54 protein-coding genes and 2 pseudogenes are annotated in these 56,942 nt (G+C 68.5%); 17 read left to right on the top strand and 39 right to left on the bottom strand.

What is annotated here, in order from left to right:
* Window positions 1-203 precede the first annotated feature (203 nt).
* Window positions 204-1,490 carry a glycoside hydrolase family 32 protein gene (locus tag BLU38_RS14485; protein ID WP_172836147.1) on the top strand — a complete coding sequence of 429 codons (1,287 nt, stop codon included), beginning with the start codon at window positions 204-206 and terminating at the stop codon, window positions 1,488-1,490.
* A 247-nt stretch (window positions 1,491-1,737) separates the two neighbouring features.
* Complete coding sequence (gene ileS / locus BLU38_RS14480) at window positions 1,738-4,995, top strand: isoleucine--tRNA ligase (RefSeq protein ID WP_407939687.1); 3,258 nt, start codon at window positions 1,738-1,740, stop codon at window positions 4,993-4,995.
* Window positions 4,996-5,303: 308 nt separating this feature from the next.
* Here the strand turns inward: ileS and BLU38_RS14475 are convergent, their stop codons facing one another.
* The 3 genes from BLU38_RS14475 to BLU38_RS14465 all read right to left on the bottom strand — a co-directional run bounded on the left by BLU38_RS14475 (window position 5,304) and on the right by BLU38_RS14465 (window position 7,602).
* The gene (locus tag BLU38_RS14475; protein ID WP_091525861.1) at window positions 5,304-6,209 is read right to left on the bottom strand and encodes a hypothetical protein; all 906 of its coding nucleotides are present in this window, start codon (window positions 6,207-6,209) and stop codon (window positions 5,304-5,306) included.
* A 12-nt stretch (window positions 6,210-6,221) separates the two neighbouring features.
* The gene (locus BLU38_RS14470; protein ID WP_172836146.1) at window positions 6,222-6,761 is read right to left on the bottom strand and encodes an RNA polymerase sigma factor; all 540 of its coding nucleotides are present in this window, start codon (window positions 6,759-6,761) and stop codon (window positions 6,222-6,224) included.
* Window positions 6,762-6,951: 190 nt separating this feature from the next.
* Window positions 6,952-7,602 carry a TetR/AcrR family transcriptional regulator gene (locus BLU38_RS14465; protein WP_091525857.1) on the bottom strand — a complete coding sequence of 217 codons (651 nt, stop codon included), beginning with the start codon at window positions 7,600-7,602 and terminating at the stop codon, window positions 6,952-6,954.
* Between the two features lie 72 nt (window positions 7,603-7,674).
* Between BLU38_RS14465 and BLU38_RS14460 the strand changes: the two genes are divergently transcribed.
* A complete protein-coding gene (locus BLU38_RS14460; RefSeq protein WP_091525855.1) occupies window positions 7,675-8,493 on the top strand; it encodes a class I SAM-dependent methyltransferase in 819 nt (272 codons plus the stop codon).
* A gap of 5 nt (window positions 8,494-8,498) precedes the next feature.
* On the opposite strand, the gene BLU38_RS14455 is transcribed toward BLU38_RS14460, so the two are convergent.
* The 3 genes from BLU38_RS14455 to BLU38_RS14445 are packed head-to-tail and all read right to left on the bottom strand — an operon-like array spanning window position 8,499 to window position 11,052.
* The gene (locus tag BLU38_RS14455) at window positions 8,499-8,933 is read right to left on the bottom strand and encodes an organic hydroperoxide resistance protein (protein ID WP_197680216.1); all 435 of its coding nucleotides are present in this window, start codon (window positions 8,931-8,933) and stop codon (window positions 8,499-8,501) included.
* 56 nt (window positions 8,934-8,989) lie between these two features.
* The gene (locus BLU38_RS14450) at window positions 8,990-10,462 is read right to left on the bottom strand and encodes a dihydrolipoyl dehydrogenase family protein (RefSeq protein ID WP_091532471.1); all 1,473 of its coding nucleotides are present in this window, start codon (window positions 10,460-10,462) and stop codon (window positions 8,990-8,992) included.
* Window positions 10,463-10,464: 2 nt separating this feature from the next.
* Window positions 10,465-11,052 carry a hypothetical protein gene (locus BLU38_RS14445; RefSeq protein WP_091525851.1) on the bottom strand — a complete coding sequence of 196 codons (588 nt, stop codon included), beginning with the start codon at window positions 11,050-11,052 and terminating at the stop codon, window positions 10,465-10,467.
* Window positions 11,053-11,220: 168 nt separating this feature from the next.
* Between BLU38_RS14445 and BLU38_RS14440 the strand changes: the two genes are divergently transcribed.
* Window positions 11,221-11,793, top strand: a complete 573-nt coding sequence (locus BLU38_RS14440; protein WP_091525849.1) for a TetR/AcrR family transcriptional regulator — start codon at window positions 11,221-11,223, stop codon at window positions 11,791-11,793.
* Between the two features lie 20 nt (window positions 11,794-11,813).
* Here the strand turns inward: BLU38_RS14440 and BLU38_RS14435 are convergent, their stop codons facing one another.
* The 4 genes from BLU38_RS14435 to BLU38_RS14420 form a co-directional block, all read right to left on the bottom strand.
* A complete protein-coding gene (locus BLU38_RS14435; protein WP_091525847.1) occupies window positions 11,814-12,380 on the bottom strand; it encodes a hypothetical protein in 567 nt (188 codons plus the stop codon).
* Window positions 12,377-13,009: a TetR/AcrR family transcriptional regulator gene (locus BLU38_RS14430; RefSeq protein WP_091525845.1), complete on the bottom strand. Its 633-nt coding sequence runs from the start codon at window positions 13,007-13,009 to the stop codon at window positions 12,377-12,379. The genes BLU38_RS14435 and BLU38_RS14430 overlap by 4 nt, the downstream gene beginning before the upstream one ends.
* 124 nt (window positions 13,010-13,133) lie before the next feature.
* Window positions 13,134-14,675, bottom strand: coding sequence for a purple acid phosphatase family protein (locus BLU38_RS14425; RefSeq protein WP_172836145.1), 1,542 nt, complete (start codon window positions 14,673-14,675; stop codon window positions 13,134-13,136).
* 132 nt (window positions 14,676-14,807) lie between these two features.
* On the bottom strand, window positions 14,808-16,058 hold the full coding sequence (locus tag BLU38_RS14420; protein WP_091525841.1) for a HupE/UreJ family protein: 1,251 nt from the start codon (window positions 16,056-16,058) through the stop codon (window positions 14,808-14,810).
* A gap of 167 nt (window positions 16,059-16,225) precedes the next feature.
* On the opposite strand from BLU38_RS14420, the gene BLU38_RS14415 reads away from it, so the two are divergent.
* Window positions 16,226-16,897 (top strand): type 1 periplasmic-binding domain-containing protein, encoded by a 672-nt coding sequence (locus BLU38_RS14415; RefSeq protein ID WP_197680120.1) that lies wholly within the window; start codon window positions 16,226-16,228, stop codon window positions 16,895-16,897.
* Window position 16,898: 1 nt separating this feature from the next.
* On the opposite strand, the gene BLU38_RS14410 is transcribed toward BLU38_RS14415, so the two are convergent.
* The 6 genes from BLU38_RS14410 to BLU38_RS14385 all read right to left on the bottom strand — a co-directional run bounded on the left by BLU38_RS14410 (window position 16,899) and on the right by BLU38_RS14385 (window position 20,761).
* Entirely contained in the window at window positions 16,899-17,198 is a 300-nt protein-coding gene (locus tag BLU38_RS14410; protein WP_091525840.1) for a sugar phosphate nucleotidyltransferase, read from the bottom strand.
* A gap of 110 nt (window positions 17,199-17,308) precedes the next feature.
* Window positions 17,309-18,160, bottom strand: a complete 852-nt coding sequence (locus BLU38_RS14405) for an SDR family NAD(P)-dependent oxidoreductase (protein ID WP_091532467.1) — start codon at window positions 18,158-18,160, stop codon at window positions 17,309-17,311.
* Between the two features lie 22 nt (window positions 18,161-18,182).
* Complete coding sequence (locus BLU38_RS14400) at window positions 18,183-18,596, bottom strand: EF-Tu/IF-2/RF-3 family GTPase (protein ID WP_091525838.1); 414 nt, start codon at window positions 18,594-18,596, stop codon at window positions 18,183-18,185.
* A gap of 33 nt (window positions 18,597-18,629) precedes the next feature.
* Complete coding sequence (locus BLU38_RS14395; RefSeq protein ID WP_091525836.1) at window positions 18,630-19,505, bottom strand: phosphotransferase family protein; 876 nt, start codon at window positions 19,503-19,505, stop codon at window positions 18,630-18,632.
* Window positions 19,506-19,616: 111 nt separating this feature from the next.
* On the bottom strand, window positions 19,617-20,051 hold the full coding sequence (locus BLU38_RS14390; protein ID WP_231920348.1) for a GNAT family N-acetyltransferase: 435 nt from the start codon (window positions 20,049-20,051) through the stop codon (window positions 19,617-19,619).
* A gap of 95 nt (window positions 20,052-20,146) precedes the next feature.
* On the bottom strand, window positions 20,147-20,761 hold the full coding sequence (locus BLU38_RS14385; protein WP_091525832.1) for a hypothetical protein: 615 nt from the start codon (window positions 20,759-20,761) through the stop codon (window positions 20,147-20,149).
* 96 nt (window positions 20,762-20,857) lie between these two features.
* On the opposite strand from BLU38_RS14385, the pseudogene BLU38_RS31740 reads away from it, so the two are divergent.
* Window positions 20,858-21,028 (top strand): annotated as a pseudogene (locus BLU38_RS31740) (ArsR/SmtB family transcription factor); the annotation flags it as partial.
* 309 nt (window positions 21,029-21,337) lie between these two features.
* Here BLU38_RS31740 and BLU38_RS14375 read toward each other — a convergent pair.
* Window positions 21,338-22,255, bottom strand: coding sequence for an NADP-dependent oxidoreductase (locus BLU38_RS14375; protein WP_091525830.1), 918 nt, complete (start codon window positions 22,253-22,255; stop codon window positions 21,338-21,340).
* Window positions 22,256-22,309: 54 nt separating this feature from the next.
* On the opposite strand from BLU38_RS14375, the pseudogene BLU38_RS32370 reads away from it, so the two are divergent.
* Window positions 22,310-22,573, top strand: a pseudogene (locus tag BLU38_RS32370) (GntR family transcriptional regulator); the annotation flags it as partial.
* A gap of 139 nt (window positions 22,574-22,712) precedes the next feature.
* Complete coding sequence (locus BLU38_RS14365) at window positions 22,713-23,807, top strand: aminotransferase-like domain-containing protein (protein WP_157683463.1); 1,095 nt, start codon at window positions 22,713-22,715, stop codon at window positions 23,805-23,807.
* Here BLU38_RS14365 and BLU38_RS14360 read toward each other — a convergent pair.
* The gene (locus BLU38_RS14360) at window positions 23,758-24,924 is read right to left on the bottom strand and encodes an epoxide hydrolase family protein (RefSeq protein ID WP_091525826.1); all 1,167 of its coding nucleotides are present in this window, start codon (window positions 24,922-24,924) and stop codon (window positions 23,758-23,760) included. The genes BLU38_RS14365 and BLU38_RS14360 overlap by 50 nt on opposite strands.
* 103 nt (window positions 24,925-25,027) lie before the next feature.
* Between BLU38_RS14360 and BLU38_RS14355 the strand changes: the two genes are divergently transcribed.
* Together BLU38_RS14355 and BLU38_RS14350 are read left to right on the top strand one after the other, a co-directional pair.
* The gene (locus BLU38_RS14355) at window positions 25,028-25,594 is read left to right on the top strand and encodes a CGNR zinc finger domain-containing protein (RefSeq protein ID WP_091532465.1); all 567 of its coding nucleotides are present in this window, start codon (window positions 25,028-25,030) and stop codon (window positions 25,592-25,594) included.
* Between the two features lie 59 nt (window positions 25,595-25,653).
* Complete coding sequence (locus BLU38_RS14350) at window positions 25,654-26,367, top strand: class I SAM-dependent methyltransferase (protein ID WP_091525824.1); 714 nt, start codon at window positions 25,654-25,656, stop codon at window positions 26,365-26,367.
* On the opposite strand, the gene BLU38_RS14345 is transcribed toward BLU38_RS14350, so the two are convergent.
* From BLU38_RS14345 to BLU38_RS14335, 3 genes are all read right to left on the bottom strand, one after another.
* Window positions 26,317-28,032 (bottom strand): GMC oxidoreductase, encoded by a 1,716-nt coding sequence (locus BLU38_RS14345; RefSeq protein WP_197680119.1) that lies wholly within the window; start codon window positions 28,030-28,032, stop codon window positions 26,317-26,319. The two genes, BLU38_RS14350 and BLU38_RS14345, sit on opposite strands and share 51 nt — an antisense overlap.
* Window positions 28,033-28,197: 165 nt before the next feature.
* Window positions 28,198-29,148, bottom strand: coding sequence for an ArsR/SmtB family transcription factor (locus tag BLU38_RS14340; protein ID WP_091525822.1), 951 nt, complete (start codon window positions 29,146-29,148; stop codon window positions 28,198-28,200).
* Between the two features lie 109 nt (window positions 29,149-29,257).
* On the bottom strand, window positions 29,258-29,839 hold the full coding sequence (locus BLU38_RS14335; RefSeq protein ID WP_197680118.1) for a hypothetical protein: 582 nt from the start codon (window positions 29,837-29,839) through the stop codon (window positions 29,258-29,260).
* A gap of 65 nt (window positions 29,840-29,904) precedes the next feature.
* Here BLU38_RS14335 and BLU38_RS14330 point away from each other — a divergent pair, with 65 nt between their 5' ends.
* On the top strand, window positions 29,905-30,369 hold the full coding sequence (locus tag BLU38_RS14330) for a hypothetical protein (RefSeq protein WP_231920347.1): 465 nt from the start codon (window positions 29,905-29,907) through the stop codon (window positions 30,367-30,369).
* Between the two features lie 354 nt (window positions 30,370-30,723).
* Here BLU38_RS14330 and dnaB read toward each other — a convergent pair whose 3' ends face one another.
* Window positions 30,724-33,420: a replicative DNA helicase gene (dnaB, locus tag BLU38_RS14320; RefSeq protein ID WP_269458180.1), complete on the bottom strand. Its 2,697-nt coding sequence runs from the start codon at window positions 33,418-33,420 to the stop codon at window positions 30,724-30,726.
* A gap of 613 nt (window positions 33,421-34,033) precedes the next feature.
* Between dnaB and BLU38_RS14315 the strand changes: the two genes are divergently transcribed.
* Complete coding sequence (locus BLU38_RS14315; protein WP_091525818.1) at window positions 34,034-34,432, top strand: metal-sensitive transcriptional regulator; 399 nt, start codon at window positions 34,034-34,036, stop codon at window positions 34,430-34,432.
* Window positions 34,433-34,572: 140 nt separating this feature from the next.
* Complete coding sequence (locus BLU38_RS14310) at window positions 34,573-34,782, top strand: heavy-metal-associated domain-containing protein (protein ID WP_091525816.1); 210 nt, start codon at window positions 34,573-34,575, stop codon at window positions 34,780-34,782.
* Here the strand turns inward: BLU38_RS14310 and BLU38_RS14305 are convergent.
* The 14 genes from BLU38_RS14305 to BLU38_RS14240 form a co-directional block, all read right to left on the bottom strand.
* Window positions 34,769-35,038: a hypothetical protein gene (locus BLU38_RS14305; RefSeq protein WP_091525814.1), complete on the bottom strand. Its 270-nt coding sequence runs from the start codon at window positions 35,036-35,038 to the stop codon at window positions 34,769-34,771. The genes BLU38_RS14310 and BLU38_RS14305 overlap by 14 nt on opposite strands.
* Window positions 35,039-35,137: 99 nt before the next feature.
* Complete coding sequence (locus BLU38_RS14300; protein ID WP_091525812.1) at window positions 35,138-35,701, bottom strand: dihydrofolate reductase family protein; 564 nt, start codon at window positions 35,699-35,701, stop codon at window positions 35,138-35,140.
* Window positions 35,702-35,840: 139 nt separating this feature from the next.
* A complete protein-coding gene (locus BLU38_RS14295) occupies window positions 35,841-39,449 on the bottom strand; it encodes a LysM peptidoglycan-binding domain-containing protein (RefSeq protein ID WP_091525810.1) in 3,609 nt (1,202 codons plus the stop codon).
* A complete protein-coding gene (locus BLU38_RS14290) occupies window positions 39,446-39,877 on the bottom strand; it encodes a hypothetical protein (protein WP_157683462.1) in 432 nt (143 codons plus the stop codon). Before BLU38_RS14290 ends, BLU38_RS14295 begins: the two co-directional genes overlap by 4 nt.
* A gap of 8 nt (window positions 39,878-39,885) precedes the next feature.
* Window positions 39,886-40,356, bottom strand: a complete 471-nt coding sequence (locus BLU38_RS30925; protein WP_157683461.1) for a TadE/TadG family type IV pilus assembly protein — start codon at window positions 40,354-40,356, stop codon at window positions 39,886-39,888.
* Entirely contained in the window at window positions 40,353-40,769 is a 417-nt protein-coding gene (locus BLU38_RS14280) for a TadE family protein (protein ID WP_157683460.1), read from the bottom strand. The genes BLU38_RS30925 and BLU38_RS14280 overlap by 4 nt, the downstream gene beginning before the upstream one ends.
* Before the next feature lie 77 nt (window positions 40,770-40,846).
* Window positions 40,847-41,044 carry a hypothetical protein gene (locus BLU38_RS14275; protein WP_231920464.1) on the bottom strand — a complete coding sequence of 66 codons (198 nt, stop codon included), beginning with the start codon at window positions 41,042-41,044 and terminating at the stop codon, window positions 40,847-40,849.
* A gap of 134 nt (window positions 41,045-41,178) precedes the next feature.
* Complete coding sequence (locus tag BLU38_RS14270) at window positions 41,179-42,081, bottom strand: hypothetical protein (RefSeq protein WP_091525801.1); 903 nt, start codon at window positions 42,079-42,081, stop codon at window positions 41,179-41,181.
* Complete coding sequence (locus tag BLU38_RS14265; RefSeq protein WP_157683459.1) at window positions 42,078-42,968, bottom strand: type II secretion system F family protein; 891 nt, start codon at window positions 42,966-42,968, stop codon at window positions 42,078-42,080. The genes BLU38_RS14270 and BLU38_RS14265 overlap by 4 nt, the downstream gene beginning before the upstream one ends.
* Window positions 42,968-44,590 carry a CpaF family protein gene (locus BLU38_RS14260; protein ID WP_231920346.1) on the bottom strand — a complete coding sequence of 541 codons (1,623 nt, stop codon included), beginning with the start codon at window positions 44,588-44,590 and terminating at the stop codon, window positions 42,968-42,970. Before BLU38_RS14260 ends, BLU38_RS14265 begins: the two co-directional genes overlap by 1 nt.
* Window positions 44,583-45,701, bottom strand: coding sequence for a hypothetical protein (locus tag BLU38_RS14255; RefSeq protein WP_091525797.1), 1,119 nt, complete (start codon window positions 45,699-45,701; stop codon window positions 44,583-44,585). The genes BLU38_RS14260 and BLU38_RS14255 overlap by 8 nt, the downstream gene beginning before the upstream one ends.
* Before the next feature lies 1 nt (window position 45,702).
* Window positions 45,703-46,434: an SAF domain-containing protein gene (locus tag BLU38_RS31225; RefSeq protein WP_231920345.1), complete on the bottom strand. Its 732-nt coding sequence runs from the start codon at window positions 46,432-46,434 to the stop codon at window positions 45,703-45,705.
* Between the two features lie 310 nt (window positions 46,435-46,744).
* The gene (locus tag BLU38_RS14245) at window positions 46,745-47,545 is read right to left on the bottom strand and encodes an RNA polymerase sigma factor (RefSeq protein WP_091525792.1); all 801 of its coding nucleotides are present in this window, start codon (window positions 47,543-47,545) and stop codon (window positions 46,745-46,747) included.
* A gap of 181 nt (window positions 47,546-47,726) precedes the next feature.
* Window positions 47,727-48,182, bottom strand: a complete 456-nt coding sequence (locus BLU38_RS14240) for a hypothetical protein (RefSeq protein ID WP_091525789.1) — start codon at window positions 48,180-48,182, stop codon at window positions 47,727-47,729.
* 614 nt (window positions 48,183-48,796) lie between these two features.
* Between BLU38_RS14240 and BLU38_RS14235 the strand changes: the two genes are divergently transcribed.
* Window positions 48,797-49,675, top strand: coding sequence for an ABC transporter permease (locus tag BLU38_RS14235; protein ID WP_091525787.1), 879 nt, complete (start codon window positions 48,797-48,799; stop codon window positions 49,673-49,675).
* On the top strand, window positions 49,650-51,137 hold the full coding sequence (locus BLU38_RS31735; RefSeq protein ID WP_231920344.1) for an ABC transporter ATP-binding protein: 1,488 nt from the start codon (window positions 49,650-49,652) through the stop codon (window positions 51,135-51,137). Before BLU38_RS14235 ends, BLU38_RS31735 begins: the two co-directional genes overlap by 26 nt.
* A 27-nt stretch (window positions 51,138-51,164) precedes the next feature.
* Here the strand turns inward: BLU38_RS31735 and BLU38_RS14225 are convergent, their stop codons facing one another.
* Window positions 51,165-51,581 (bottom strand): hypothetical protein, encoded by a 417-nt coding sequence (locus tag BLU38_RS14225; protein WP_091525785.1) that lies wholly within the window; start codon window positions 51,579-51,581, stop codon window positions 51,165-51,167.
* A 312-nt stretch (window positions 51,582-51,893) separates the two neighbouring features.
* On the opposite strand from BLU38_RS14225, the gene BLU38_RS14220 reads away from it, so the two are divergent.
* A complete protein-coding gene (locus tag BLU38_RS14220) occupies window positions 51,894-52,958 on the top strand; it encodes an LCP family protein (protein WP_091525783.1) in 1,065 nt (354 codons plus the stop codon).
* 70 nt (window positions 52,959-53,028) lie between these two features.
* Window positions 53,029-54,378, top strand: coding sequence for an MFS transporter (locus tag BLU38_RS14215; RefSeq protein WP_091525782.1), 1,350 nt, complete (start codon window positions 53,029-53,031; stop codon window positions 54,376-54,378).
* Window positions 54,379-54,388: 10 nt separating this feature from the next.
* On the opposite strand, the gene BLU38_RS14210 is transcribed toward BLU38_RS14215, so the two are convergent.
* A complete protein-coding gene (locus tag BLU38_RS14210; protein ID WP_231920343.1) occupies window positions 54,389-55,582 on the bottom strand; it encodes an epoxide hydrolase family protein in 1,194 nt (397 codons plus the stop codon).
* A gap of 173 nt (window positions 55,583-55,755) precedes the next feature.
* The gene (locus BLU38_RS14205) at window positions 55,756-56,931 is read right to left on the bottom strand and encodes a sialidase family protein (RefSeq protein ID WP_091525780.1); all 1,176 of its coding nucleotides are present in this window, start codon (window positions 56,929-56,931) and stop codon (window positions 55,756-55,758) included.
* Window positions 56,932-56,942 lie beyond the last annotated feature (11 nt).

Here is a 56,942-nt window from a genome sequence, read left to right as displayed (position 1 = left end):
CCAGCACGTACGCTGACGGCGTTGTCGTCAGTCAAAAGGGCACCCAGCCCTTACTCCCTCCTCCGCCGCCGTCAGCGCGCACGCACTGGACACCGCTCGCTACGCCGCGAGGTTGCGGGACACGCCCTAGCTCCCGTTCAATCGTCTGATCGCTGCACCGTCCGGCAGCCGCGACCGAGATCTCGACCCAGGGAGAACAGCACGTGACCGACAGCGACGTCAGCACCTCCGCAGCGGACCGCCTCTTCCCGGCGCTGCACCCACGTCCGGGCCGGGGCTGGGTCAACGACCCGAACGGACTGGCCCACATCGACGGCCGGTGGCACGTGTTCTTCCAGTGGAATCCGCGGGCGGCGCATTCCGAACGGATCCATTGGGGGCACCTGTCCTCGCCCGATCTGCTGACCTGGACGAACCATCCGGCGGCACTGCAGCCGAGGGACGGCCGGCCGGACAGCTTCGGCTGCTGGACCGGTTGCGTCGTCGACGACGGCGGCACCCCGACCGCGGTCTACTCCGGTGTCGTCGACGGCTCCGGGCATTCGGAGGTGCTGCTGGCCCGCAGCGACCGACAGTTGGTGGACTGGCAGCAGCAGGACCGCTCAGTGCTGCCGATGCCGGACCCCGATCGGTTCAGTGACTCCCGGGACCCGTTCGTGCTGCACCACGGCGGTCACCGGTGGGCGGTCCTGGGTGGCGGCCACCGCGACGGCGACCCCGCCGTGCTGGTCTACCGGGTCGACGATCTGACCGACTGGCAGCCGGCCGGCACCCTGGTCGACACCTCCGACCCGATCGCGGCCTCGGTCGCCGGCTGCAACATCTGGGAGTGCCCCAACCTGGTGCCGGTGGACGGTCGCTGGGTGCTGATCCTGTCCCTGATGGGATCCAACGAGACGGTATCGAACGGGGTCGGCGCGTCGACCGGGATCAACGCCCACGAGAACCGGGTGCGCTATCTGGTCGGAGACCTGGAGGTCACCGACGATCTGCAGTTGCGCTTCCGGCCGCAGCGCGGTGGCCTGCTCGACTCCGGTCCTGCGTTCTATGCACCCCAGGCGGTGGTCGCCGGCGACCGGACGATGCTGTGGGGCTGGTCCTGGGAGCTGCGTGAGCAGGCCGCGGCCGACGCTGCCGGTTGGGCCGGCAGCCTCACCCTGCCCCGCGAACTCGCGCTCCGCGACGGACAGCTCGTCAGCCGTCCGGCTGCCGAGTTGTCGGCACTGATCGGGCCGGCGCTCGGCGTCGCGGATCGGCTGATCACCGACCATGCCTTCCTGATCCGGTTCGCCGGGCCGGGATCGCTGGCCGTCGACGGCGAGCCGGTGCTCGAGCTCGACGGGCCGGCCGAGGTGTGGGTCGACGGTTCGGTCGTCGAGGCCTACCCGGTCTCCGGGACCCCGTTCACCACCCGCGGCTACCCCCAAGCCGGCTGGACGGTCACCGGGCCGGCGGACCTGTTCGTTCTTGGGGAAGAGCGAACCGGGTAGTCGAGGCCCGATCTTCCCCACAATCGCCGATTCGGCTGTAGGGCGTAGAATTCCGTGCGGTCGCACGGCAGTGATGGGGCTATCACCTCGGAGTCGGTGGAAGAACGGCGTCAGCCCAGTAGAACCACCAGCGGCAACAGTTGAGTGGATGTCCCGGTGTGGGCATCAAGGAGGGTGGTACCGCGGCCCGGTCGAGCGACCGGAGTTCGTCCCTTCGCCAGGTAGACGCACGCGAGGAACCACCACCGTGACCCATCCCGATCACAGCCCTGCCCGGACCACGGATCCGAACCCGCACAGGGCAACCGCCGAACCGACCCGGACCGGCTACCGACAGGTGCCGGCCCAGGTCGACCTGGTCGCGATGGAGCACCAGATCATCGATCGCTGGCGGGCCGAGGACACCTTCGAACGCACCCTGACGGCCTCGGAGGGCAAGCCGCGTTGGACCTTCTACGAGGGCCCGCCGACCGCCAACGGGATGCCCGGCACGCACCACATCGAAGCCCGGGTCTTCAAGGACGTGTTCCCACGGTTCCGCACCATGCAGGGCTACCACGTCGACCGCAAGGGTGGCTGGGACTGCCACGGGCTGCCGGTCGAGATCGCCGTGGAGAAGGAGCTCGGCATCAACGGCAAGCCTGAGATCGAGGCGTACGGCGTCGAGGCATTCAACGCCAAGTGCCGGGAGTCGGTGACCCGGCATGTCGACGCCTTCACCGAGCTGACCACCCGGATGGGCTACTGGGTGGACACCGACCACCCCTACCGGACGATGGACACCTCCTACATCGAGTCGGAATGGTGGGCGCTCAAGCAGATCTTCTCCCGCGGTCTGCTGGTCGAGGACTACCGGGTCACGCCGTACTGCCCGCGCTGCGGCACCGGCCTCAGTGATCATGAACTGGCCCAGGGCTACGAGACGATCACCGACCCGTCGGTCTACGTCCGCTTCCCGATCACCGCCGGGCCCCTTCATGATCAATTCGGCGACGTGGCGCTGCTGATCTGGACCACCACCCCGTGGACGCTGGTCTCCAACACCGCGACCGCGGTCAACCCCGCCGTCGACTACGTCGTCGCCCGGACCGCCGACGGCGAGCACCTCGTCGTGGCCGCCGCGTTGCGGGAGCAGGTGCTGGGCGAGGACAGCGAGGTGCTGGCCGAGCTGCCGGGATCGGAGCTGGTGGGTACGCCGTACCGGCGGCCGTTCACGCTGGTGGACTTCCCGCAGACCGATGCGCCGGTGCACACCGTGCTGGCCGCCGACTTCGTCACCACCGAGGACGGCACCGGTGTGGTGCACGAGGCACCGGCCTTCGGTGCCGACGACTTCGCGATCTGCCGGGCCAACGGTCTGCCGATCGTCAACCCGGTCAAGACCGACGGCGAGTTCTCCGACGAGGTGCCGCTGGTCGGCGGCGTCTTCTTCAAGACCGCCGACGAAGCTCTGGTGGCCGATCTTGATCATCGTGGCCTGCTGTTCCGGCGCCAGGACTACGCCCACTCCTACCCGCATTGTTGGCGCTGCCACACGCCGTTGATCTACTACGCGCTGCCCTCCTGGTACATCCGGACCACCAGCGCCAAGGACGCCCTGATCCGGGAGAACGAGGCCACCAGTTGGCATCCGGAGACGATCAAGCACGGCCGCTACGGCGACTGGTTGAACAACAACATCGACTGGGCACTGTCCCGCAGCCGCTATTGGGGTACACCGCTGCCGATCTGGCGCAACGATGCCGACCCGACCAAGATCATCTGCGTCGAGTCGCTGGCCGAGCTGTCGACGCTGGCCGGACAGGATCTTGCTGATCTTGATCCGCATCGACCGTTCATCGACGACGTCACCTTCACCATCGACGGCGAGGACGGCACCTACCGTCGGGTGCCCGAGGTGATCGATGCCTGGTTCGATTCGGGCTCGATGCCCTTTGCCCAGTGGGGATTCCCGCATGTCGAGGGATCCAAGGAACGCTTCGAGGCCGCCTTCCCGGCCGACTTCATCTGCGAGGCGATCGACCAGACCCGCGGCTGGTTCTACTCGCTGATGGCGGTCAGCACCCTGGTGTTCGACCAGAACTCCTACCGCAACGTGGTCTGCCTGGGACACATCCTGGCCGAGGACGGCCGCAAGATGAGCAAGCATCTGGGCAACATCCTCGAACCCATCGCATTGATGGACACCCACGGCGCCGACGCCGTCCGCTGGTTCATGGCCGCCGGTGGATCGCCCTGGGCGTCCCGTCGGGTCGGGCACCAGACCATCGGCGAGACCGTCCGCAAAGTGCTGCTGACCTACTGGAACGCCGTCTCCTTCCAGGCGCTCTACGCCGGCGCCAACAGCTGGACTCCCCAACTCCACAAGGGCCCTGAGCCTGTCGACGGGCCGGTATCTGATCACCAGCGACACGTCCTGGATCGCTGGCTCAGCTCGCAGACCCAACTCCTGATCAAGGAGGTCACCGCAGCACTCGAGGCCTTCGACACGCTGCGGGCCGGTACCGCGATCACCGACTTCGTCGACGCCCTGTCCAATTGGTACGTCCGGCGGTCCCGCCGCCGGTTCTGGGACGGCGAGCCCGGAGCCCTGCAGACCCTGCACGACACCCTGAACGTACTGACCCGGCTGATGGCGCCACTGGCGCCGTTCATCACCGAACGCGTCTGGTCCGACCTGTTCGTCGCCTCCGGCAGCACCCAATACGACTCGGTGCACCAGACGAGCTGGCCGACGGCCGACGAATCCATGATCGACAACGAGCTTGCCGAGCAGATGGCGATCACCCAGCGGCTGGTGGAGCTGGGGCGCGCCGCCCGTTCGGAGGCCAAGATGCGGGTCCGGCAGCCGCTGGCTCGGATCCTGGTCCCGACCGCCCTGCAGGCCCGACTGACCGATGAGCTCCGGGGCCAGATCGCCGCCGAGTTGAACGTGGTCGCGGTCGAACCGTTCTCCGAGGCCGGCGAGCTCGTCGATCACAACGCGAAGGGCAACTTCCGTGCGCTGGGCAAGCGATTCGGCAAACAGACCCCGGTCGTGGCCCAGGCCGTCGCCGCCGCCGATGGCGGTGCGTTGGCCGCCGCCGTTGCCGACGGTGGCAGCTTCGCGTTGACGGTTCCCGGTTTCGACGAACCGGTCGAGGTGTTCGCCGACGACGTGTTGATCAGCGAACGCCCCCGCGAAGGCTGGTCGGTGATCAACGAGCAGGGCGAGACCGTCGCGCTGGACCTCAACCTCACCCCCGAGCTGGTACGCGCCGGGCTGGCCCGTGAGGTGGTCCGGCTCATCCAGGAGACCCGCAAGGGATCCGGCTTCGCCGTCTCGGACCGGATCACCGTCGCCTGGTCGGCCTCCGGTGATCTTGCCGACGCCCTCCGCGAGCACGCCGGTTCGGTCGCCGAGGAGGTCCTCGCGACCTCAATCTCCGAAGCCACTCCGGAGGACTCCTGGCACCGCGACTCCGACCTCGGGCTGTCCTTCACCATTTCCCGCGTCGCGTCTTGAGCTTGTCGAAGGGTTCCGAGCTCTGTCGAAGGACGTGGCTGCCGGGTTGCGAAGAGAGGCGGTGGTGACGTCCGCCGGGTGGGGTGGGCGACGGTTCTCGCCCTCGCACTCTTCCTGCGCCTCGGACGGTGATTGATCAACAAGCACAGTTGATCAGTCACCAGTGGGCGCAGGAAGAGCGCAAACGCCCGACCCACCGCGAACCGTCGCCCACCCCACCCGGCTCTGTGCCCGGGCGGGGTCGGCGGTCCCACGGTTTTGGGGCACTCCGCCCGCCAGCGCCCCTCGATCTCGCGGTCCAAGCTGCCCTATTGGCAGCGTTCGACCGAGAGCGTCAGCTTCTTCACGGTCTGGGTGTCGCCGGGGGCGTAGGGCTGGATCGGCAGCCGGTCACCGGCGGCGTCGAGGACCTCGACGGTGATCATCAACTGCTTCCGTGCCGCGGCACCGGTCATCTCGATCGGGACGAAGATCCAGCCGTCCCGGATCGGGACGGCCGTCGGCTCGATCACCGGCCGTCCGCCGGAGTTGATCTTGACCCGGGCTTGTTCGGCGCGGCTCTTCTTGATCTGCAGCAGGGCCTGGGTGTCGACGCGCGCCGGGTGGTCCGGGCCGCAGGTCTGCGAGGACCCGCTGTCGCCGGCCGGATCGACAACGGCGGCGGCGTCGGGGCTGGCGCGGTTGTCGTCGTCCTGACCGTGATCGGACCAGAACCTCTGGCGTCCGTCGATACAACTGAACGTCCCCTGCTCATCGGCGACGAACAGGATCCGGTGCGACGTCGGCTCGGTCCGGTTGCCGATGGGTGGCTGGACGGTCGCATAGATGGCCTTCGCCGTGCCCTTGCGCGGGATCGGCATTGCCGCTGACGGGTCGGGTGCGGTGCAGGTCTTGGTGTCGTGGGCGATCTCGGCTTCGGACATCGGTCGGGTGGCTCCGGGTTCGGTGGACCGGTCCGGAGGCGACGTTGTCGTGGTCGCGCGCGGCGATGCTGCCGGCGTGACGACGATGTCGTGCTGGTGGTGCAGGTTGCGGATCGCGGTGGTGCCGCCGATCCCGGCGACCAGGACGGTCGCGGCGGCGATCGGCACGATCATTCGCAGCGTCTGCCGCCGGCGGCCGGGCTGCGGCGCCTGACGGAGTTCCTGTTCGATCCGTCGGCGCAGAGCGTCGGGCGCCGCACGGCGGGGCGGAGGGGCGAGCTGGTCTGACATCGTTCGGTGCTCCTACTCGGCGCCGGCGAGACCGGCGCGGGGGGCTGCTGAATGGTCTGCCGACCGCAGTGCGCGTCGGACCCGGGCGACGCGGGACTTCACCGTCCCGATCCGGATCCCGAGCGCCGCGGCGGCGTCGGCGTAGCTGAGTTCTTCCCAGCAGACCAAGACGAAAGCTTCCTGGTCTGCCGTCGACAAGGAAGCCAACCGGTCCAGGGCTCGGCGCAGCCGTCCCTGTCGGCTGAGCCGGTCGATCACTTGATCATCGAGTGCCGGCGGATCTCCGGAGGTGACACGCTCGACAGCGGCGAGGCGGGGCAAGGCCGCGAGGTGCCGACGTCGGGAACGCTGATGGTTGCGGCAGACGTTGGTCGCAACGCCATACAGCCAGGGCAGCACGGACCCGGCATCGTTGGCGATCACCCGGTGATGCTGGTGCCAGGCGGTCAGGAACACCTGCGAGGTCAGATCCTCTGCGGTCTCCCAGGATCCGGCCCGGCGGTAGCAGTAGTTGTAGATGGTGTCGACGTGCTCGGCGAACACGTCGGCCATCGCCTGCGAGGATCCTCCCCGCAACCGTTCCACCGTCGATCGCTGTGAGCCGGGCGGTGGACTGCGCCGGGTTTGATCATTCGGCATCAAGCGCTCCAATCGTCACCCGGTATATGTCCGCACGGCCGAATCAGTTCTCCACGACCAGGCGGAACGCGATCTCACCGGTTCCGACCTGACCGAGGCAGGCTCAGTCGGTCGCTCGCGACGGCGATGAGATCGCGTTCTGCGTCGGGCCTCCTCGATCGGCGCGCCGTACGACGTCGGCGACGACGCCGTCCACGAACTTCTGCACCGTCGCCCGCGATGGTGGTCCGGGTTCGCGGTCGGCATGCAGCAGGTGCCCGCCGCCGACCAGCGAGAGGGTGAGCGAGCCGATGTCGGCTTCGGCGGCGATCCGTCCGCGGGCGCGTTCGGCGGAGAGGTATTCCGAGATCGCCGTGGTGGCCTGGGAGAGGATCGCGATGCCGCCGCCGGGCAACGCGGCCCGGAGTCGTCGGCGGAGCTCGTCGCGGAACGTGATCAAGGGAATGATCGCCACCGGCACCGGCCCGAACAGCGACGTCAGCGCGGTCGTCAGATTGTCGGCGACGGAGCCGTCGCCGACCGCAGCGGTGAGCTCGGCCGATTGGGCTTCCAGTCCGGTGGCGCGATCCAGCACGAGTGCGACCAGGAAGTCGTCGAAGTCGCTGAAGTGGCGATGCAGGACGCCCTTGGCCACCCCCGCCTGTTCGGTGACCGCGCGACTCGTCAGCGCGTTCGGCCCGTCCCTGAGTAGCAGCACCTCCGCGGCATCGAACAGGCGCTGCCGGGCATCGCGCAGATGCACTCCGGTCGGCATCCGGTGCCTCCTTCCGTGCTCGTCGGGCCGTCGATCGTTGGCTAATGGGCACCCGCCCACTAAGGTGACCGCATGCCCACTTTACCGTCGCCGCCCGCCTCCCACGATCCGCATCGAGCGCGGCAGATGGCCGAGTCGTTCGGCACCGACGCCGCGCGCTACGACCGCGCTCGGCCGAGCTATCCCGCGGCCCTGATCCGGCGGATCGTCGACACCGCACCGGGACCGGACCTGCTCGATGTCGGATGCGGCACCGGCATCGCCGGCCGCCAGTTCGTCGACGCCGGCTGCACGGTGCTCGGCGTCGAGCCCGACGCCCGGATGGCCGCCTTCGCAGGGGCCGGCCGACTGCCGGTCGAGGTGGCGACCTTCGAGGACTGGGATCCCGCCGGGCGCCGCTTCGACGCCGTGACCGCGGCACAGTCCTGGCACTGGATCGACCCGGTCGCCGGACCGGCCAAGGCCGCCGAGGTGCTGCGACCGGACGGTGTGTTGGCGATCTTCGGCCACGTCTTCGAGCCGCCGGACCCGATCGCCGAGGCGTTCACCGACGCCTACACCCAGGCCGTGCCCGACTCGCCCTTCGACCGACAATCGGGCCGCCGGCCGGTGCAGCTCTATCAGTCGATGTACGCCGCCATAGCGGACCGGATCCGCGAGTCAGGGCGATTCGCCGAGCCCGAGCAATGGCGGCACGACTGGCAGTGCAGCTACACCCGCGAGCAGTGGCTGGAATTGCTGCCCACCACCGGCGGGTTGACCCAGCTCGGTCCTGACCAACTGGACGCCATTCTCACGGCGGTGGGCCGGGCGGTGGACGAGGTCGGCGGCAGCTTCACCATGGAGTACACGACCTTGGCGGTCACCGCTGCCCGCCGACCACACCGCTGATCGGTTCACGCAACCGTGGCGTCGATCGTAACCGGGATGTTGCCGTTGGTGGCATTGGAGTAGGGGCAGACCTGGTGTGCCGCCGCGACCAGCGCATCGGCTGTCGCCTGCTCGACTCCGCCGACCTCGACATGCAGATCGGCCGACAGTCCGAAGCCGCCCTCCGCAGTCGGAAGCAGCCCGACCTCCGCGACGACGGCGGAATCATTGATGGTGATCTTGCGGGCCGCGGCGACCGCCTTCAGCGCCGAGTGGAAGCAGGCCGCCCAGCCCGCGGCGAAGAGCTGCTCGGGATTGGTCGCCCCGCCCGGACCACCCATCTCCTGGGGGATGGCGAGACTGAGGTCGATCAACCCGTCGTCGCTGGTCGCCCGGCCTCCGGCTCGCCCGTCTCCGGTCGAGGTGGCGATCGCGGTGTAGACGGCTTCGGTCATGATGATTCTCCTTGTGTGATGGAACTTCTGCTTCTCGGGTGGGACTTCTGAGGCGGTACGGATCAGTGATCGCGTCCGTCGGTCTCGAGCAGCCGGAGCCAGATCTCATTGATCGTCGGGTAGGCGGGCACCGCGTGCCAGAGCCGGTCCAGCGGCACTTCGCCGGTGATCGCGATCGTCGCCGCGTGCAGCAGTTCGGCGACATCGGGGCCGACCGCCGTGAAGCCGATCAGCACGTTGCGGTCCTGATCGATGATCATCCGTGCTCGGCCGCGGTAGCCGTCGGCGTGCAGCGCGGCACCGGCAACCGCGCCGAGATCATGATCAACAATCCTGGTCGCAAAGCCGGCCACGGCGGCGCCTTCGGCCGACAGCCCGACGACGGCAACCTCCGGGTCGGTGAAGATCACCTGGGTGACCGCACGATCATCAGCGGTCACCGCATGCCGACCCCAGGTGTCGAGATCCGGTTCCTTCCCATGAGCTCGGGCGGCGATCGCATCGCCGAGGGCGCGGGCCTGGTACTTGCCGTGATGGGTGAGCATGGCTCTCCGGTTCACGTCGCCGGCCGCGTACAGCCAGGCCCTGCCGACCGCCCCTGGAGCGACGGGTTGATCATCGTCGCCGAGCACCGCCAAAGCGTCGTCCACCGACAGCCAACTACCGGCGGCGAGACCGAGTTGATCAAGACCGAGGTCCTCGGTGTTCGGCGTGCGTCCGGTCGCCACCAGGACCTCGTCGGCATCGATCTCCTGTCCGTCGGAGAGCGACAACCGCACGGTTCTGTCGCCGTCGCGGCGGACCTCGGTCGCATCGACGCCGAGATGCAGGTCGACACCCGCGTTGCGGAGTCCCTCGGCCACCAGATCACCGGCGAACGCCTCGACCGCCGGCAGCAACCGGGCCTGGGAGATCAGCGTCACCTGCGAGCCGAGAGCGCTGAACGCGGTCGCCATCTCCGATCCGACCACCCCGCCGCCGATGACCGCCAACCGGTCCGGAATCGTCTGTGTCGCCGCGGCCTCCCGACTGGTCCACGGTGCCGCGTCGTCCAGACCGCGGATCGGCGGCAACTGGGCGCTGCTACCGGTGGCTATCACCACCGCCTGCCGGGCACGCAGCACGGTCGTCGTGTCGTCGTCGCGGGTGACGGTGACGGTCAGGGTGTCGGTGATCCGACCGTGTCCGCGGATCAGGCTGATCCCCGCGTTGTCGAGCCAATCGACCTGACCGGAGTCGTTCCAGTCCGAGGCGAATCGGTCGCGTCGAGCCAGCACGGCCGCGGCGTCGAGGTCTCCGGTGACGGCCCGTCGGGCTGCCGGCAGGGCCCGTGCGGCGCGCAGTGCCGCGGCATCCCGCAACAACGCCTTGGTCGGCATGCAGGCCCAGTAGGAGCACTCACCACCGACCAGTTCCCGCTCCACGATCGCCGCGGTCAGCCCGCCCTGGACCACCCGATCGGCGACGTTCTCCCCCACCGGTCCGGCACCGATGACCAGCACGTCGAAGGTGGTGTTCTGCTCTGCCGTGGTCATGATCACTTCGCCTTCGCGGCGAGACGATGCAGACGGATCGCGGAGATCAGGAAGAAGATGCCGCCCAGGACGGCGTAGCCGCCGATGCTCGACAGGGACGCCTTCGGTCCGCCGGCCATCACGATGAAGCTCGATCCGGCGAGGACCGAGATCCCGCCACTGAGGATCATCGCCCACTGGCCACCGAGCCGGTAGCGCAGCACCGCGACGATCAACTGCACGATGCCGGCGGTGATCGCCCAGACACCCCACACCCGCAGCACGCTGGGAATGCCGGACGCGACGGCGACAGCCAGGCCGATCGCCGCGAGCAGGCTGAGCGCCATGTTGAGGTACAGCGGCCCGCGCGGCCGGGTCGAACCCGATGAGCGGAAGTCGATCACGGCGGCGGTCACGTCGAACAACGGGTAGATCACCAGCAGCGCGATGCTGGCCGGATTGATGGTGCTGGCGGTGAGCATGATCAGCCCGGCCCACACGATGGCGAACCCGAAGCGTACGTAGTAGAGCTTGCGCAGGCCGGTGGTCGATGCGCTGGTCACGGCGTCGGCCGCGGTGCCGGTGTCGCCGGCTTGAACGGAACTGGACATCAGATCCTTCTTTCGAGGATGCGGTGGGAGTGGAACGATCGCGGCAACGGTGCCAAGTAGATAGAACGATCGGTACACCTGAAGTCTGCATCGTGCCCGGCACCATTGTCAAGACCGATCGTTCTATCTCTCTGCTAGCATCGACGACACGAGGAAGGGGGAACTGCCATGTCGGAAGCACGATCACGCCTGCTCCGCTCGGCGACCGAGCTGTTCTACTCCGAGGGACTGCATTCGGTCGGGGTGGACAAGGTGATCGCCACGGCTCGGGTGACGCGTGCCACGATGTATCGGCATTTTCCGAGCAAGGACGACCTGGTCGTCGCCTATCTGACGCAGGCCGATCAGGCCGTCCGCAGCCAGGTCGAGGCCGCCCGGTCCTCCGGCGGCGATCCCGAAGAGGTCATTCGCGCCGTCGGCCGGACGATCGCCGAGGACATCCAGCGACCGGGCTTCCGCGGCTGCGCCTTCCTGAACGCTGCCGCGGAATATCCCGATCCGGCCCACCCGGTGCACCAGGCGGTGCAGCGGCAACGGCAGTGGTTCCTGGACACCGTCACCGAACTGTTCGCCGACGCCGGCGAGCGGGACCCCGGCCCTGCGGCCCGGCACTTCGTCATGCTGCGCGACGGCGCGATGGCGGCCGGATGCTTGTCCGATCCGAAACCGATCGGCGAAACGCTGCAGCGCGGGATCGACGGGTTACTGCGTTTCCGCAACGGCGGGCGACAACCGGCCTGACCGCTGCCGCCTCGGACCCGTCAGCGGGATGCGGTCGTGCTGGTCGTGACGCGGGCGAACGCCGGACCGGCCAGGAACCAGATCACCGTGACCATCCCGAGCAACACCATCTGCCCCCACAGCGGACTGCTCGCGGCCTGTTCCAGCGAGTGCGGGACGGGCTGCCGACAGACCACCGTCGCCAGACCGAACAAGATCAACGCCGACAGGCCGACGGCCAGCACCACCCGCAGCCACTCGATCCACAGCTGCCGGACGTAGGCCGCGCTGCCTTTGGCCGGGCGGACCGGTTTCGGCCCGCCGGCAAAACGGTGGGCGAACCGTTCGTCGGCCCATCGGGTGATCGAATGTCCGAACGCCACGGTGAATCCGAGGTACGACGCGGCGAAGGCGTGGCTGGGCTGCGGAGCCGCTCCGTGGACAAGATCAACAACGACGAAGCTCAACAGGCACAGGTCGATCACCGGCAGACAGAGCAGGCCGATCGTGCTCAGCCGCCGGCGGCGGAGCAGGTAGCGACAGACCAGCGCCAGCACCAGCACGATCCAGAACGCCAGCTCGGCGCCGATGATCGCCGCCCCGATCACGACGACGCCTTTGTCGTCGGCTGCTGCTTCCTCGACTGCGCAGGTCGCAGGGCCTGGAGATGATCATCGACCGACCGGCGCGCCTGTGCCACGGTCAGGGTGTCGGGCGCGATCACCAGTCGGAGCGTCAGACCGTCCAGCAGGCCCTGCAGCCGGACGGTCTCGGCGGTGATCGCCAGCTCCGGGGCGATCAGTCCGAGCTGCTGCATGCCGTCCAGCACCGTCGACAACAACTCGCGCACCGCCAGCACCGATCGCTCGGTGACGGGTCGCAACCGCTCATCGGTGCGGGATCGGATGACGAACTCGAGATAGGCGGAGAACTCGCTGCGGCTGCGGTCGGTGAGCGGCAGCAGTTCCTCGAGCATCGCGCGGACCCGGCGTTCCAGATCCGGTTCCTCGGCCGCGGTCGCCACCCGGGCCGAGACCGTGTCGATCAGTTCGGTCATCGCAAAAATGTGCAGATCCGCCTGGCTGGTGAAGAAGTGCCGGACCGATCCTGCCGACAGACCGGCCTCGTCGGCGACCCCGCGGACGGTGGCCGCGGCCAGGCCACCGCGCAGGATCAGCCGCCAGACCGCCTCGGCAAGCAGGTGGCGACGCTGTGCGCCGTCGATCGTGTTGACCATGAGATCCAAAGTAGCACAGTTGTACTACTTCGACTGATGCACCGCTCGAACGGGCGCCCATACAGCTGCGGAGCTTCCGGCTCGGTCGCTCGCGGGCGATCAGGCCGGGCAGCCGTTTGCGCCGCTACTCGGCGCCGTTCTTGGCATGTCGGGTGTAGGTCTGGCCGTCGATCAGTGAGCCGGTCTCGGCGACCGGCACGTTCTTCTGCACACCGATCACCTTGTTGGTGGCCGGGTCGAGGATGGTGTTGTTCTGCTCGCTTCCGCACCACTTCACGTTGTTGCGAGCAACCGCCGGATTGGTAGCCAGGTCATCGCAGTCTCCGGCCCGGATGCCACGCAACTGGAGCCGGTCACTCCTGACATCGACCCGGATGTAGGAGCGAACGTGTTCCTGGTTCTCCGCGGCGTTGGCCCAGTGCCGCTTCCGGCCGTCGCTGGTGTCCAGCGGGTCCGGCCCATAGCTCGGATCGGACGGTGCCGTCAGGTCGTAGTACTTGGAGCCGGAGGCCGAGTTCGCCGTCACGTAGACGACTCCACCGAGACCGAGATCGACCTTGTTCTGATCCGGAGTCTCCCGCGCGTCGGCCTTGGCACCGTTCTTGATCTGGTAGCTGCGACTGTAGGAGTGATCATGGCCCTGGAGCACGAGATCGACGCCGAGCTCGGAGAACTCGGTGGTGAAGTCCTGCCGGCGGACCTTGTTGTCGCTGTCATTGGCGTGAGCCGCCGGAGAGTAGATCGAGTGGTGGTAGACCAGCACCGTCCACTTGCTGCCCGCGCCGTGTTCGGCGATGACATCCTTGACGTAGGCCAGGTGCGCAGGATCGGAGTCGTCGCGGTAGGCGTTGGAGTTGATGTCGATGAACAAGACACCGTTATGGGTGAACCAGTAATCACCACCGGCCGCGGTCGCGGTGTTGCCACCCGGGTAGAAGGACGGATCGTGATCAGTGTTCGGGGTGAAGTTGTGCTGCAGGATCGCCTGGCCGCCGGATTCGTGGTTTCCGATGGTCGAGGCCCAGGCGACCTGCTTGAGCACATCGCTGCTGTCGGCGAAGTTGTTCCAGTGGTCCTCGTTGTTCGCGCTCTCGACCTGATCACCGCCGGAGACCAGCAGTTCGGCGTCGGTGTCGTTGCGCTGGGCATGCTCCAGCGTCGCCGCCCATCCCTTGCCGTCGGCGACGGCGTCACCGGACGAGCCGATCTGGGGATCGCCGAAGAAGAGGAACGAGAAGGGCCGACCGTTCCCCGAGTTGCCGGTTGTGAAGGTGTAGGTCGGCGACCACGCGTCGGACGATCCGACCTTGTAGCTGTAGCCGGTGTTGGGCTTGAGTCCGTCCAGCGTGACGCGGGCGTTGTACGCGGTGGTGGCACCGACCCAGTTCTGCTTCTCGACGGCGTCGACGACTCTCGCCCGGTCGGTGAATTCGCCACCCCTGAGTCGCTTGGTCTCCTGGAGGACGACCTCCTGATCAGCATCGTCGGGGACGTACCAGGCGAGATTGCGTGAGGTCTCGTCCGAACCGACGCCGAGCAGGATGTCGTACGGCGCTGCGGGGCTGTCGGCGTAGGCGTTGGCGGCGAACGCGCCACAACCGACGAGTGTCGCGACACCGACCGCTGCTGCGACGCGGCGACGCCGCGGCCGACTCGAGTTGATCATGCTGAATGCCATTCTTCAGACCCCTAATCGCCAGGTGGCTGGTACGCCATCCTTCCTGGGTGGAATCTCAGCCGGACACCATGAACGGGTGATGAACCACCGCCGCTGCGTCGGTGATCATTTCTCCACCGATCAGAGCAGCCGTTGGACGAACCACACCAGGCCGGTGCTGGCGACACCACCCGCGATCAGTCCGGTCAGCAGCAGACCGATCCTCGGCCGGCGACGTCGCAGGACGGCGAGGGCGGGAAAGGTCGCAGCGATGATCACCAGCTGGACGAACTCGATGCCCAGGTTGAACACCACCAACGACGACAACAACGACCAGGAGAACGGCTCGGCGATGCCCAGCGCGCTGGCGAAGCCCAACCCGTGGATCAGGCCGAAGGCGAACACGACGCCCAGCCGCGCCCAACCCGGTCGGTCCAGCGCGAGGTGGCCGGTGCGCACGGTGTCGATGTCGTTGGCGTGCTCACGGCGGGTGATCAACCGCCACAGGTGCCACCCGGCGACGACGGCGATCGAGAACGCAATGATCGGCTCGATGATCACCGCCGGCGCCCTCACCACGCCGAGCGCGGCGAGAACGAAGGTCACCGAGTGGGCGAGCGTGAAGGTGGTTGCGGCCAGCACGACCTCGCGGAGCCGGCGGGAGCCCGCGATCAGTGCCAGCAGGAACAGGATGTGATCGATCCCGGTGTAGAGATGTTCGGCGCCGAGCCGGAAGAACTCCCAGAACCGTTTGCCGATGCTCTGCTGGATCACCAGCTCCGGACTCTTCGCGTCCAGGACCGCGCTGCCCCTTCGATCGTCGAGATCGTAGGTGATGATCGTCTCGGCGTTCCTGACATATCCCTCGGCGTCGCCGAACAGCGAACTGCTCACCACGTGCCGGACGTCGTGGCGCTGTTCGGGACAGGTCCAGTCGAGTTGCACGGTGGCGTACGGGACGTCGCGCAGATGCACGACGATGTCGCCGACCGACGCCGGCGTGCAGGCCCTGCTGCCGCCGAAGACCGCGAACCGCTCGGTGAGGTAGCCGACCGCGCTGTCCCGATGATCATTGACAACGCGTTGCTGACTCGGCAGGTCACGCGCGTCCCAGGCCTTCATCCCGGCACGGAAGAGCGGGTCGTCGTCCTCGAAGTCTGCGACAGAGGTGATGAAGAGGTCGTACTCGACGTCGAGCACGGTCCGCACCTGATGGGCACGGTGCCCCGCAGAGATGTCACCGTACACCGTGGTGGAGAAGCCGTGCGCCGACGCCGGAGGGGCCGATGCCATCGACAACAGGACCGACGCGATCAGGATCGTGAACAGCAGCAGGCCGAACCGCCGGCTCGACGCCACGATCGTGATCGACCTGCGTCGGCAGGCACCCATCGCACTCCTCCTGTTGTCGACGACAAGATTTCCTACGCCGGTGAACGACCAGCGTCGACGCGACGAACAGGTGGCGAAATACCGGCCCGGCACGGTTCCTGCTGACCGCCGGACCGAGATCCTCGGGTATGAAGGACGAGCACGACCGTCCCGATGAAGGAAGCCCGTTGCGCCTGCGTTCCCGAGTCGCCGCCCTCGCGGCACCCGCCATCGTGTGCTGCCTGCTGGCCGGCTGCGGGACCGACCATGATGCAGTTGCGACCCAGCCGTCACCGACCGCGCACGCAACCGTCGGTCCGCAGTTCTACGACACCCGCAATCCACCGCCGCCGGAGGGAACGATCACCCCGGCCCCGGGTTCCTGGGACGGTGTCCACCCGCCGCACGGGTACCGGGTCGTGCTGGTGTCGATGGGCACCGACAAGCCGACCCGTACGCTGAGGGACGCCGTCGAGGCGTGGGCGGCGTCCGAACAGGTCGAGTTGCAGCACATCGTCGTCGATGATCACGATCAGATCGTCGGCAAGGTCACGCGGGCGATCGAACTGCAGCCCGATCTGGTGATCTCGGTCGGCAACGACCTGATCGATCCGATGGCGATGATCACCGCAGCGCACCTCGGACAGCAGTTCCTGGTCGTCGGCGCCGAGTTGGCCGAGCCGACCGAGAACGTGACCGCGGCCGATTGGACCGGTGCGTCGTTCCGCGGCGAGGGGCTCGGCCGAGCCGCCGGGCACGATCCGACGTCCTTCACCCCGGAACGAACCGCACGCGCCGTCCGCGCCGGCGTCGCTGCCGTCCTCAGCAACCACACCGGCATCGTCGTCTGGATCGACTGACCTACCGGGTCGCCATCACCGCGACATTGGCCTGATGCCAGCCGTCGAGCGACCCACAGTCGAAGTACTGACCGGTGGCGATCGAAACACCGATCGGGCCGTTCTCGGCAAGTCTGGTCACCGTGTCGGTGATCATCGACTCGCCGGTCTCCGGATTCGCCCGCTGGTTGACGACCGCCCGAAACGCCTGTGGAGGAAGGAAATAGCGGCTGATGTTGGCGTAGCTGCCGGCGGCCTGCGCGGGCTTCTCGGTGAGAGAGTCGAGCCGCCAGCCGGGCGGGCACCGCGGTGCCGTAGTCACCGGTGGTGAGGTCCTGCTCGATGATCGTGAACCGGCTGGCAGCTAGCTCCTGGTACGCCGCCCTGAAGCGCCCGAACCTGTCCGACCAGCCCCGCCGGTCGAGTTCCCGGTCAGCGTTCTGCCCTGCCGGTGAAGTGATCCATCGAGGAGTAGACACCGAAGATGCGATCGGCCACGACGTCCCAGACGCGGGTCGGGAGCAGACCTCTGGCGGCCATGCCGAGCTTGACCGTCCACGGCCTCGCCACGATCGGACGGCCGTCCTGCATCCCTTGCCAGGCTGCGGTCACCGCCTGTTCGGGCGTCATGATCGGCGTCCACAGCGGACCGCGGGCACCGGCGAACATGCCGGTGGACACGTAGCTCGGGCAGAACGTCGTGACGGCGATGTGCCGATGTCCTGCTCGGTGCAGCTCGAGGCGGAGCGATTCGCTCCAGCCGATCATGGCCCACTTCGATGCGGAGTAGACGCTCATGTTCGGGTTGGCCAGGGTGCCGGCCGCCGACGCAATGTTCAGGATCCGTTTCGGCCGCGCGGTGTCGGTGATCATCGACGGGAGGAGTTCACGGGTCAGCCACATCGGTGCCAGACTGTTGATCCGCATCGTCAGCTCGATGTCGGTCGTCGGGTCGTGCTCCCAGAAGGTCTTGCCTCGTACGATTCCGGCGTTGTTGATCAACACATCCGCGTCACCGACCAGCTCTCGGGTCCGAGCGGCGGCATCGGCAATATTGTCCCGGTCGGACAGGTCGACGGCGAAGCCGCGGACGGTGGTCGACGGCGTCTCGAGCTCGTCGGCCAACTCGCGGATGCCGGCGTCGTCGACGTCCCAGAGCGCGATCCGGGCAGCACCTTCGCGGGCCGCGCGGCGCGCATAGAGGGCACCCATCCCGCCGGCGGCGCCGGTCACCAATACCGTCGCGCCGGTGACCACCGAAGCCGCGGCGGAGTCACGCCCCATGATCATCTCCTTGTCCGGCGGTTCACGCGATGACCCGATCGCCGCGGCCGACCTGCTCGCGGGTCAGTCCGGGCAGCAGCAGGCCGACGTTGTCGCCGGTCTGTGCGGTCTCCCGCAGTTCTCGGAACGCCTCGATGGCTGCGACCTGATAGGGATCGGACTGCCCTCCGCTCTGCGCGGCGATCGTCACCTGCGCTCCGACGCCGATCACACCGGCGGTCACCGTGCCGGTGACCACACAGCCACGTCCGGTGATCACGAACACGTCCTCGACCAGCAGCGAGAAGTCCGTTGAGCCGTACGCAGGAACCTCGGCCGGCGCGTCAGCCGTCGGCGCGACGTCGAACGGGCTGCGGAGTCCGGGCGACTGTGCCTGCAACTGCTCCAGCGTCTGTTGAGCCTCCGACTTCTTCCGTCGACCGAATAGCCATCCCATTCCATGATCATAAGGGCGCGCCGGTCGACGGACTCAGAGCAGGGCGTCCAGCCGCGCTCGTGCGGTGGCGGGATCTCCCCAGCTCTCGCCACCCGGGACCAGCTCGAGCAGCGGCCACAGCTGGTGGAAGGTTCGTGCGGCGAGGTGCAGTTCGGGGTCCGCGGTTTCCATCGCGCCGCAGATCCGGGCCACGGCGTCGGCGCCGAGCTCGCCGTGCAGGAACGCCAGGTCGATGGCCGGGTCGTCGATGCCGACCTCACCCAGGTCCAGGAGACCGACAACCGTGGCGTCGGCCGCGATCAGGTGTTCGACGCGGAAGTCCCGGTGGCACAGGGTACGGATCGACCCTCGTTCTGCCAGCTGATCGATCGCCGCCTCGACCCGGCGTCGCAGACTGCGATCCTTCAGTTGCACCGTCGATGCCGCGGCACGGAACTCGGCCGTCGGATCGTCGCGCGGCAGGTCACGGATCACCCGCGCGGAGGTGTCGACGGAGTGCAGCCGGTCGAGGAGGTCGGCGATCTGCGACCTCAGACCGGCATCGCCGCGCGCCAGGTCCGGCGCCAGCGGCTCACCTTCGATCCGACGCTCGAGGATCGCCGCCGGTAGGCCGCGCAGTTCGGCGATCACCGTCGCTCCCGCCGGGACCGGGACGCCGCGCCGTCGCAGCTCGGCAATCAGGTCCAGCTCGTGGGCGCGTCCGCCCCGCCAGGTCCAGGGCTCGGGATAGCGACGAGAGATCCGCAGCGCCCACCGTCCGTCGGGCGCGGACAGCCCGTACGTCATCGTGCTGATGCCTTCGCCGATCAACACCGGCCGCGAGCGGTCCAGCTGCGGCAACTGCTGTCGGGCACGGTCGACCAGCTCGTCCAGCGCCTCGGCCGTCAGGCTGGTCTTCCAGCGGGTCACGGCCGCACGTGCCCGGTGATGGCGGTGTTGATCATGGTCCCGGACGCTACCGACCCGGCGGCGCGATCGGCAATCGGATACCGGCCGGCGTCGACTGCCGCGGCGCGACGATCACCCGGTTCGGCGCGGCCGCCGCATCGTGATGTGCTCGATGCCGTCCTCAAGGAACGGCTCACCCTCGGCGACGAAACCGAAGCGGGCATAGAAATCCCGGGCATAGGTCTGGGCGTCGAGGACGAGTTCGGCGTCGGAACAGGTGGCCAGCGCCGAGGTCATCAGCCGGGCGCCGACGCCTGTGCCGCGGGCGGCCTTGGCCGTGCAGACCCGCCCGATCCGGAACCCGTCGCCGTCGCGCAGCACCCGCAGATAGCCGATCGGGCCGTCGTCGCCCTGACACCACAGATGCATCGTCTCGGCCGACAGGTCGCGACCGTCCAGTTCGGGATACGGGCAGTCCTGCTCCACGACGAACACGTCGACCCGCAGCCGCAGCAGCGGGTAGAGCTGGGCGGCAGTGATCTCGTGACCTCTGACGGTGTGCAGCACCACCCCTGGATATCAGATCCAGGCCAGGATCAGACGGATCGACGGGCAGCTGCTGACCACGATCGAACGATCATCGACACCTGGGGTCGCACCGCTCACCGGGTACCTCGCGGCATCCAGGTGCTCCGCTCGTTCGGGTCCTGGTTGCCCATCCAGCCGGCGTACTCATCGAGGGTCCTGATGCCGTCGTCCAGCACCGCCTCGTACAGCCACCGGCCGTGGACCGGTCGGCCACGTTCGATGGCCTCATGTTTGATGCCGAGGATGGTCGCGCGAGCGTCCGGTCGACGCCGGATGTCCTCGGCCGCGCGTCGGGTGGAACGCGCGACGTCGTGTTGGCTGTCCTGATCACGGTCGCTGTTGAGTACCCAGCAGTCGATCGTCCACTCCTCGCCGTCGTCGATCGTCGAGATCTGCCAGTACAGACCGTGGATCGGCCACTGCCGGCCGTCGACGTAGTTGATCGTCTGCACCATCCCGGGAACCTCGGACAACGGGGTCAGAGCGGCGAAGGCACGCGCTGGATCCAGTACGTCGACATAGATCGCCAGATCGATGTCGGGTTTGACGACGACGTCCAGCGCGACCGATCCGACGAGCTCGACGCTCCCGACCTCACTCCATCGGCGCAGCAGGTCGAGTCGGTGCATGATGTCGAGCGCTTGGTCACGGCGGGCGTCGGCGATCGTGAGGATGTCGGCGTCGACCATGTCTTCGGACGGTACTGATGCCGCTCGCCGCTGTCGCCCGGTTTTCCTCTCAGTACCTGTGCTCGCGTATCTGAGTTGGGATGGATACAAGCGTGGGTGGGGGCCTTCGACATCCTCGGTGATCCGGTCCGGCGCCGGATTCTCGAGCTGCTGGCGATCGACGACCGGCGGGCGGGCGAGATCGTCGACGTGCTGCGTGCGGAGTTCGGCCTGAGCCAGCCCGCCGTCTCACAGCAACTGCGGGTGCTGCGCGAGAACGGCTTCGCCAGCGTCCGCCCGGAGGGGACCCGTCGGCTGTACAGCCTCGAACGCTCCGGCTTCACCGAGATCGAGAGCTGGCTCAGCGATCTGCTCGGGCAACGGAGCCGACGACTCGACGCGTGGAGACCGAGCTGGCACGCGGCCGACGCACGGCCGTCCATGATCAACAACGAGGAGACCATGATGCGTCATCGAGGCGCGCGCCGGGTCGGGGGTCAACCGCGCGATCGCACGAGAGGCGGCAGCCAGCACCAGCGCGGCCTACGCTCCGGAATCCGAGCCCGGGATGCCCTGATCCGCAGTCTCCCCCAACCGCTACCGCCGGACCTCGATGATCGGCTTGCCGGTCGTACGTTCGGTCGGGTTGAGCGCGGTGATCGCGTCGTCGAGCGCGGCGACGGTTCCGATGTTGGTCCGCAGCCGTTCCTCCCGTACCCGTTGAACGATCTGGTGCAGTTGGGTGCGATCGGACTCGACGACGAAATCGACGGCGCGCCCCTCGGACGGTCGTGCCTCGACCGGTCCGACGACGGACACCAACGTTCCTCCGGCCCGGACCAGTGCTGCGGAGCGCTTCTGGATCTCACCACCGATCACGTCGAAGACCAGATCGACACCGCCGACGTCCTCCAGGGGCTCGTTGTCCAGATCGATGAACTCGTGTGCCCCGAAGTCCAGCGCCTTCGGCCGGTCGGCGGCACGTCCGGTGCCGATCACGTAGCCGCCGAACTCACGGGCGAGTTGGGTCACCATCGTCCCGACCGCGCCGGCGGCACCGTGGGCGAGGACGACCTGGCCCGGCTGCAGTCGACCATGATCGAACAGTCCCTGCCAGGCGGTCAGCCCGGAGATCGGCAGGCTGGCGGCCACCGCGAAGTCGACGTCGCCGGGCAACGGCGTGAGGTTGCGTGCCTCGACCGCGATCCGTTCGGCGAGGCCGCCGTCGCGGTGCCAGTCGGTCAGGCCCACGACGCGCTGCCCGATCGACAGCCCGGTGGTGCCGTAGCCCAGCTCGGTGACCACGCCGGCCATCTCGTGGCCGGGAATGGACGGCGCGCGTTCCACCCCTCGGCGGTCGATCCAGGTCGACGGCCAGTCCAGCTCGGTGGGGACGAACCCGGCGCCGCGGACCTCCACGATGACGTCGTTGATCGCCGGCTGCGGCTTGGGCCGTTCCTGCAACGTCATTCCGGCCGTTCCTGCGGCCTGCTCGGTCACCACAACCGCCTTCATCGGGCACCTCCGTCGTCTGGTAGTTCCACGCTAGGCGGTCGTGGACCCCGAGTAGTGTCCAGAGCTGTGGCAGATTCGGGTACCAGATCCTCGGCTGCGGAGATCCTGGTCGCGCTCGACCGCACGTCTCGGGTGTCGCTGCGCGGCCAGCTCGAGCGGGCGTTGCGTCGGCAGATCCGTTCCGGGGTGCTCCGCGGTGGCGCCGTCCTGCCGTCCAGCCGCGTCCTCGCCGCCGATCTCGGCGTCTCCCGGCGGCTCGTCGTCCAGGCGTATGCGCAACTGGCGGCCGAGGGCTACCTGACCACCGAGCAGCGGTCCACCACCCGCGTCACCGACATCGCCGCCGGCCGCCCTCCCGGCCGTCGGCCTACCGTCCGGCAGCCGACGATTCGGCACGACCTGCGCCCCGGGTGTGCCCGCTCTGGGCGACTTTCCCCGCACCGATTGGTTGCGGGCGGTGACCACGACGGTGCGCGGTGCGGCCGATCGCGTGCTCGGCTATCCCGATCCACAGGGAGCGGCGGAACTGCGCAGCAGCGTCGCCGACTACCTGCGCCGGGTGCGGGCGGTCGATGTCGAGCCGGAACGGGTGGTGATCTGCGCCGGCTTCACCCAGGCGTTGTCCCTGCTCGTCGGTGTCCTTGATCATCCGGTGGTTGCGCTGGAGGATCCGGGCCTGATCGGGCGTGATCGGGTGGTCGCCGCTGCCGGTGGATCGCCGGTGCCGATCGGTGTCGACCGGTGCGGGATCCACCTCGACCGGCTCGCCGACCTCGACCCGTCGGCGGTCGTCGTCACGCCGACGCACCAGTTCCCGCTCGGCGTCGCACTGGCCTCCGACGGGCGGGCCGGCCTGCTGGACTGGGCACGCGACGGGCGGTTGATCATCGAGGACGATTACGACGCCGAGTTCCGCTACGACCGCAGCCCGGTCGGCGCGCTGCAGGGGCTTGCCCCCGAACGGGTCGCCTACGTCGGCACCACCAGCAAGACCCTTGCGCCGGCCCTGCGACTCGGCTGGATCGTTGCTCCGATCCCGCTGGTCGCACGGCTGACCGAACTCCGCCGACACAGCGATGCGGGCGGACCGACCCTTGATCAACTGGCCCTCGCCGACCTGATCGACAGCGGCGCGTACGAACGTCACCTGCGTCGCGCACGACGCCGCTACCGAGAGCGCCGCGACCGGCTGATCACCGCCCTGCAACGGCACCTGCCCGATGCGCAGGTCGACGGCATGGCCGCCGGCCTCCACCTCGTCGTGCGTCTCGCCGGCAGCCAGGACAGCGCCCGGATCGTCCCGGCCGCGGAGTCCCGAGGGCTGGCGATCGCATCCCTCGAGCGCTACCGATTCGGGCGCCACCGACTCGGCAACCCCGAGCCCGACGCCGCGGCCGAGCTCGTGCTGGGCTACGGCAACATCGGCGCAGACGCGATCACCGACGCCGTACGGGAACTCGCCGAGGTCATCGCCGATGGTCCGGCTCACTTGCCGGCCCGGGTCAGCGGCTTGCGGCCAACACCGCGGCCAGGCCCTCCCGGAGGTCGGTGACGAAGAAGGCGGGCACCTCCAGCGACGGGAAATGCCCACCCGCCTCCGGCGCTCTCCAGCGGACGATTTGGCGAAACCGCTGCTCGACCCAGGGCCGCGGGTATTTCTCGATGTCGCGGGGATACATCGTGATCGCCGACGGGACATCGACCCGGAGATCGGGATCCAGCGAGTTGTGACTCTCGAAGTAGATCCGGGCCGCCGATGCACCGCTTCGGGTCAGCCAGTAGAGCGTGACGTCGTCCAGGATCCGATCGCGGGAGATCCTCTCGAACGGGCTGTCCGTTGTGTCGGACCACTCGGCGAACTTGTCCAGGATCCAGGCCAGCAGACCCACCGGCGAGTCGACGAGTGAGTAGCCGATGGTCTGCGGCCTGGTCGCTTGCTGCTTCGCGTACGCCGCCCGGTGCCGCCAGAAGTCGCCGGTCTCCTCGGTCCAGCTGCGTTCCTGGGTGGTCAATCCATCCGTACTCAGGCCAAGCGGTGACTGGGCTGTCGTGGTGTGGATGCCGAGCAGTCGTTCGGCGAACCTGCCGGCGAGGACGGTGGTGATCACGCCTCCCCAGTCGCCGCCGTGAGCCAGGAACCGGTCATAGCCGAGCCGGTCCATCAGCTCCACCCAGGCCGCTGCGATCCGCTCGATCCCCCAGCCGGTGCTGGTCGGTTTGTCGCTGTACCCGAAGCCCGGCAGCGACGGGACGACGACGTGGAACGCCGGGGCCGCGGTGTCCTGTGGGTCGGCGAGTTCGTCGACCACATCGACGAACTCGGCGACGCTGCCCGGCCAGCCGTGGGTCAGCAGCAGCGGCCTGGCGTCGGCGCGTTCGGATCGACGGTGCAGGAAGTGGATCCCCAGACCGTCGATCTCGGTCCGGAACTGGCCGATCCGATTCAGTCGCTGCTCGAACGCTCGCCAGTCATAGCCGGTCCGCCAGTAGTGGGCCAGCTCGATCAGGTCCGCCAGCGGCACTCCTTGATCCCATCGCCCGGGGTCGGGCGCCGTACGGCGGACCGTCTCCGGCTCGGGCAACCGTGCCGCGGCCAGTCGGGCCCGCAGATCGTCGAGTTCGATGTCGGGCACATGGGCTTCGAACGCTTGCACATCACGAGTGGACACGAGACCTCCTGGTCATCGTCGGTTACACATGCTGGCTCAGGAACCAGCTATGACGGTTCTAGCACGATCACGGCGTGCCTGGCAACCAGCTATGGTGGTTCACATGAGTGCCCGTTTCCCCGACTTCCGGCTCGGCAGCGTGCTGGCGACGAGCTTCACCGGGACCTTGACCGAGCGCCGCGGTGACACCCTGGAACGCCTTCCCACCCCGCAACGCCTGATCGACTGGTTGGCGGCCAACGACCTAACCGTCGAGTCCTGCTCGACCGCCCAACTCGACCGGGCTCGGGAGCTGAGGGAATCGATCCACGCCGCGGCAACGGCGGCCGCGGTCCAGGCACCTCTTCCTGCTGCTGCCGTCCGGATCATCAATGACCACAGCGCTCGGGGTGCGGCGGCCGCCGTGCTGACGCCCGACGGGGAGCGGCGATGGCAACTCGGTTCGGCGTCCGGCGTCGAGGACGCCCTCGGCGTGATCGCCGCCGACGCGATCAGCATCATCGCCGGGCAACGCGATGGCCGCCTCGCCCTCTGCGCATCGCCGACCTGCCAGGCCGCGTTCTTCGACACCAGCCGCAGTCGCAGTCGCCGATGGTGTGACATGGGCACTTGCGGAAACCGGCACAAGAAGGCGCGCTTCCTGGCCAACCGCAACGTCGCGGACAGTTGATCGCCGAGCACCACGTGCCCCCGCCCCGAGCAGCGTCCGAGCCGCGTAACGTTCGGTCCATGGACTCGGACACCTCGAGGCTGGTTGCCAGCGCGCGGGACTGGTTCAGCCGACCGGATCAGATCGAGCACTACGCCGACCACGCCGCCGACGGTCCGAGCGAGCTGGAATCACGACTGCTGCGGCACCTGTCGGAAACACCGGCGCGGGTTCTCGACGTCGGCTGCGGCGCCGGCCGGATCGCCGTGCCCCTGGCCCTGCAGGGGCACCGGGTGACGGGGATCGACATCAGTGACGGTCTGCTGGTTCGCGCGCGGCAGTTCGCGGAAGCCGTCGGCGCGTGTGCAGGATTCGAGCGGGTCGAGCCGACTCGACTGCCGTACGACGCCGGCAGCTTCGACGCGGTGTTGTCGATCAAGCAGTACTGTTATCTGCCCGGATCTCAACTCCGCTTGGATTATCTCGCCGGGCTGGCCCGGGTGCTGCGGCCCGGTGGGGTGTTGTTGATCACCGGCTACATCGTTCCGTCCGAGGTCGAGGCACTGGCTGCGCTGCAGCAGGATGTTGATCACCAACGTACCGCCGCCGGATTCGATCAATTGGAACCGATGGACACCTTCAGTGCGGGCGAAGGTTACGTGCACTGGTTCACCCATGATCAACTTCTCGACGAGTTGTCGACGCTCGGCCCGCCGATCGAGGTCGTCGACGCAGCAGACGACTCACAGATCGGCGTCGCCATCAGACCAAGTCGTCAGGACGTCGTTGGGTGATAGCCCAACGACGTCGTGACAACTCTGGGCTTTGGGTGGGACGAGGCTGATGGCGCGTTCGGCCAGCGCGGTGATCGTCAGGCTCGGGTTGGCGCCGATGTTGGCAGGTATCGCTGCGCCGTCGCAGACCAGCAGGTTGTCGTAGCCGAAGACCCGGTGCCGGTGGTCGATGACACCGTCGTCGGGTCCGCGTCCGATGACGGCACCGCCGAGAACGTGTGCGGTGCCGGCGATCGCGGCGATCGCCTCCGACGTCGCGGCCTGGCCGATGCCGCCGATCCGGTTCGCCAGCCACCGGCCGGCCTGGTAGGCCTGCGGCAGCGTGTGCGGGATCGGTCGGGAACGATCCTGTCGCGTCGTCAGCAGCAGACCGCCGCCGGGAAGTCGCCACCGTCGGGGTTCCAGCCGGATCGATTGATCGGCGGTCTGCATCACCAGCAGGATGATTGTCCGGCGCGACCATGCGGTCGTCCGCGCCGCGCGGGCCGCGACCACCGGATGCCGCAGCTGATCGGCCAGGAAGTGGAACGGCCGGGTCCGGCGACCGCCGCGATCGTTCATCGGGGCGAACAGGAACGACTGCGAGTCCGCCGCCCGCCCGTAGGTGACGGCCTCGATGTGCGTCTGCGGATCGGGATAGATGCTGGAGGTGATGCTCACCCCACGGGTGAAATCCCGTTCGTCGTCCGGTGCCGTGACCGCAACCGAGGACTCGCCGTTCGTCCGTACCAGGCGTCCGAGCCGGTCCGACAGCCGCGGCAATACGCCGTCGGCCTTGCAGCGCTGCAGCAGCCGGTTCGTGCCGAGTGCGCCGGCAGCGATCACCACCCCGCGTGCGGTCAGCGTTGAACGGTCCCGACGCGTCCAGGCGCCGGACCGTTCGTGGGTCACGGCGTAGCCGGTGGCGCCGGTCCGGCCGTCGAGCGGGCGGACGCCGATCACCGTACGTTCGGGCAGGATCTGCACGCCGCGCTGTTCGGCAAACCAGAGATAGTTCTTCATCAACGTGTTCTTGGCGCCGTACCGGCAGCCGAGCATGCACGAGCCGCAGCTGACGCAGCCGGTCCGCTCCGGGCCCGCACCGCCGAAGTACGGGTCGGGCACGGTCCTGCCGGGTTCACCGAGGAACACACCGACCGGCGGCTTGCGATAACTGTCGGCACAGCCGACGGACTCGGCATACTCGCGCAGCAGCAGGTCGGCCGGACCGTCGTCGCGGAGCTGGGTCACCCCGAGCATCCGTTCGGCCCGGCGAAAGTGTGGTTCCAACTCCGTGGCCCAGTCGGCCAGGCCCGCCCATTGGGGGTCGCGGAAGAAGGCCGGCCGTGCCCGGTAGAGAGTGTTCGCATAGCCCAGGCTGCCGCCACCGACGCCACAGCCGCTGACGATGAGGACGTCCTTGAACAGGCTCACCCGCAGCACGCCACGGAGTCCGAGCGCGGGCACCCAATAGTAGTTGCGCGCGTCGCGGGTCGACGCCGCGAAGTCCTCGTCGGCGAACCGCCGGCCGCATTCGAGGACGGCGACCCGATAGCCCTTCTCGGCCAGCCGCAGGGCGGAGACGCTACCGCCGAAACCGGATCCGACCACGATCCAGTCGAGGTCGAAATCCCCGTCAGTGTTCATGATCAACTGCGGCTCACCGGTTCCGTCCCTTGACGCCATCTGCTGCCAGACCCTGCGGACTCGTCGACGGCGAATTCCACGGCAGCGCAGCAACTCGATAATCATCGACCGTCGAGGTCGACCGCAGTGCTCAGTCTCGGCAGCTCGGCGCGAGGTCGGCAATCGTTTCGGCTTCGGCCGAACCGGGCATCCGGTGGCGCCCGGTCAGCGGTTCACCTCGATCAACTCCCGGCCCAACTCCGCGACCCGATGCACAACCGTCTTGCCGTCGCGGCGGCTGGTGATCAGTCGCGCCGCGCGCAGCGCCGAGGTGTGCTCCGACGCCGTAGCGGCACTGACGCCCAGATCACGTGCGACGTCACCGGTGGTGTGGTCGGTGGCCAACAGCCGCAGCACGGCGGCACGGGTGCTGCCCAGGATCGCGGCCAGCGGATCGGACTGGCTGCCTACCCGGATCGACAGCGTGGCCGGTGCGGCATAGGCCAACACGACCGGGCGGTCGGGGAACCCTCCGATCAGCGGCGGTCCCGACCAGAACGCAACCGGTGTCAGCGCGAGACCGCGCCCACCCAACCGCACCGTGCGCTCGTACGGGGTGTCGATCAACAACCAGTCCCCGCACCACCGGGAACCGGCGATCGCCGTGGTCAACATCGAGCCAATGCCCTGGCTGGCGATCAGTCGCCCCTGCCGGATCAGTTCGGCATGATGGTTGGCCCGCACGTCGTCCCAGTACGGCTTCACCACCGCCGTGAACGCCGACCTCATCGCACGCAGGAACACCCGTTCGGCGTCGAGATCACCCTGCGATCCGGACCGGATCAACGGTGGAACTCCACCGGAGCCGTACCAGAGCCGCATCTCGGCCTGCCGATGGTGCGGTCCGAGGCTGGCCGACGCTTCTCGCCAGGCGTCGAAGTCATCCACCAATGAGGAGGGTGACACCGTCAAGGCGAAGCCGGGCACCAACTCTCGCAGCGGCTCCGCCGAGCGGGGGAACGCCGTCAGCGCACGGTGCCGCCACCGCTCACCCCACGGTGCGCCGATCCCCCGGTGCAGTCCGATCGCCGCCAGCTTCGTCTCCAGAATGGGGGCGGGCTCGGGCACCAACCTGGTCGAGGCGAGGTCCTCCACCGTGAACTGGATCCGCAGCATCCAAGCCTCCTCCCGTCGAGACTCGTGTCGGCTGTCATTGTGCTCCCCCCCGGGGGCGGTTGGATGGCTGAGCCGGTATCGCGCGGGATGCCGGCTCAGCCGTCCGGTGTCACTGATCGGTGCCGAGCCAGCCGTCCAATGCCGCCTCGAGATCCCGTCCGCGGTGGTAGCCGCGTTCGGTGATCGCCACGAGCAGACAACGGGCGTCGCCGACATCCTCAGCGCCGGCCCGTTCGATCAATGCGCGCAGATCGCGGTCGCGTTTCGCGCTCGACCGCCAGAGCAGTTTGACCGCGATCAGATGCCCGATGCGGGCGACCGGGACCGGCACACCGGGCGGGATCTGCAACGTCTCGGCCCCCGCCACCACCTCGGCTTCGACACCGGAACTGGCGAAGAACAGGTCGACGGCCACGTCCTCACCGACGGGTGCGAGCAGCCGTACGGTGGCGAGTCGGCCGGTCTGGTCGTGCACGATCGACTCCCTCGATCGGTAGCCGGCCGTGATCATGCTGTCGACGCAAGCCGTCGCTGCCCTGTCGTCGGGTACGGCGACGGCGATGTCGATGTCCGCGGTCGGTCGCGGCTCCGCCCGCGCACAGACGGCAAGCCCGCCGACCAGCGCCCAGGGCGAGGCGAGTTGATCAAGATCGCCGACGACCTGCGGCAGCGGCTCTTCGAGCATGGTCACGAGCACCCACCTTGGCAGTGACTGCCCGCGCCGACCAGAGATTTACCGTGGGGCAGCCACGACCCGTGAACTCCGCGGTGCGGCCGGAATCGAGCGCGGAGTTGCACCGCCAGGTGTCGGGACACCTCGCGGTCGAGGATCGGGTCGTCGTGATGGCGCCCACGACGCGAGCGTCGCTATCCTCCGACGTGTCCTGCTGCGGTGAGGAGTTCCGGGTGGATCCCATCGAACGCCCCAGAGTGGTGTGCCTGTGCGGCTCGATGCGTTTCGAGTCCCTGTTCCAGTCCGAGCGTCGCCGGCTGACCTCGCTCGGTGTGATCGTGCTCGCTCCGGAGTCGACCGGCGAGGAACTGACGCCAATCGGGCGCGCAGCCTTGGGCGAGTTACACCTGCGGCGCATCGACCTGGCAGATGAGGTCCGGGTGGTGAGCAAAGGCGGCTATCTCGGATCGGCGACACGGCGCGAGATCGAGTACGCACGGGAGCAACGCAAGGTCATCAGTTCGGTGGAGGCGTCGCTCGACCTGTGACGAGCGCCAAGAACGCAGCAGCACTGGTCAATACCGCCCGATCGCCCCTGGGTCGCGGTCACTGGTGCTGCGAAATCGGCGCCGCGGGACGTTCCAGACGCTCCTATAGATGTCAAGCGGCGAATGCGGTTGGTTCGGTTTGCTGGGTGATGGCGTTGATGATGAGTGGGTAGAGGCGTCTGGCCAGGGCGCGTTTGAGGCAGCGGATGATGTGGATCTGGTCGCGCGGGTAATGACGGATTCGGCGAATGAGTCGCGGTAGCCGGAAGTGGGTGGATTTCGGTTCGAACTCGAGACCAAAATCCACCCGCTATCGACGTCGTCGGTCGTTCTTGCCGATACCGGCTGCTGATGTCAGTGGTGCATGTCGATGAATCGGGAGTAATGGCCCTGGAAGGCGACGGTGATCGTCTTGGTGGGCCCGTTTCGGTGCTTGGCGACGTCGAAGTCGGCTTCGCCGGCCCGTTCGGACTCCTTGTCGTAGATGTCGGGACGATTCAGCAGGATCACCATGTCGGCGTCCTGCTCCAGGGAGCCGGACTCACGCAGGTCGGACAGCATCGGCTTCTTGTCGCCGCCACGGGTCTCCGGTCCACGGTTCAGCTGGGCCAGCGCGATCACCGGTAGCTCGAGTTCCTTGGCCAGCAGCTTGAGCTGACGGGAGAATTCGGAGACCTCGACCTGGCGGGACTCGACCTTCTTGCCCGACGTGAGCAATTGCAGGTAGTCGATGATGATCAACTTCAGATCGTGCCGCTGCCGCAGCCGACGTGCCTTGGCCCTGATCTCCATCATGGTCAGGTTCGGTGAGTCGTCGATGAACAGCGGCGCCTCGGCGACCTCGCCCATCTTCTTGGCCATCCGCTGCCAGTCGTCGTCGTTCATCTTGCCGTTGCGGATGTGATTCAGCGGGATGCTCGCCTCGGCCGAGAGCAGTCGCATCACGATCTCGATCTGGCTCATCTCCAGGGAGAAGATCGCCGACGCCAAGCCGCTCTTGATCGACGCCGAACGGGCCAGGTCCAACCCGATCGTGCTGTTGTGGGTCGGGATCATCGATCGGGTCGCGAGGTAAAGATGATCTTGATTGTCGACCTGCACACAACGCACCGGGACACCGGCATGCGGCCGAACCGCGACGATCTGCCGTCGACCGGCCCGCGCCGGATCGCTGATCCGTCGGGATCGGTGATGATCACGTTTACGGGGCAGCCGGAACACGTCGTCGGCTGCCTGCAGGCTGAGCACCTCGATCGTGCCGCCGTCGGCGGCCGAGGTCCGTCGGCGGCAGCGGTAGCCGAGCGACGTGATCAGCTCGTAGGCGTCGTCGGCGAGCCGTCGGTCGGCAACGGCCAGCCGGACATTGCCGCTGTCGGCGACCCAGCCCGCGGTGTCCAACAGACCGGCGAGCAGGTCGCGGCGCTGGCCGATCGAGGCTCGCAGGTAGTCGGCGGGAATGTGCTTGGCGCCCAGCACACCGAGCCTGCGCAGCATCGGGCGCAACGAGCCGGTCCTGCCGGCGGCCGGCGGGCGGCCGTCGGATCGGGGTTCGAGCAGGGCCCAGCTGAGACCGGAGAGCCGGTCCACCGGCACCCCGGTCTCGGCGATCAGGGCCGGCACTTCAGGATCGGCCGAGCTGAGCCGCGCGGCCTCGGGGTGCCCGTCTCCGAGCCAAGCACCCAACGCGTACGGCGGCAGCGGCAGGTCCCGCTGCCGGCCGGCCACCGGGTCGGTGGTCCGCACTGACCAGCGTCGGCCACCGGCCGCGCGGAGCCGACGGGACAACTCGGCGGTGGTGACCGTCTCGGCGGATCTGATTTCGGGGCGATCGCCTGCCGTCAGCCGAGCTGCAACGCAGGACAGCGTCCGGTTGCGCGGATAAACCACCCGACACTCGGTCGTCGCCGCCGCCGTCTGGTCGGTGGTCGCGGTGGACCGGACGGCGACCGCCGGGCCGATCTGCCGCAGCACCGACTGCACGGTGCCGTGGAACTCCGCACCGATCTCGGCCACCAGGTCCGGGCCGGGGAGATAGTTCTCCGGTCGGTGCTGCGCCTGCGCGGCCGCCAGCAGGACCCGTCGCACGGCGGCATCGTCCGGCGCCGATCGGGATCCGGCCGCTCGGCGGGCGGCGGGCTCGGTCACCTGCCACTCGTGCCCGGCGTCGGCCACCACCCGGGTGCCGTCGGAGAAGACCACCTCGAAGCACTCCCGATCGGTCATCACCTCGGTCGCGGCCAGCACCCGCGTCGGTCGTCCGTCGGCCCCGATCAGCTGATCACCGACGGCGACCTGCCCCATCGTCGTCCAGCCGTCCGGGGTCGGCAGCGGAGTGTCCAGCGCGAGCGCCTTGCCCATGCCGGGACGCGCAGCGACGATGATCATCTGCCCGGGGTGCATGCCGTTGGTCAGGTCGTCCAGGTCGGCGAATCCGGTCGGTACGCCGGCCAACTGGCCGCCCCGCGATCCGATGGCCTCGATCTCGTCCATCGTCGGCTGCATCAGCTCCGACAGCGACTTGTAGTCCTCGCTGGTGCGCTGATCGGTGACCGAATACACCTCGGCCTGGGCACGGTCGACGATGTCGTTGACGTCGCCCTCGGCGGCATAGGCCGACTGGCCGATCCGGATCGAAGCGTCTGCCAACCGGCGCAGGATCCCCTTCTCCCGGACGATCTCGGCGTAGTAGCCGGCGTTGGCCGCGATCGACACACTGGCCAGCAGATCGTGCAGGTAGGGCGCCCCGCCGACCCGGCCGATGTCGCCCCGCTTGGTGAGCTCGGCTGCCACGGTGATCGCGTCGGCCGGCTCACCACGGCCGTAGAGGTCGAGGATCGCGTCGTAGACGAGCTCGTGGGACGGTCGATAGAAGTCCGGGCCGCGGAGCACCTCGACGACATCGGCGATGGCGTCCTTGCTCATCAACATCGCGCCGAGCACCGACTGCTCGGCCATCAGATCCTGCGGTGGCGTCCGGTCGGGCGCCGAGCCGCTGCCGCGCCCGCGGTCGTCCTCGTCGCCGAACGGCGTGTTGACCTCCGCCAGACTCACCGAACTTCCTCCCCCACACAGTCGCTGGTCACATCGTGAATGACATGGCTGTCATTCACTCTTGGCACTGTAAGTCCCGGCCCCGACAGTCCCACCCGAGCAGCACGCATTCCCCGATGCGTGTCGTGATCTCGAGCACCCCGGAACACGGCGGCGACGTTCAGCAAGTGTCGTCAACGTACGCCCCGGAGTCGCGGTCTGAAAAGCCCGTTATCCACAGGGGGTGTGGACAACGCCGGATGCACTGTGGAGACACGCTGTTCGGTTGTGCACCGGGTGCGTACAGACCTGGGGATAACCCTTGACCTCGAACGGAAAACATCCCCTGACTAGGGGTAACAGTGGCCACGATCGGTGGACGAAAAGAAGTCGTAGAGATTTCCCGGCCACCGGAGGTCGGCCGTCGCCAGGTTGACAGATCCGGTCGCGCTGTGCTTTATCCACGGGGGTTGGGGATAACCATCGGACAACGTAACAACTGGGGGAACTGATCGGTTTGTCGACATTTGATCGGTTGGCCGAGGTCGGCGACCGCCGGCCGGGTCCGGACCGGGCGGCATCTTCCTTCATTACCCCGGAGGGGTATGCTGTGCGATGACCAGGAGGAGCACCGATGACGCCACCGACCGACAGCACCGAGATCCGCGATGACATTGCCGAGTTGCCCGCCAGCGCGACGACGGGGGCTTCCGGCGAGGCCGGCGCCGAGGAGGCGACCGCTCATCAGCACGGCTACCTGACCCACAACCACAAGGCCGAATATCTCAAACGGCTGCGCCGGATCGAGGGGCAGGCCCGCGGCCTGCAACGAATGATCGAGGAAGAGAAGTACTGCATCGACGTCCTCACCCAGGTCTCGGCGATGACCAGTGCACTGCAGTCGGTCGCGCTCGGGCTGTTGGACGACCATCTTGATCATTGTGTTGCCGAGGCGGTGCGGTCCGGCGGAGACGACGCCGACGCCAAGCTGAAGGAAGCATCACAGGCCATCGCCCGGCTGGTCCGGTCCTGATCGAGCCCGGATGATCATGTCCGCAACCGTCTCCGGTCCATGATCAACTTCCTGATCGGCACCCGAGCATTCCATGATCAACATCGGCGGCACGGACAATGGTCGCCGCCCGAAAACCCTTACCAGAAAGGTAGAATGCCATGATCAACAACTACACCGTCCAGGGCATGACCTGCGAGCACTGCGTCAACGCGGTGACCGAGGAGGTCAGCGCCGTCCCCGGTGTCGAACAGGCCGTGGTCGATCTTGCTCAGGGATCGCTGACGGTGACCAGCCAGCAGCCGATCGACTTCGCGCTGATCGAGGCCGCGGTGGACGAGGCCGGCGACTATCGGGTCAACGCCGCCTGATGCGATCGGCGCGGACCCGGATCGGAATCGGCTGACCTTCGGCCCGCTCGCCCCGGCCACCACCGCCGCCGGGTCCGCCGCGGTCACCGCGATCGTCTCGGCCCCGACCGAGGAACAGGCCGGCGACGACCACGCCGCCGACGATCAGCAGGATCGCGGCATGATCGAGTCCGGTGAGCCTGCTGGCGACGGCGGCTGCCAGCAGGAATGCGAGCGCGGCGCCGTACCGGACCAGTCGTCCGTCGGTCCTTCGCATCCGCACCTCCCGCGCGTCGTGTCCGGGTAGCTCCTGGCACTAGCCCTGTCATTGACTGTACCCGTTGCCCGGCCCGCGATCCCAGCGGTGAGAGGCGTCTCACGTTGCCGGTCGACCACCGACCCGATACCGCAGGTAGGCGAAGGTGCCGGCCACCGAGTCGACGCCGATCAGCTCCAGCGGTGGGTCGACGATGGCCCGTGGAAGCACCGGGGCACCGCTGCCGAGTGTCACCGGCGCGACCCCGAGGATGATCTCGTCCAGCAGGCCGTGGTCGTGGAACTGCCCGACCAGATCGCCGCCGCCGACCAGCCAGATGTTCTTCCCGCCGGCAGCCTCGGCGATCTCGGCATGAGCGGCGGCGATGTCGCCGGAGACGAAGTGCAGCTCGGCGTCGGGGACGGCCGGTAGCGGCCGGTGGCTGAACACCCAGCACGGCTGTCGATACGGCCACGGCTGCGGCCGGTCGGCGCCGGCATCCAGATGATGGGCATGGATCCATCGATAGGTGGTCGCGCCCATCACCAGCGCGCCGACCTCGGCGATGAAATCCGGGTACGGGGACTCGTCGCCCTCGTCGAATTGGAACAGCCAGTCCAGGGAGTTGTCCGCGTCGGCGATGAACCCGTCGACACTGGTCGCGGTGTAGTACTGGGTTGCCATCCGATCAGCCTGCCACCGAAGACCTGTCAGAAGCTGTCAGGTTGCGTCCACTTCTTCCGAACTGCCCCCGTCTTCTTCTGAACTGCCCGGGTCTTGTTCCGAACTGCGCAGTTCTTCCGAACAGTCGTTGCCCACCTGGTCAGGCTCGCGCCCGGAGCCGGCCCTCCATCACCTGCTGGAGCAGATCCACGGTGTCCGGATGCAGGTCGACGCCGAGCGCTCGGCCGTGGGCGGCCAGTTGCAGCGCCAGCCGCTCCACCTCGGCCGGATTCCCCGCCTGGTGCTCGGTACGGATCCTGGCTCCCATCAGGAACTCGTCCTGCGGCGCGGCGGTCAGGCTGCGGGAAGCGGCCCACCGCGCCAGGTCGAGATCGGAATCGTCGAGGGCCCGGTTGGTCAGTTCGACGCCGATGTCGCGGATCACCGACGCCATGTCGGTACGCATTTCCTCGGCCCAGTGCCACTGCCCCGGAGCGGCATCGGCCAACGGCGCTCCTCGGACCAGATCCAGCGCCTTGCACAGTCCTTCCGTACCGGCACGGTTCACACCGGTTGCGGTCAGCAGCTGCAGCCGATGCCAGTCCGAGCTGACCAGCGGGGAGAGGGTGATCCGGCCGGAATAGGCGTCCGGCAGATAGGGCTGGTCCTGGTCGTCGCTGCCCAGCCAGCTGCGCAGTCTGCTCATGTTGGACCGCCGGGTTCCTTCGGCAACCACCAGCGCCGCTGCCATCGCCTGGGCCGTGCTGCCAGGATGTTCCAGCAGCCAGGTCGCGTACTCCACGCACTGCAGAACCGCACGAGTCGGCGGGTTGCCGGCGGCCCCGAGCATCTCGATCGGTCCGAGCAGCATGATCGTCGGATGTCGAGGCGTCCGCGGCGTCGGGTCGGCAAACGGACTGGGCACGATGACGTTCTCCTCACTCGCCACATCCGGTCGGGTCCGTGGCCGATCCACCGGGCCCAACCAGGCCCAGTGCTCGTCGGACGCGGCAACCGGGTCAGCGGCGGCGGCAGCGCTGGTTGAGCGCGCGGCGGCCGACGGCCAGGGGCTCGTCGAGTCCCCCGGCTGATCAGGGATCAGCGGATGATCCGGGTCCGGGGCCGGAGCGGGTGCCGTTTCCGTCGGCCCCCGCGGTGTCGCTGCCGGAACCCGCGGCGTCGCTGCGGGCAGGGCCGTCGGCGGCAGCTCGGTGCTGATCAACTGCATCGGCTCGGCATCCACGGTCTCGGACGTCGCTCGCTGCGGGGCGTGGCTGCCGGCCGGGAAGTCGGCCGCCCACCAGGGTGCCGGTTCGGTCAGTTCGGTGGCGCTGTTGTCGAGGAGCTCCTCGATCAGCTCGGCCACCGGCTCGTCCAGCAGTTGGGCGGCGAACCGCCAGCCGAGTGGCGCCAGCTCCCCGCCGGCTCCGTCCTGACCGAGGTCGACGTAGTGGACCCGCCACGGGATCGGGTGCTCACCGAGCAGGACCGCGGACATCGTCACCGGTGGGCCGTCCAGCAGCAGTCGGCGCAGCCTGTCGGCCTGCGCCGGGTCGGGTTCGTCCATGATCAACGCGACCTCGGGCAGCCACGGATCGGCCAGGTCGGGATCGATCCGCAGGTCCAGCGGCGTCACGTCTTCGGTCAGGTGGTCGCGTTGCAGTTCGGCGCGCTGCTCCCAATGCTCCAGCAGCTGATCGAGATCGTCGGCCGTCCCGACGTTGTAGCGGTCGATCGCCGACACCAGCCGGCTGTCGCCGCCAACCACGGTGACCACCAGGTCCTCGGCCCACGGAGCAGTCGACAGCTCGGTCAGCATCGCGGCCAAGGCTCCGCCGACCCGGGACCCGATCTCGGCCCCCTCCAACGCCAGCACGCCGGCGGCCTCGAGATTGAGCAGCACCGGGGCGCCGGACGCATCGGTGCCCAGCGACGTCAGTGCCGGGTAGGGCTGGATGCAGTCGGCCAGTTCCCGATCCTGGATCAGATAGCTCGCGTCCGTTGCCGTCAGTCGCCATTCGGCGCCGTCGACGGTGAACCCCACCGGCGGTTCCAGATCCGGTGCCGCCATCGTCAGCGTGATCTGCTCCGGGGCGACTCGGGCCACCACGAGTTCGGGCACCGGGCGGTCGTGACGTCGACAGTCCCGGCCGATCGCCCGCAGCGCCAGATTGAGCTGGTCGACGCCGAGCCGGTCCTGCTGTCGACCGAGCGTCGTACGGAGCTGCTGAGCCTCGGGCTGCGGTGGAGTGATCCGTCGGCCGACACCGCGACCGTGGAGTTGGATCTGCCGTCGGGTCAGCAATCCGCCGATCAGGGCCGCCGCCAGCAGTGCCCCGACCCCGGTGACCTGCATCGCGCGCGGCGCGACCTCGGCCCCCTGGACCGGGACCGGCGCCGGTTCGCCCACATCCATCGGCGCGGCCGATCCGGCCCGTCGCGGAACCGCGGTCCCCGGCTCCGTGCCGGTGCTGTGGTGCTCACCGGATCCGGTCGTCGATCGTCCGGGCGCGCCGGCTGTCGGTTCCGCCGCAGCCGACGGTTGCCCCGCACCGGACCGTTGCCCCGCACCGGGCCCGGGACGCGCCGACCCGCCGGCGGGCGAGTCGTCCGCTGATGCGTCCGCCTGCTGCGACGGTGCGCGTTCTGCCCGATCTCGTTCCGCCTGGTCTCGTTCCGCCTGGTCTCGTTCCGCCTGGTCTCGTTCCGCCTGGTCTCGTTCCACCTCGGCTCGCTCGGACTGGCCTCGCTCGGGCTGGGTGGCGCCGCGATCCTCTGTCGACCGGTGCTCCGACGACGCGTGCCGGGTGGGCCCGGCGCCGGTTCCCGCGTCGGGTCCGGCAGCACTGGGGATGATCAGCTGCAGACCGACCGGCAACTCGTCCGGGTCGATCACCCGGTCGGCGTTGGCCCGGTGGATCCGATGCCACTGCTCGGCGTCGCCGTAGCTGCGTTCGGCGATCGAGGACAGTGAGTCACCGGGCCGCACCCGATACCGGTCGGGTTGCTGGTCGACATCGGGGATCCGCAGCATCCAGCCCGGCTCCAGCCGGTCCGGTCCGCCGGTGAGCACCCGCGGGTTGACGTGCGCGATCCGACGCCACTGGTCGCCCTTGCCGTAGTAGTGCTCGGCCAGACTCCACAGATCGTCACCCTCGGTGACCCGATGCCGTACGGTTCCGGTCTCCGCCTCGTCGGACGCGGCTCGCTCGGCCGCAGCCCGGTCGCTGTCGCCCCGACTCGCCCCGGGCCTGCCGTCGCCGGACTTCCCATCCTCCGCGCCCTCGGTGCGGGCGTGATCGGCACCGGCGGTGGGAGTCCGGGACGACTGCCCCGCGGAGACCGTCGTCGTCGGCGAGTTGTCCGGGCCGGTCGGCAGCGGTTGCGCGGAGGCCATCTGGTGCGGCGCGATGAAGACTGCGAGGACCAGCAGGATCAACCCGCCGGCCAGCTTCTGCGGACCGGCCAGCCCGGGAAGCCGGATCCGGACCCGTTGCCTGCTGAGCACCGCGATCAGCTCGGCGATCACCGAGACGGCGAACACCAGCCAAGCAATCCAGGCGACGAGCGCGACCAGGCCGATCAGGATGCTGCCGTCGTCCGGAGTGGTCAGTGCGTGCCACAGTCCGTCGATGCTGGGATGCACCGGCAGCGGGTTGCCGGCGAGCTTGATCAACAGCCACGGGATGCCGACCACGGCAGCCAGCAGCGCGATCAGGGCGCCGAGCCCCTTGACGAGTCTCCCCGCCGCGACGGACCCGCGGCTCATGTCGGCACCACCCTGGCAGTCGCATCGCCGGCGGCCGACAAGGTGTCGATGCCGATCAGCGACAGGAAGATCGTCGTCACGGTGACGCTGGTGTGCACGTGCACCTCGGCGCCGTCCACGGTGACCGTGCCCGACACCCGTGGTCCGGTGCCGCCCCCGACGCCGCGCAGGTAGTTGAGTGCCGCCGTCCTGGCCCGGCTGATCGCGACCGACCGGTCCCCGCCGGTGCCGAGGGTGCCGCCGGCTCCGGCGTTGGCGGCCGCGCGGGCCGCACCGGCAGCCGCGGACTCGGCACGGCTGATCGCCGCGGCCTTCTGACCGCCGTCGATCACCAGTCCGGCGACCATGATCAACATAGCGACGATCCCCATCGCCAGCACGCTGATCGCTTGGCCCCGCTCGGCATCTGCTGCCGGTGCTCCGGTCATGATCATCATCAGCGTTCTCGATACGTGTCGATCGGAGCGGAGGCGCTCCCGGTGATCAGCATGGTGCCGGGCAGACCGGGGACAGCGATGTCGCCAAATCCGATCCGGCACCGCACCTCGGCAACGACCGCTCCCGGCTCTCCGACCTCGGCGGCGAAGTCGCCCGTGTCGAGGGAGATCGCGCGCTCGGAGCATCGCACGCCGTCGGTCCGCAGCTGTGCCGTGGCAGCGTCCCGGCCGGCCGTCCGGGCCGGGGCTGCCGAGCGCTCCAAGGAGGCCGCTCGGGCGGCGGAATAGGCAGCCTCGGTGACCGCTGACCGGGTGAACCAGAGCCGGCCGCCGGCAACGGTCACGCCGACCAGCAGCAGCAGCGCCGGCAGCAACACCACCAACTCGATGCCCGGCGACAGCCCGCGTTCGTCGCGCCGCGTGTGCGATACCCGGGTCCCGGTGATCCTGCTCGGACTGATCTGCGTCACGGAGTGGTCACCCGCTCCAGCGGGGCGCTGGCCGACTCCGAGACGGTTGCCAACCCGATGTCGAAGACGATCGGTGCGCGTCCGGTCAGGGTCACGTCCACCCGACCCTGCTGCCGGACCACGGCGACGGTGACGTCGCGCAGGCCGCCGACCGCGGTGATCTTGTAGGCGACCTGTCGGGCACGACCGGCGTCGCCCCGATAGCTGCGGGCGACGTCGGCGGCCGCATTCGCGGCCTCCCCCGCGACATTGCGGGCGTGCAGCCAGATACCGGCCTGGATCATTCCGAAGATGATCAACATCAGGGCCGGGAAGATGACGGCGAACTGGGTGCTCGCCGTGACCCCGCGCTGGCTACGCCGGTTGCAGACTGCCGATCGCGGTCGGCGATCGCTCCGCCGAGATCGCTTCATCGTCCCTCCCTCCACGATCATGATCATCAGGCGTCCAACGCGACCCACCTCCGAGGGCGGATCACGAGGTCAAGCGGTCAGTATTTCGGTTGCTTGATCTGCCCGAGTCGGTCCTGCACGTAGCCGGTCACGAAGCCGAGGATGGCCAGGGCCACCAGCACGGCTGCGCCGAGCAGGATCGCGACCTCGGTGGACTGGCTCAGGCCCCGCTCGTCCCGTGGCGCATGCTTGACGTTGATCCACCAGCCGAGCGCGGTGGCGAGCTGTGCTCTCATCTGCATTACCTCTTTGTCGTGGTAGCTGTCGATTCATGATCATCGGTGGCTGCGCCCGCTCAGCCTAAGCAATTGCGGGACCGCACCCAGATCTTGCTGTGGATAACTCGTCCGGTCGTCGTTGCCGTCGCATGTCAGGTCCCCACAATCCGCATCAGGGCCGGGATGATGAACATCACGCCCAGCAACATCGCCGGGATCGTCATGTAGACCGTCATCCCCTCCGAGGCGGCATTCGCTTCCCGCAGGGTGGTCGCCAGATGCGCATCCCGCAGCTCCCGGACCCTGGCCCGCAGCGATCCGGACAGGGCTGCGCCGCTCTCGTCCAGTTGCATCACGTCGGACAGGTCCCGCAGCTCCTGCAGATCAAGATCATCGGCGAGCCGACGCAGCTCGGTGTACGGCGCCTGCTGCTCCAGGCGGGCCCGTTCCAGCGCGCCGCGCAACTGCCGGAACAACGGCACGTCGGACAGTTCGGCGGCGTTCTGCAACGCCTGGGTGCCGGAGGCGTTCGCCAACCGTTCCAGGGTGACCAGGTCGATGTACATCAGCACCGCCGACGATGCGTCGTTCCGGGTCTCCTCGGCCTGCCCCCGGAGCAACAGATCCGGGACGAAGTAGCCGACCACGGCTCCGACGACGCCTGCCAGCGCCGGCACGGCGAGCGGGACGCCGCCGGTCATCAACGCCCAGAAGCCGGCCAGGATCGGAGGCATCGTCAGCCCGATGATCGTCCAGACCGCCTTGTCGGCATAGAACTCGATGATCGATCGGCCGCGGATCTGCAGCGCCCGCTGCTGGCCGGCGGTCAACGGGACCGGAGTCCGTCGGTAGAGCCAGCTGCCCAGTCGCTCGGTCGGTGTCGCGGCAGCCGTCAGCCGGCCACGGGCGCTGTCGTCCGGGCGGGCACCGATCGGTTGGTAGAGCCGCGAGATGGTGTCGGCCAGGTGCGGGGTCGCCGGCACCAGGCCGGCGACGATCAGCACGATGCCGCCGGCCACCAGCAGCCCGGAGACGAAGATCAGTCCGGTCGTCATCGGTGCATCCCGACCAGGATCCGCTGCCGCTTCTGCGGCTGGGCGCGACGCCGCATCAGCAGTAACGATCCGAGGTAGAGCGCGATCAGCAGCGCCAGGATCAACTGGCCGACCGGTGTCCCGTACGGTTCGAAGAAGGTTCGCGCGAACAGGAAGGCCGCGGTCAGGGTGAGCGCGGTGATCACCGTCACCTGCCGTACCACCGTGTAGGGCTTGGTGCGTTCGGTCTCGATCTCGCGGCGTCCCTTGAGCTGGGACTGGATCGAATCGGCCAACTCGGTCAGCGTGATCGCGGCCCCGTTCGCTCCACGGTTCGACGCCAGGATGAGTGCGGCGATCACGCCGTCGGCATCGGGGCTGTCCAGGTCATCGGCGAACCGCATCAGCGCATCCCGACCGTCCCATCTGTTGTTGAGCCGGGTGATCAGTCCGCCGAGCGGTTCGGCGATCGCATCGGGGGCCGTCCGGCCGGACAGTCGGATCGCGTCTGGGATCGACTTCCCGGTCGGCAGCGACGCCGAGAGATTGCGGACCCAGCGGTCCAGCGCCTCCAGCAGGATCACGTCGCGGTCCTTCGGCGGGCTCAGGATCAGCGGCAGCACCCAGACCACGGCAGGGACGACGACGATCATCACCAGCCACCCCGAGACAGCGGCGATCACGAACCCGATCACCAACGCCACCAGCAGGATCAGGTCGCGGCGGCGCCCGGCCTCACCGGGTGGCCGACGGCTGATCCGGGCCCACAGGGTCGCGAGCGACTCCCGCTCGCGACGCCGACCGGTCTGACGGCCCGATCGCACCGGGCGGCGGCGCAGTCCGATGATCAGCGCGATCACACCGCCCACGACCAGGAGGCCCGACCAGGCAGCGAGGAAGGGTTCCATCAGAGTGCCTCCGCCGGCCCGCGGCCGAGCCGCCATCCGCTGCCGGGCAATGCGCGATAGAACGGCGCGATCTCGGCCTCGAAGTCGGCGTCGGGATAGAAGCCGGCCGGTTGCTTCGCGGTGCCGTGCGAGCTGTAGGCCAGATGGCTGACCGGGCGCTGGTTCTCCATCGCCCGGTTCAACGTCCGGATCTCGGAGATGAACCGGTGCCGGGCACCGCCCTTCCAGGCATCGTCGACCAGCTTCACGTAGATGAAGATGTGCATATTCAGCGCGATCTGCCGGTAGGCCTCGTCGATGGTCAGCACCCCGCCCTGCGCCACCCGGGCGGCGAGTCGGTCCATCGTGGACTCCGCCGAATGGGAGTGGGTGGTGCTGAGGGTGCCGGCGCCGGCCTGCATCGCTTCGAACATCGCGAACGCCTCGCCACCGCGGACCTCACCGACGACCAGCCGGGACAGGTTCTGCCGCAGCGCCTCGGGGAACAGATCGGCGACGGTGAAGGTGCCCAACTGTTCGGCACCCTCCCGCTCGCCGTGGCCGACCCGGGCCTGCAGGGCGAGGATGTTCTCCCGACCGGGCTGCAGGTGCGACATCAACTCGTAGTCGGTCTCCAGCGTTCCGAACCGTTCGGCGGCCGGGATCGAATTGATCAAGCCGCGGAGCAGGGTCGTCTTCCCTGCGCCCTGATCACCGGCGATCACCATCGATTTGCGGGCCAGGATCGCCGCGTCCAGGAAGCGGGCCACCTCGATCGGCATCAGCCCACCGCGGGACAGGTCCAGCAGCGAGGTGTCGGTCAACGTGTGCTGCCGGATCACCACACTGGGCCGATAGGACAGGCCGAAGCCGATCGCGTGCAGCCGGAACCGGTCGCCGAGCGCCAGGGTCATCGTCGGGTGGGTGTCGTCGAACGGCCGGCTCGGGCTGGCGTTCTCCCCGAGGAACCGGATCGCGTCGACCAGCTCCTCGTCGCTGTCGGCGACCGGTGGCATCGTCTCCCGGCGACCGTCGCCGTACTGGACCTTGACGCTGTCCCAGCCGTGGATCTCGATGTTCTCGGCATCCTCGATCTCGAACAGGGGTTGCATCCGGCCGTAGCCGAAGACGCTGTCCTCCACGGCCTGGGCGTAGGTGCGTTCGGTCTCCGGAGACCACAACGCCGCACCGTCGCGGTGCAGCGCCCGGACGTGATCGTTGACCACCCGGCGGATCACCGAGCGTCCCATCAGCAGCCGGTCCTCGGCCGGCATCGGCCGACCGTTCTCGGTCAGGTACGCCTGGCTCTCTCCGGTGATCACCTCCGACGCCGCCTTGCGCAGCGAGACCACCTGGGACCAGTCGACCGCAGAGGTCCAGTCGACCCGACGACGTTGCTCACGCACCGACATCGTCGGACGGGGTGTGCTGCCTGGCACGGAGCCGGTGTGCCCGGATCGGGTGGGATCGGACGGAAGATCGGAGGGCAGGGGATCGGAACGGGCCGGAGTCAGCGGTGACTGCGCAGCCAGTTCTCCGTCGCGCCGCTGGTCCCCCGGCGACGGCAGGAACATCGGCACCTCCTCCAGCGGCGACGGCGCCGCGCCCGCGCTGGCGACGAAGTCGGTACGGCGATCAGCCATGACGTTCACCGTCGCTCCCGTTGCCGGCCCGGATCCAGGCGTTCATCGCCGATGCCGCCGGCGCACCGGACGTGGCCGGCTGGGAGGGCCCAGTCTGAGGGGATCCACTCTGAGACGGTCCGGCCTGAGAAGGTCCGGTCTGTGAGGTCACCGTCCGCGATGGCGCAGTCTGAGAAGCGGCCGCGCCGGTGGGTGCCGGCGGAACCGCTGACTGCCCTGGGGCCGGCTGATCGCCGGGGATTTCGAGTGACAACGGCTCGAGCGCCGGTTCGTGCTGCGGTTCGTCCAGTCCCAGTCGCGCCCGCCGGCGACGGATCTGCGAGCCGATCTCCTCCGTGGCGCGATGCAACGACCTGGCCAGCGGGGACCGGCCGAATTTCCGGCTCCGCCGGGCCCCGTCGGAGAACACGGCGGCGGATTCGACGTCATCGGCAATCACCGAAACCACCGGAATCGACAGGAGATTGGCGATCTCCCGACGGCCGTACGGCTGGTTCTCCCCGATCAGGATCAGGCCCAGATTGGACTCGTTGCCGGTCAACCGACTCTGCTCCCGAAGGCGGAGACAACAGCCGCGTGCGGCGGCGATCGACCGCAGATTGCTCCGGGTCACCAAGAGCACCAGATCGGCCCGGTCGACCAATGCCTGCGGCACACCGTCGCCGCCCAACCGACCGACGTCGACCAAGACGTCGATTCCGGCCTGTTCATAGCCGACGAAGGTGTCGGCAAGGTCCGGCCAGACCGGGCCGAACAGCGCGGCATTCGCGGGCCGGGCAAAGCCCGGCAGCAGTCGCCTGCTGGTGCCGTCCGATCGCGCCGACGATGTCGCGGAGCCCGTCGTAGCGGCGGCCGATTCGTCGGCCAGCGGGATGGTCTCGTCGCTGACGGCCTCGGCCAGCGGTCTGCGGTCCCGGTGCGCCTCGGCCACCCGCTGCAGACCCTTGCCGGTCGGCACCTGCCCTCGCAGGTAGCCGGCCAGCACTGCCTGGTGAGCACCCGGGTCGGCGTCGACCATGATCACCGACTGCGTCCAGGTCATCGCCAACCCGACCGCCGCACTGGTGACACCGGGTGCACCGGCGGCCGAAGCCATCACGATCAGCGCCATCTCACCGCTCCGACTCGCGGACGACGACGACCCGCCCCTGCGCTGCGTACGACGCCGCCTCGACGGCTTCGTCGGTGGCCAGCTCGAGATTGAGGAAGACACCGTCCTCGGCCTGGTCGGAGTTGATCACCGCAGCGGAGATGGTGGCCACGTTGGTGATCTCGGCGGCCGACCCGTCACCCGGCGGCGCAGTGCCTGACGTCGAGGCGGAGGTGCTCTGACCCGAGGTGGCGTCGACCCCGGCGGCATCGACCGGCAGGATCACCAGTCGGACCGGGCTGCCGGCGGCCAGGAACCCACTCGGCGCCCGGCCGGTCGCCACCTTGATCCCGATCACGCCGTTGCCCTTGTCGGGCGGCAGCACGTCGGTGATCGCATCGGGCGGCAACAGTGATCCCTCGACCAGGTCGACCGCGGCCACCTTGCCGACCAGGCTGCCGATCCGGGTCGCGGGAACGGTGACCAGCCCGCCGGTGTCACCGACACTGACCTGTCCGAGATCGTCGGCCTTGATGGTCTCGCCGCGGCTGATCGAATGCCGAACCGCGACCACCCGGTGGGACTCCGCCACCTGCGAATAGAGGAAGAAAGAGGCGATCGCGCCCAGACAGATGGCAATGATGCCGAGCGCTATCCAGCGTGGATTGCGCCGGGTCCGCGTTTGTGGGGTCGCGGGAATGTCGGGCTCGCGCGGGGGTGTCCGCGACCGAGTGGCCTGTTCGTCCACTGCCATTCCGATTGCAGGCCTTTCCTGAGAGTTCGACCGCTCCCCCGAGCACAGAGACGCCGAATGCGGTGATGCCAACTGCGGTGATGCAGGCGTATCTGGGGACAAAGAATTCAGCGGACGCAATCCGGATGTCAAGACCCGGGCATCAACCGACCCACCTGTCCCGTCGGCCCCATTGATAGCCAATGGCTTTACCGAACCCTCGCCATTCCGGCTGCCGCCAACCGAGTTTTCAACGGTCCCCGATCTGCCGGGCCCGGAGAGCCCGGTGGTCGGCGACGTCGAACGGTCCGATGGCGTACCGTCCCGGGGCTCAGGCGGCATCTCTGATCACCGTCGCATGGGCGGCCAGATTCCTGATCGCCCGACTGCAGCGATAGCGCACGGTCGTCGGTGCCAGCCCGAACCGAGCGGCGGCGTCGACGCTGGACAGCCCTTCGAGATAGACCGACAACAGCAGCCGCCGGGTCGCGTCATCGATCAGATCCAGGTCCTGGGCAGTGCGCAGCACCCGATGCGCACTGAGGTCGTCGACACCGTCGCCGACCCGCGGATCCGCCACCAGACCGGCGCGCTCCAGATCCTCCTCCGACACCGGCACCGCAACGGCCACCCGAGACGAACCACGGGTGTGATCGCGGGTCACCGCCTTCAGGGTGTCCAGTGCCAGGTTTGCCGCGATCCGTCGGGGCCGCCTGGCCAGCGGGTAGCACCCGATCCGTGCCCACAGCTGCCCGACGTAGTCCTCCACGGCGTGCCGGTGATCCCGGCGGGCCATCGTCACCAGTTTGCCGAGCATGGTCTGCAGCACGATCCGGCCGGCCAACTCGCCGGCCGGTCGGCCGGACGAACCCACCCGGTTGTGCCGGGTCCCTTCCTGATGCACCGCGATCAGTGCGGCGAGCACCTCGTCCGGTCGATCCCGGATCGCCTGCAGCACGTCGCCGGCGCTGCCGCAGCCGACCAGGGCGGGATGATCGGCGGCCCATCGACCGACCTCGGCGCGGCCGTAACCGGCCAGCCGGTGATTGCCGTCCAGCTCGCTCCACTCGGCATTCAACGCGTCGACCAGCGCGAAGCGGGAGTACGTGATCGATCGTCGCCCTTCGGACACCAGGCACCTTTCGGTCGGAGAGTCGGTCGTCAGCTCGACCGATGCCGTCAGCCTGTCGCAGCGGTGTTGGCCGAGGTGTTGTCCGAGCCATCGCCGGTGTTGTCCGAGGCGTCCACGACGTTGTCCCTCCGTACGGTCCGGTCGCCGTCACCGCACAACCGGCCGCCATCGAGCGAGCGGGTCAGCCGCCGACGGCCCGCAGTTTGGCCCGTTGATGCCAACCGAACACACCGGTGGCGATCCCGACGGCGACGAAGCTGCCGGCCTCGATGACGGCGATCACGAAGATCAGCACCAGGGCCGAGCCGCCGATCCCGTCGGCCGCGAAGCGGGACGCCTCGACGTAGGCGACCAACAGCACCGCCGCCGCGGATCCGGCGGCGGTCACCAAACCGATCCCGAGCTGGCGCCAGGAGACGATCGCGATCCCGATCAGCAGCAACCAGGTCAGATTGGCGGGCAGATCGTTGATCATGTCCGGTTCGTCGGGCAGATCCGGCAGTTCGTCGGCCAACGGTGTCGCCAACGTCGCCCAGGCCAGCAGCGCCGCGATCGCCAGCGTGATCACCGCCAGAACGACGGTCAGCAGCTGCCTGCCGACACGGCGGGCCGTTGTGGGTGCGGACAGCGCGCTCATCTCCCGGTCACTCGCCGATCGAAGCCCGGAACCACCGGACTGATGTCAACTGTACCGAGCGGTGCGGACGCACTGGGACAACCCTTGCAGGATGCTAGAGCTAGTTGACTGGACAACCAGCCCGGGAATCAGCACGCTGTTATCGGCGCCGACCGCAGTTGGGAGAGTGCGGCCGGAATCACGCCAGGCGGTCGACCGGTCGGGGGACAGGTCGACCCGAGCCGGCTCCCGCCCGCCGACCATCCTCTTCGGGGGTTTTCGCTTCGGGCGGAGCTGGTCAGCCGATGACGTGGGTCGGCCTCGACGATCAACCGCCGGGGCCGACTCACCAGCTCGGTCCGACATCGGCGTCTGCGTGAGGCATCCCTTTCGGGGCCGAGATCGTGCACGCCGAGCTAATTCCTACCTCATCACCAGGGAAACCTGTCGGTTCCCACAGCGCGGAATACCTGGAGAACGCCGACCGCGTGGCAGACTGTTCGAGGCCTTCACCAAGGCCCGGCCGGGATGCCGGCCGCAACGCTGAGGATCACAGACGGACGGGTCGAGCAGAGTCGACCGACCCGGCCGCCCGATCGAGTGGGCCTGCAGGGATGACGAGGAGCGGAACCGGGATGCCAGTTCAGGGCGCGCCGACCGATGCCCCGGTCTACCAACATTTCAGCCCGCATCGCGCCGGACTGCCGAACGTGGTGGAGTATTTCCGCTCGCTGTGGCAGCGCCGGCAGTTCGCCGCCGAGATGAGCCGGGCGAAGATGCGCGGGGCCAACACCAACACCTTCTTCGGCCAGGCCTGGCTGGTGCTCAACCCGCTGCTCCAGGCCGGCGTCTACTTCCTGATGATCATGCTGATCCGTGGCGGGATCGAACATCCGGCCGCCGCCAAGGAGCGGATCGGGCACCTGACCGGGTCACTGTTCCTGTTCAGCATCTTCCAGGTGTCGATGAGCAGCGGCGCCAAGTCGGTCACCACCGCGGGCAAGGTGCTGTTGAACACCAATTTCCCCCGGCTGCTGATCCCGCTGTCGGCGGTCCGGACGGCGTTCTTCCGATTCCTGCCGACCATCCCGCTGTATCTGGTGATCCACGCCATCGTCGGCGACGTCTGGTCCTGGCGAATGCTGCTGTCGGTGTTCTTCGCCGCCTGCCTGGTCGTCTTCTCGATGGGGATGGCGGCCCTGGTCTCGACCATGACCGTCTACTTCCGCGACACTGCGAGCTTCCTGCCCTACCTGATGCGGATGTGGCTCTACGGCTCGCCGATCCTGTGGTCGGCCGACGACATGAGCCAGTTGCCGCGGGTCGTCCAGGCCATCGTGCAGGTGAACCCGACGTTCAGCATGCTGACCGGATACTCCGATCTGCTGCAGAAGTCGGAATGGCCGGACCCGTACGTGTGGGTGACGTCGGCTGCTTGGGCCGCCGCGGCGGTCATCGTAGGATTTTTGTTCTTCATCTCCAGGGAGCGTGAGTTCGCTGTCCGTGTCCTCTGAGACGCCGGCCGACCCGGACCGTACGTCCTCCTCCGACGCCTCAACCGAGGCGCGGCCCCGGCGCGCCCGCGAAGCCGACGACAGCACTCCCGGTTCGCCGTCGACTCCGGTCCGATTCCCGTCCCGGGCCGACGGCCACGGCGACGACGGCGCTGCTGCCGACGAAGACGCCCCGACTCGGACCTGGACCTGGCAGATCCCGTCCGACCAGGACGCTGAAACGGCGGATCAGGTTGGAACGGCGGATCAGGCCGAGGGACGGCGGGTGCGCGGCGAGCAGTCGCCGGCCGACAGCCAGGATGCCGGATCGGTCACCGCCGCCGGTGAGGATTCGGCGACGACGGCGGCACCCGAGGCTGCCAAGAGCGAGGCCGACCAGCCCAAGGCGGCGCCCAACAAGGCCGCCCCGAAGAAGGCCCCGCAGACCAAGCCGGCAGCGGGCAAGCCGAAGCAGGGCAAGGCTCCGGCCAAGACGGGTAAGGGCCAGGCAGCCAAGAAGGGCGCGGCGGCAAAGGGCCAAACCGCCAAGGGCCAAGCAGCCAAGGGCCAAGCAGCCAAGGGGAAGGGCGGCCCCCGCAAGGCAGGCGCCGCGCTGCCGACCCGACGCAAGAAGTTTCGGCTGCTCCAGGGCATGGGCCCGATGGAGCGCCGACCGGAGATCCCCGACCAGTCCCACCTGCCGGCCGAACAGCGCACCGACCTGGCGATCAAGGTCAGCGACCTGTCGATCACCTACCGGACCAGCTTCGAGAAGAAGCCGACGCTGCGGCAGGCACTCACCCGGTTCGGTCGCGGACAGCGTGCGGTACGTGAGGTGGAAGCCCTGAAGAGCGTCACCTTCGAGGTTCGCACCGGTACGGCGATGGGCATCATCGGCGCCAACGGCGCCGGCAAGTCGACCCTGATGCGGGCGATGGCGGGCATCCTGCCGCCGACCACCGGCAGCGTCGAGGTGTGGGGTCGGGCCAGCACGTTGCTGGCGCTCGGTGTCGGCTTCAACAACAGCCTGTCCGGCCGGGAGAACATCATCCTCGGCGGTCTGGCGGCCGGCCTGTCCCGGGAGCAGGTGGAGGCCCGGGCCGACGAGATCGCCGACTGGACCGAGCTCGGCGACTTCATCGACATGCCGATGCGGACCTACTCCTCGGGCATGTTCTCCCGGGTCGCGTTCTCGGTCGCGGTGCACATGGAGCCCGACATCCTGATGATCGACGAGGCGCTGTCCACCGGCGACGCGCACTTCAAGGAGAAGGCCAGCGCCAAGATGGCCGAGTTGCGGTCCCGGGCGCGGGCGATGTTCCTGGTCAGCCACGGGCTGGGCAGCATCAAGGACCTCTGTGACGAGGCGATCTGGATCGACAAGGGACGCCTGATGGAGCGCGGAGAGCCCAACGAGGTCGTCGACCAGTACCTGAAGCACATGAAGGCGCGGCGTTCGTCGGCCACCATGGAGGACTTCTGAGTCTGGCCGGGTGGCGCCGGGGCGGATTCAGCCCTCGGCCAGCCGCCGGTCCAGGAAGAAGCTGAGATCGCCGGTCTCGCCGTCCTTGCCGCCGCGGCCGACGATCATCGGCGGTGGGCTGGGCTGCAACCGGGCGCCGCGGAACCGCTCCCGCAGACCGCCGGGCACCAGCAGCGCGTAGTAGCCGCCGTCGGTGCCGATCGCGATGCTCCGATCCCGGCGCAGATACCAACCCGACCGGTCGGTACGCACCCGCTGACCGGTCAGCAGCCGGGCCTGCAACGGCTCCGCGGCGATGCCGGCCCGTTCGGCGGCGGCGACGAAGTCGTCGATCAGCCGCTGGGCGCGCGCCGCCTCGGCCCGCCGCGTGCTGGCCGCCAGTTCCGCCCGCCGGGCCGCATCCTCTGCTCGTGCCACGGCCAAGAGCGTACGACCGACCGGCATCGCTGCTGCGAGCCCGGGTCGGTGAGCCGGGCCGATGTCCGACCGCCGCGCTCGGTGAATCCGGCTTTTCAACGCCCGGGAATCCCGTCGCCCGGAATTCCTGAAACCGGACTTGCTCCCATCTCATGTGACCTTCACCCGCGCTGCGTAGACTCTGGCCAGATTTCGAGGGTCATGTCCGCGGGGGTCAACGATGCGCGCCGGTCACGGTGTTCGTCCGGTGTGCCCGGAGCGGGTGCCGACGGAATCGATGAGCCTTGTGGGACGCCGGCCGACTGACCAGTCGACGACATTGAGGATGGTTGAAGGCAGATGAGCACTCCGACCGACGACGAGGGCCTCGGGCTCGTCTCGAGTGGCGGCGCCGCCGGACCGGGTAACGCCGGCCCCCGCCGGCGGAAGAAGCGGCGCTGGCCGCTGCGGTTGTTGATCACCCTGCTGGTCGTGGTGGTCGTCGCGGCAGCAGCCGGTGGTCTCTACGCGCTGTCCATCGACCGCAGTGTCAGCCAGAACATCAAGCGCGCCGACAACCTGCCACCCGATGAGCCGACCGCTCCGGGGCAGTCACCGCGGCCGAAGAAGGACACCGACGACAAGTCGCTCAACTTCGTGCTGATGGGATCGGACAGCCGGGACCCCTCGAAGATGCAGGACAACGGTCGCAGCGACACGTTGATGATCATGCATCTGGACTCGGACCGGAAGGGCGCCTACATCGTCTCGTTCCCGCGCGACATGTATGTCGATATTCCGGGCAAGGGCAAGAACAAGATCAACGCCGCTTACTCCTTCGGTGGTCCGCAACTGGCGGTCGCCACCTTGGAACAGTTGACCGGCACTCGGATGGATCATGTCGCGCAAGTGAATTTCGAGGGATTCATCAGCCTCACCGAAACCCTCGGTGGCGTCACCGTCCAGAACAAGCACGCCTTCAAATCTCACGGCTACAGCTATCCGAAGGGCAAGATCACCATTCAGGGTGAAGAGGCATTGTGGTTCGTCCGGGAACGCCACCACCTGCCCAACGGTGATCTCGACCGGTCGGCCAATCAACGCAAGGTCGTCCAGGCGATCATGGCCAAGGGCTTGAGCAGCGACACCATCCGCAATCCGATGAAGTTCAACTCCTTCGTCTCCGGAGTCGCCAAGGACGTCACGGTCGACAACAAACTGACCAACAGTGACATCCGCAACACCGCGCTGTCGCTGCGGCTGTCGCCCAGCGACATCAAACAGATCCAGGCCCCGATCAGCGGCTTCGACAACGTGTCCGGGGTCGGCAGCATCGACGTCGTGGACGAGACCAAGATGAAGGCACTGGGCAAGGCGTTGAAGAACGACAAGCTGGCCGACTATGTGGAGAAGTACGGCGAGTAGCTTGGCCTCACAGCCGTCCGGCAACGGGCGGCATCCGGTGCCCGACAGCTCAGCGGGGTAGGTTTCGTCGGTGGAGTTTCTGCGCGGTCTGCGCCAGTTGTGGCGGCACCGGCTCTTTCGGCGACTGTTCGCCGTCCGGGTCGCCGCCCAGGCAGCCGATGCCGTGCTGCAGGTGGCGCTGGCCTCGTTCGTGCTGTTCTCGCCGGAACGGCAGCCGGACGCGGCCGCGATCGCCGGCGTTTTGGCGATCACGCTGCTGCCGTTCTCGGTGCTCGGCCCGTTCGTCAGCGTGGTGCTGGACCGGGTGTCCCGCCGGCAGGTGTTGTTGATCACCGAGCTCTGCCGGACCGTGCTCGGTCTCGGGCTGGCCGTGCTGGTCGCCGGCGGCGTCACCAGCGGCGGCCGGGAGATCATCTTCTACGGCGGCGTGCTGCTGGCGATGAGCCTGAACCGCTTCCTGCTGGCCGCGCTGTCGGCCTCGCTGCCGCACACCGTCGAGCCGGAGGAGTATCTGGTCGCCAACTCCGTGGTGCCCACCGTCGGACCGGCGGCGGTGATCATCGGCGGCGGGCTGGCCACCGGGATCCGGCTGGTGCTCAGCGGCCGGGTGCCGGCCAGCACGGCCGACGGAGTGCTGTTCGCGTTGGCCGCCTGCGGGTTCGCCGTCAGCGCGCTGCTGAGCCTGCGGATGGGTCGGCGGGTGCTCGGCCCGGACGGCACCGTACGGACCCGAGCCGCCGATGTCGCACGGGGGCTGATCGACGCGGTCGGCCATCTGCGGCAGCGCCGCGAGGCGGGCCTCGGGCTGGTGATGATCGGCCTGCACCGGATCCCGTACGGGGTGGTGACGGTGGCCAGCATCCTGGTCTATCGCAACTACTTCCATCGTGTCGACCAGGTGGACGCGGCGATCGGCGATCTCGGTGTGTTGGCCGCGGTCACCGGGATCGGTTTCGTGCTCGCCGCCGCCGTCACCCCGATCGTCCGGCATCGGATCGGGGCTCGGGCGTGGATGGTCTGCTGTTTCATCGGATCGGCCGTGCTGCAGGTGTTTCCGGGTGCCACGTACACCCGGGTCGGCATCCTGATCGCCGCCTTCTGCTGTGGTGTCCTGGCCCAGGCGATCAAGATCAACGTCGACACCTTCGTGCAGGCCCACGTCGACGACGATTACAAGGGCCGGGTGTTCGTGATCTACGACATGATCTTCAACGTGTCGCTGGTGCTGGCCGCGGTGATCTGTGTCGGAGTCGTACCCGACAACGGAAAGTCGGTGCCGGTGTTGGTGGTCATCGCCGGTTGTTATCTGGTCACCGGCATCGGTTTCGCGCTGCTGTCCCGCGGTCTCGATCTTGATCATGGCAGCGAGTCGCTGGACCGGACACCGGACGGCACCGCGGTGGCCGACGACAACCGCTGACCCGCTCGGTTCAGCGGTCGGTCAGCAGGCCGGCGAAGAAGTTCCGCAGGTCGGTGCTGTACAGCTCGGGGTCGGTGTGGGTGGCGTAGTGGCCGCCGGTGTCGTAGTCATGCCAGGACACGATCCTGGCGTGATCACGTTCGGCGTAGCGGCGGATCGCGTGCAGGTCGTCGCGGAACTGGGCCAACCCGAGCGGCACCGTCGTCGGCCCGTCGGCGGAGGGTTCGGCGGCGTCCTCGGCGTAGATCCGGATCGCCGAACCGGCGGTGCCGGTCAGCCAGTGCAGGGTGACCTGGGTGAGCAGGAAGTCGTCATCGACGCCACCCATCACCTGACTGTTCCAGCCGAGCAGGCCGACCGGTGAGTCGGCCAGCGCATGCGCCAGCGTCTGCGGCTGTTCGGCCTGCACATGGTGATAGGACGCTCCGACCCGCAGCCAGTCGTGCAGACCCTGCAGGGCACGCCGCTCGTCGTCGTCGAAGTCGTCGAGATCGTCGGGCTCCGGGCCGGCCGCGTACGGCAGATAGCCGGGCGGGCTGCCGAACAGCTGGGTGACGTGCACGCCGAGCACGGCGTCCGGTGCCACCCGGCCGAGCTCCGGTGCGATGACCGATCCCCAGTCGTTGCCGGCTGCGCCGTAGCGGCGGTAGCCGAGTCGCTGCATCAGGGTGGCCCAGGCCCGGGCGATCCGGCGCGGCCCCCAGCCGGTCGTGGTCGGACCGGACCAGCCGAACCCGGGCAGTGACGGGATCACCAGATCGAATGCCGGACCGGCGTCCGGCTCGATCAGCCGGTCGATCACGTCCAGGAACTCCACCACCGATCCCGGCCAGCCGTGGGTCAGGATCAGCGGGAACGCGTTGGGCCGTTGCGATCGGACGTGCAGGAAGTGCACCCGCTGCCCGTCGATGCCGGTGATGAACTGGGGGTAGCTGTTCAGCCGGGCCTCCCAGCTCCGCCAGTCGTAGCCGTTCCGCCAGCGTTCGACGAGCTGCCGGAGCCGCCCGGTGGAGACCCCGTACCGCCGCACTCCCGGGGATGCGGTGCCGTCCTGCTCGTCCGGTGCCACCTCATCCGGTGCCACCTCATCCGGTGCGGGCGGCGCCCATCTGACCCGCCGCAGTCGGTCCTGCAGATCGTCCAGGTCGGCCTGCGGCACCTCGATCCGGAACGGCAGGATCTCCTCGCCGCTCGTGGCTGCCACCGCTGTGCCTGCGTCCCGTGCCGTCCGTTGGTGCATCTCGTCCTCCGTGTCCGGTGCGGTCTCGGCTGCCGCACTCACCCTCGACACGGACGGAGGTGTCCGGGATCGACATGTTGGGCCGGCTAACGGTCGGTGGAATCCTGTGCGGTCCTTCGACGGCCCAGGATCCCGGGTCAGGGTCGGGGCAGCTTGCCGGTGCCGAAGTAGGTGGTGCAGACACCGTCGGCGTCGTAGCCGGTGGCCAGCTCCAGCAGCCGGCCGCGTTCGGGCATCGGCAGCAGCGACGAGCTGTAGTTCGGGCAGTAGTTGTCGTACGGGTCGGCGATCCGGACCGGCGCCTCGGCGGTGGCCCAGGGATCCTCGGGTGCGCCGCCGGTGGTCAGGATCGTCGATCCGTTGCCGGCGGCGACCGCCCCGGCGGAGTCGTAGAGCATCTGGCCGACGCTCAGCAGCGCGCCGTCCCGGCTGCCGTCGGCGTACCAGCTGATCGTCGGCGCGTGCCGGAAGTGGCTGCCGTCGGCGGTGCCGATCAGGGTGCCCAGGTCGGTCGGGTCGCCCCAGTCGATGCCGTCGGCGGAACGGCGGATCCGTTGCCGGCAGCCTTCGCCGGGACCGCAGATCTCATAGCTCATCAGGTAGTCGCCGTGCGGCAGCCGACGAACCACCGGCATCCCCGGCCGCAGCGCCGGATCGTCGGCGGCCACCACATTGCGCAGCGGCGTCCAGCTGCCGCCGTCGGTGGAGACCGAGGCGACCAGGGTCTGGCTGTGGGTCGGCTGCTGGCTCTCGTCGGATACGAACAGCACCAGCCGGCCATCACGGGACACGGTGAATTCAGGTTCCCAGAGTCCGCCGGCGTTCGGCGAGGTGGCCACGGTCCCGAGCTTGCGCCAGGTCCGGCCGTGGTCCGAGCTCGCCCAGACCGGCAGGGTCATCCGGCGCACCTCCGCACCCTGGCCGACCGACGCCGACCAGAGCAGGGTGCCGGCGGACAGCGTGCCGACCCGGCGGGGCAGTTCGTACAGCGTGGAGCAACACAGCCCCTCGGCCGCACCCGGATCGGCGACCGAGCCGATCCGGGTGAAGCTGCGGCCACGGTCGGTGCTGGCGAAGATCGCGCCGATGCCGGCGCCGTCGGCGTCGAAGGTGACGGCGCTGGCGATGATCCGGCCGGTCGCCGGTCCGGAATGCTGCAGTCGGATCACCCGCGGGTAGAGGGCGACGCCGCCCATCAGCCGGGTGCCGTTCTCCGCACCTCCCGGCGGTGCCGCCGACGCCGGCACGATGCCGATGATCATCAGGGCGGCGACGGAACAGAACGACAACAACAGCTTCAGCGCGCGGGACATGACGTTCCTCT

It is taken from the genome of Microlunatus soli, assembly GCF_900105385.1.
GTDB classification, from domain to species: domain Bacteria; phylum Actinomycetota; class Actinomycetes; order Propionibacteriales; family Propionibacteriaceae; genus Microlunatus; species Microlunatus soli.
This window is presented reverse-complemented; position numbering and strand designations above follow the sequence as displayed.

Bases quoted from the DNA above. Each gene is read 5' to 3' on its own strand.
- BLU38_RS14295 (WP_091525810.1), bottom strand. From the start codon at position 39,449: ATGAGCCGCGGGTCCGTCGCGGCGGGGAGACTCGTCAAGGGGCTCGGC.
- BLU38_RS14440 (WP_091525849.1), top strand. From the start codon at position 11,221: ATGTCGGAAGCACGATCACGCCTGCTCCGCTCGGCGACCGAGCTGTTC.
- BLU38_RS14270 (WP_091525801.1), bottom strand. From the start codon at position 42,081: ATGACGACCGGACTGATCTTCGTCTCCGGGCTGCTGGTGGCCGGCGGC.
- BLU38_RS14265 (WP_157683459.1), bottom strand. From the start codon at position 42,968: ATGGAACCCTTCCTCGCTGCCTGGTCGGGCCTCCTGGTCGTGGGCGGT.
- BLU38_RS14205 (WP_091525780.1), bottom strand. From the start codon at position 56,931: ATGTCCCGCGCGCTGAAGCTGTTGTTGTCGTTCTGTTCCGTCGCCGCC.
- BLU38_RS14260 (WP_231920346.1), bottom strand. From the start codon at position 44,590: ATGGCTGATCGCCGTACCGACTTCGTCGCCAGCGCGGGCGCGGCGCCG.
- BLU38_RS14430 (WP_091525845.1), bottom strand. From the start codon at position 13,009: ATGGTCAACACGATCGACGGCGCACAGCGTCGCCACCTGCTTGCCGAG.
- BLU38_RS14350 (WP_091525824.1), top strand. From the start codon at position 25,654: ATGGACTCGGACACCTCGAGGCTGGTTGCCAGCGCGCGGGACTGGTTC.
- BLU38_RS14340 (WP_091525822.1), bottom strand. From the start codon at position 29,148: ATGCTGCGGATCCAGTTCACGGTGGAGGACCTCGCCTCGACCAGGTTG.
- BLU38_RS14305 (WP_091525814.1), bottom strand. From the start codon at position 35,038: ATGCGAAGGACCGACGGACGACTGGTCCGGTACGGCGCCGCGCTCGCA.
- BLU38_RS14300 (WP_091525812.1), bottom strand. From the start codon at position 35,701: ATGGCAACCCAGTACTACACCGCGACCAGTGTCGACGGGTTCATCGCC.
- BLU38_RS14240 (WP_091525789.1), bottom strand. From the start codon at position 48,182: ATGAGCGCGCTGTCCGCACCCACAACGGCCCGCCGTGTCGGCAGGCAG.
- BLU38_RS14235 (WP_091525787.1), top strand. From the start codon at position 48,797: ATGCCAGTTCAGGGCGCGCCGACCGATGCCCCGGTCTACCAACATTTC.
- BLU38_RS14315 (WP_091525818.1), top strand. From the start codon at position 34,034: ATGACGCCACCGACCGACAGCACCGAGATCCGCGATGACATTGCCGAG.
- BLU38_RS14375 (WP_091525830.1), bottom strand. From the start codon at position 22,255: ATGAAGGCGGTTGTGGTGACCGAGCAGGCCGCAGGAACGGCCGGAATG.
- BLU38_RS14355 (WP_091532465.1), top strand. From the start codon at position 25,028: ATGAGTGCCCGTTTCCCCGACTTCCGGCTCGGCAGCGTGCTGGCGACG.
- BLU38_RS14450 (WP_091532471.1), bottom strand. From the start codon at position 10,462: ATGACCACGGCAGAGCAGAACACCACCTTCGACGTGCTGGTCATCGGT.
- BLU38_RS14425 (WP_172836145.1), bottom strand. From the start codon at position 14,675: ATGATCAACTCGAGTCGGCCGCGGCGTCGCCGCGTCGCAGCAGCGGTC.
- BLU38_RS14470 (WP_172836146.1), bottom strand. From the start codon at position 6,761: ATGGCCGACGTGTTCGCCGAGCACGTCGACACCATCTACAACTACTGC.
- BLU38_RS14255 (WP_091525797.1), bottom strand. From the start codon at position 45,701: ATGGCGCTGATCGTGATGGCTTCGGCCGCCGGTGCACCCGGTGTCACC.
- BLU38_RS14310 (WP_091525816.1), top strand. From the start codon at position 34,573: ATGATCAACAACTACACCGTCCAGGGCATGACCTGCGAGCACTGCGTC.
- BLU38_RS14400 (WP_091525838.1), bottom strand. From the start codon at position 18,596: ATGGGATGGCTATTCGGTCGACGGAAGAAGTCGGAGGCTCAACAGACG.
- BLU38_RS14275 (WP_231920464.1), bottom strand. From the start codon at position 41,044: ATGAGAGCACAGCTCGCCACCGCGCTCGGCTGGTGGATCAACGTCAAG.
- BLU38_RS14220 (WP_091525783.1), top strand. From the start codon at position 51,894: ATGAGCACTCCGACCGACGACGAGGGCCTCGGGCTCGTCTCGAGTGGC.
- BLU38_RS14280 (WP_157683460.1), bottom strand. From the start codon at position 40,769: ATGAAGCGATCTCGGCGGAGCGATCGCCGACCGCGATCGGCAGTCTGC.
- BLU38_RS14345 (WP_197680119.1), bottom strand. From the start codon at position 28,032: ATGGCGTCAAGGGACGGAACCGGTGAGCCGCAGTTGATCATGAACACT.
- BLU38_RS14290 (WP_157683462.1), bottom strand. From the start codon at position 39,877: ATGACCGGAGCACCGGCAGCAGATGCCGAGCGGGGCCAAGCGATCAGC.
- BLU38_RS14225 (WP_091525785.1), bottom strand. From the start codon at position 51,581: ATGCCGGTCGGTCGTACGCTCTTGGCCGTGGCACGAGCAGAGGATGCG.
- BLU38_RS14475 (WP_091525861.1), bottom strand. From the start codon at position 6,209: ATGTCAGACCAGCTCGCCCCTCCGCCCCGCCGTGCGGCGCCCGACGCT.
- BLU38_RS14465 (WP_091525857.1), bottom strand. From the start codon at position 7,602: ATGCCGACCGGAGTGCATCTGCGCGATGCCCGGCAGCGCCTGTTCGAT.
- BLU38_RS31225 (WP_231920345.1), bottom strand. From the start codon at position 46,434: ATGGCAGTGGACGAACAGGCCACTCGGTCGCGGACACCCCCGCGCGAG.
- BLU38_RS14385 (WP_091525832.1), bottom strand. From the start codon at position 20,761: ATGGTCGACGCCGACATCCTCACGATCGCCGACGCCCGCCGTGACCAA.
- BLU38_RS14420 (WP_091525841.1), bottom strand. From the start codon at position 16,058: ATGGGTGCCTGCCGACGCAGGTCGATCACGATCGTGGCGTCGAGCCGG.
- BLU38_RS14445 (WP_091525851.1), bottom strand. From the start codon at position 11,052: ATGTCCAGTTCCGTTCAAGCCGGCGACACCGGCACCGCGGCCGACGCC.
- BLU38_RS14460 (WP_091525855.1), top strand. From the start codon at position 7,675: ATGCCCACTTTACCGTCGCCGCCCGCCTCCCACGATCCGCATCGAGCG.
- BLU38_RS14405 (WP_091532467.1), bottom strand. From the start codon at position 18,160: ATGGGGCGTGACTCCGCCGCGGCTTCGGTGGTCACCGGCGCGACGGTA.